The sequence below is a fragment of the Halosimplex marinum genome (assembly GCF_051414075.1).
Taxonomy (GTDB): Archaea; Halobacteriota; Halobacteria; order Halobacteriales; family Haloarculaceae; genus Halosimplex; species Halosimplex marinum.
Genome location: NZ_JBLKNY010000003.1, coordinates 599,142 through 653,407 on the forward strand (window position 1 = coordinate 599,142; position 54,266 = coordinate 653,407).

At 71.5% G+C, this 54,266-nt stretch carries 54 protein-coding genes (1 of these 54 only partly in view); 27 read left to right on the forward strand and 27 right to left on the reverse strand.

The genetic code is table 11. The annotated features are described in order from the left end of the window. Positions 1–1,098: the 3' portion of a signal recognition particle protein Srp54 gene (locus ACMGFI_RS04095; protein ID WP_436907548.1), read on the forward strand. Its footprint begins 315 nt before the window's first position; only the last 1,098 of its 1,413 coding nucleotides appear in the window; its start codon lies off the left edge, out of view; it ends in the stop codon at positions 1,096–1,098. Between the two features lies 1 nt (position 1,099). Here the strand turns inward: ACMGFI_RS04095 and ACMGFI_RS04100 are convergent, their stop codons facing one another. Both ACMGFI_RS04100 and ACMGFI_RS04105 read right to left on the reverse strand, forming a co-directional pair. After that, on the reverse strand, positions 1,100–1,774 hold the full coding sequence (locus ACMGFI_RS04100) for a hypothetical protein (RefSeq protein WP_436907549.1): 675 nt from the start codon (positions 1,772–1,774) through the stop codon (positions 1,100–1,102). Between the two features lie 20 nt (positions 1,775–1,794). Then, on the reverse strand, positions 1,795–2,853 hold the full coding sequence (locus ACMGFI_RS04105; protein WP_436908838.1) for an inorganic phosphate transporter: 1,059 nt from the start codon (positions 2,851–2,853) through the stop codon (positions 1,795–1,797). A 413-nt stretch (positions 2,854–3,266) separates the two neighbouring features. On the opposite strand from ACMGFI_RS04105, the gene ACMGFI_RS04110 reads away from it, so the two are divergent. The 5 genes from ACMGFI_RS04110 (at position 3,267) to ACMGFI_RS04130 (ending at position 8,110) form a co-directional block, all read left to right on the forward strand. Next, positions 3,267–4,049, forward strand: coding sequence for an MBL fold metallo-hydrolase (locus ACMGFI_RS04110; RefSeq protein WP_436907551.1), 783 nt, complete (start codon positions 3,267–3,269; stop codon positions 4,047–4,049). 101 nt (positions 4,050–4,150) lie between these two features. Further along, positions 4,151–5,299, forward strand: a complete 1,149-nt coding sequence (locus tag ACMGFI_RS04115; RefSeq protein ID WP_436907553.1) for a DUF373 family protein — start codon at positions 4,151–4,153, stop codon at positions 5,297–5,299. A 552-nt stretch (positions 5,300–5,851) separates the two neighbouring features. Continuing rightward, complete coding sequence (locus ACMGFI_RS04120; RefSeq protein WP_436907554.1) at positions 5,852–6,583, forward strand: diphthine--ammonia ligase; 732 nt, start codon at positions 5,852–5,854, stop codon at positions 6,581–6,583. A 259-nt stretch (positions 6,584–6,842) separates the two neighbouring features. Next, the gene (locus ACMGFI_RS04125) at positions 6,843–7,109 is read left to right on the forward strand and encodes a WNWW family protein (protein ID WP_436907555.1); all 267 of its coding nucleotides are present in this window, start codon (positions 6,843–6,845) and stop codon (positions 7,107–7,109) included. 362 nt (positions 7,110–7,471) lie between these two features. Beyond that, the gene (locus ACMGFI_RS04130; RefSeq protein WP_436907556.1) at positions 7,472–8,110 is read left to right on the forward strand and encodes a ThuA domain-containing protein; all 639 of its coding nucleotides are present in this window, start codon (positions 7,472–7,474) and stop codon (positions 8,108–8,110) included. A gap of 83 nt (positions 8,111–8,193) precedes the next feature. Here ACMGFI_RS04130 and ACMGFI_RS04135 read toward each other — a convergent pair whose 3' ends face one another. Then, on the reverse strand, positions 8,194–9,156 hold the full coding sequence (locus ACMGFI_RS04135) for a hypothetical protein (protein WP_436907557.1): 963 nt from the start codon (positions 9,154–9,156) through the stop codon (positions 8,194–8,196). Between the two features lie 59 nt (positions 9,157–9,215). Next, positions 9,216–10,361, reverse strand: a complete 1,146-nt coding sequence (locus ACMGFI_RS04140) for an enolase C-terminal domain-like protein (protein ID WP_436907559.1) — start codon at positions 10,359–10,361, stop codon at positions 9,216–9,218. 154 nt (positions 10,362–10,515) lie between these two features. Between ACMGFI_RS04140 and ACMGFI_RS04145 the strand changes: the two genes are divergently transcribed. Both ACMGFI_RS04145 and ACMGFI_RS04150 read left to right on the forward strand, forming a co-directional pair. Continuing rightward, on the forward strand, positions 10,516–11,130 hold the full coding sequence (locus ACMGFI_RS04145; protein ID WP_436907560.1) for a rubrerythrin family protein: 615 nt from the start codon (positions 10,516–10,518) through the stop codon (positions 11,128–11,130). 94 nt (positions 11,131–11,224) lie between these two features. Further along, a complete protein-coding gene (locus ACMGFI_RS04150; protein WP_436907561.1) occupies positions 11,225–12,499 on the forward strand; it encodes a hypothetical protein in 1,275 nt (424 codons plus the stop codon). 24 nt (positions 12,500–12,523) lie between these two features. Here the strand turns inward: ACMGFI_RS04150 and ACMGFI_RS04155 are convergent, their stop codons facing one another. Beyond that, positions 12,524–12,787: a hypothetical protein gene (locus ACMGFI_RS04155; RefSeq protein WP_436907562.1), complete on the reverse strand. Its 264-nt coding sequence runs from the start codon at positions 12,785–12,787 to the stop codon at positions 12,524–12,526. 200 nt (positions 12,788–12,987) lie between these two features. Between ACMGFI_RS04155 and ACMGFI_RS04160 the strand changes: the two genes are divergently transcribed. The 4 genes from ACMGFI_RS04160 (at position 12,988) to purM (ending at position 16,656) form a co-directional block, all read left to right on the forward strand. Continuing rightward, positions 12,988–14,205: a GNAT family N-acetyltransferase gene (locus ACMGFI_RS04160; protein WP_436907563.1), complete on the forward strand. Its 1,218-nt coding sequence runs from the start codon at positions 12,988–12,990 to the stop codon at positions 14,203–14,205. A gap of 76 nt (positions 14,206–14,281) precedes the next feature. Continuing rightward, positions 14,282–14,977, forward strand: a complete 696-nt coding sequence (locus ACMGFI_RS04165; RefSeq protein ID WP_436907564.1) for a DUF502 domain-containing protein — start codon at positions 14,282–14,284, stop codon at positions 14,975–14,977. Positions 14,978–15,083: 106 nt separating this feature from the next. After that, complete coding sequence (locus ACMGFI_RS04170; RefSeq protein ID WP_436907566.1) at positions 15,084–15,566, forward strand: peroxiredoxin family protein; 483 nt, start codon at positions 15,084–15,086, stop codon at positions 15,564–15,566. 76 nt (positions 15,567–15,642) lie between these two features. Beyond that, the gene (purM, locus tag ACMGFI_RS04175) at positions 15,643–16,656 is read left to right on the forward strand and encodes a phosphoribosylformylglycinamidine cyclo-ligase (RefSeq protein ID WP_436907569.1); all 1,014 of its coding nucleotides are present in this window, start codon (positions 15,643–15,645) and stop codon (positions 16,654–16,656) included. A 101-nt stretch (positions 16,657–16,757) separates the two neighbouring features. Here purM and ACMGFI_RS04180 read toward each other — a convergent pair whose 3' ends face one another. Further along, complete coding sequence (locus tag ACMGFI_RS04180; protein WP_436907571.1) at positions 16,758–17,018, reverse strand: hypothetical protein; 261 nt, start codon at positions 17,016–17,018, stop codon at positions 16,758–16,760. 142 nt (positions 17,019–17,160) lie between these two features. Between ACMGFI_RS04180 and ACMGFI_RS04185 the strand changes: the two genes are divergently transcribed. Beyond that, complete coding sequence (locus ACMGFI_RS04185; protein ID WP_436907572.1) at positions 17,161–18,069, forward strand: PhzF family phenazine biosynthesis protein; 909 nt, start codon at positions 17,161–17,163, stop codon at positions 18,067–18,069. Positions 18,070–18,185: 116 nt separating this feature from the next. Here the strand turns inward: ACMGFI_RS04185 and ACMGFI_RS04190 are convergent, their stop codons facing one another. Continuing rightward, entirely contained in the window at positions 18,186–19,208 is a 1,023-nt protein-coding gene (locus ACMGFI_RS04190; RefSeq protein WP_436907574.1) for an SDR family NAD(P)-dependent oxidoreductase, read from the reverse strand. Between the two features lie 236 nt (positions 19,209–19,444). On the opposite strand from ACMGFI_RS04190, the gene ACMGFI_RS04195 reads away from it, so the two are divergent. After that, positions 19,445–21,202, forward strand: coding sequence for a glycoside hydrolase family 97 protein (locus ACMGFI_RS04195; RefSeq protein ID WP_436907575.1), 1,758 nt, complete (start codon positions 19,445–19,447; stop codon positions 21,200–21,202). An 18-nt stretch (positions 21,203–21,220) separates the two neighbouring features. On the opposite strand, the gene ACMGFI_RS04200 is transcribed toward ACMGFI_RS04195, so the two are convergent. Then, positions 21,221–21,610, reverse strand: coding sequence for a PIN domain-containing protein (locus ACMGFI_RS04200; RefSeq protein ID WP_436907577.1), 390 nt, complete (start codon positions 21,608–21,610; stop codon positions 21,221–21,223). Next, positions 21,607–21,807 (reverse strand): DUF7557 family protein, encoded by a 201-nt coding sequence (locus ACMGFI_RS04205; RefSeq protein WP_436907580.1) that lies wholly within the window; start codon positions 21,805–21,807, stop codon positions 21,607–21,609. Before ACMGFI_RS04205 ends, ACMGFI_RS04200 begins: the two co-directional genes overlap by 4 nt. A 126-nt stretch (positions 21,808–21,933) precedes the next feature. Between ACMGFI_RS04205 and ACMGFI_RS04210 the strand changes: the two genes are divergently transcribed. Both ACMGFI_RS04210 and ACMGFI_RS04215 read left to right on the forward strand, forming a co-directional pair. Next, the gene (locus ACMGFI_RS04210; RefSeq protein WP_436907582.1) at positions 21,934–22,563 is read left to right on the forward strand and encodes a dTMP kinase; all 630 of its coding nucleotides are present in this window, start codon (positions 21,934–21,936) and stop codon (positions 22,561–22,563) included. 98 nt (positions 22,564–22,661) lie between these two features. Continuing rightward, positions 22,662–23,840, forward strand: coding sequence for an aspartate kinase (locus ACMGFI_RS04215; protein ID WP_436907584.1), 1,179 nt, complete (start codon positions 22,662–22,664; stop codon positions 23,838–23,840). A gap of 137 nt (positions 23,841–23,977) precedes the next feature. Here ACMGFI_RS04215 and ACMGFI_RS04220 read toward each other — a convergent pair whose 3' ends face one another. After that, positions 23,978–25,294, reverse strand: a complete 1,317-nt coding sequence (locus ACMGFI_RS04220; protein WP_436907586.1) for a PAS domain S-box protein — start codon at positions 25,292–25,294, stop codon at positions 23,978–23,980. A gap of 67 nt (positions 25,295–25,361) precedes the next feature. On the opposite strand from ACMGFI_RS04220, the gene ACMGFI_RS04225 reads away from it, so the two are divergent. After that, entirely contained in the window at positions 25,362–26,798 is a 1,437-nt protein-coding gene (locus tag ACMGFI_RS04225; RefSeq protein ID WP_436907588.1) for a sodium:solute symporter family protein, read from the forward strand. 25 nt (positions 26,799–26,823) lie between these two features. On the opposite strand, the gene ACMGFI_RS04230 is transcribed toward ACMGFI_RS04225, so the two are convergent. After that, positions 26,824–27,531: a metallophosphoesterase family protein gene (locus ACMGFI_RS04230; RefSeq protein ID WP_436907589.1), complete on the reverse strand. Its 708-nt coding sequence runs from the start codon at positions 27,529–27,531 to the stop codon at positions 26,824–26,826. A 74-nt stretch (positions 27,532–27,605) separates the two neighbouring features. After that, complete coding sequence (locus tag ACMGFI_RS04235; RefSeq protein WP_436907590.1) at positions 27,606–28,223, reverse strand: IMP cyclohydrolase; 618 nt, start codon at positions 28,221–28,223, stop codon at positions 27,606–27,608. 147 nt (positions 28,224–28,370) lie between these two features. Between ACMGFI_RS04235 and ACMGFI_RS04240 the strand changes: the two genes are divergently transcribed. After that, a complete protein-coding gene (locus ACMGFI_RS04240; RefSeq protein WP_436907592.1) occupies positions 28,371–29,090 on the forward strand; it encodes a profilin-fold protein in 720 nt (239 codons plus the stop codon). Between the two features lie 361 nt (positions 29,091–29,451). Here ACMGFI_RS04240 and ACMGFI_RS04245 read toward each other — a convergent pair whose 3' ends face one another. The 5 genes from ACMGFI_RS04245 to ACMGFI_RS04265 all read right to left on the reverse strand — a co-directional run bounded on the left by ACMGFI_RS04245 (position 29,452) and on the right by ACMGFI_RS04265 (position 34,278). Beyond that, the gene (locus ACMGFI_RS04245; protein ID WP_436907593.1) at positions 29,452–30,597 is read right to left on the reverse strand and encodes a Gfo/Idh/MocA family protein; all 1,146 of its coding nucleotides are present in this window, start codon (positions 30,595–30,597) and stop codon (positions 29,452–29,454) included. Positions 30,598–30,751: 154 nt separating this feature from the next. After that, complete coding sequence (locus ACMGFI_RS04250) at positions 30,752–31,546, reverse strand: hypothetical protein (RefSeq protein WP_436907594.1); 795 nt, start codon at positions 31,544–31,546, stop codon at positions 30,752–30,754. A gap of 121 nt (positions 31,547–31,667) precedes the next feature. Beyond that, positions 31,668–32,696: a Gfo/Idh/MocA family protein gene (locus tag ACMGFI_RS04255; RefSeq protein WP_436907596.1), complete on the reverse strand. Its 1,029-nt coding sequence runs from the start codon at positions 32,694–32,696 to the stop codon at positions 31,668–31,670. Positions 32,697–32,739: 43 nt separating this feature from the next. After that, positions 32,740–33,162: a DUF1648 domain-containing protein gene (locus ACMGFI_RS04260; protein WP_436907597.1), complete on the reverse strand. Its 423-nt coding sequence runs from the start codon at positions 33,160–33,162 to the stop codon at positions 32,740–32,742. 75 nt (positions 33,163–33,237) lie between these two features. Beyond that, positions 33,238–34,278 (reverse strand): radical SAM protein, encoded by a 1,041-nt coding sequence (locus ACMGFI_RS04265; protein WP_436907599.1) that lies wholly within the window; start codon positions 34,276–34,278, stop codon positions 33,238–33,240. 250 nt (positions 34,279–34,528) lie between these two features. On the opposite strand from ACMGFI_RS04265, the gene ACMGFI_RS04270 reads away from it, so the two are divergent. Next, on the forward strand, positions 34,529–35,710 hold the full coding sequence (locus tag ACMGFI_RS04270) for an MFS transporter (RefSeq protein WP_436907601.1): 1,182 nt from the start codon (positions 34,529–34,531) through the stop codon (positions 35,708–35,710). A gap of 44 nt (positions 35,711–35,754) precedes the next feature. On the opposite strand, the gene ACMGFI_RS04275 is transcribed toward ACMGFI_RS04270, so the two are convergent. Continuing rightward, positions 35,755–36,867 (reverse strand): hypothetical protein, encoded by a 1,113-nt coding sequence (locus ACMGFI_RS04275; RefSeq protein WP_436907603.1) that lies wholly within the window; start codon positions 36,865–36,867, stop codon positions 35,755–35,757. Positions 36,868–36,982: 115 nt separating this feature from the next. Here ACMGFI_RS04275 and ACMGFI_RS04280 point away from each other — a divergent pair, with 115 nt between their 5' ends. Beyond that, positions 36,983–37,741 (forward strand): DUF8170 family protein, encoded by a 759-nt coding sequence (locus ACMGFI_RS04280; RefSeq protein ID WP_436907604.1) that lies wholly within the window; start codon positions 36,983–36,985, stop codon positions 37,739–37,741. A gap of 83 nt (positions 37,742–37,824) precedes the next feature. Then, the gene (locus ACMGFI_RS04285; protein ID WP_436907605.1) at positions 37,825–38,910 is read left to right on the forward strand and encodes a DUF373 family protein; all 1,086 of its coding nucleotides are present in this window, start codon (positions 37,825–37,827) and stop codon (positions 38,908–38,910) included. Positions 38,911–38,946: 36 nt separating this feature from the next. Here the strand turns inward: ACMGFI_RS04285 and ACMGFI_RS04290 are convergent, their stop codons facing one another. Further along, a complete protein-coding gene (locus ACMGFI_RS04290) occupies positions 38,947–39,300 on the reverse strand; it encodes a hypothetical protein (protein ID WP_436907606.1) in 354 nt (117 codons plus the stop codon). A 372-nt stretch (positions 39,301–39,672) separates the two neighbouring features. Between ACMGFI_RS04290 and ACMGFI_RS04295 the strand changes: the two genes are divergently transcribed. Next, entirely contained in the window at positions 39,673–43,836 is a 4,164-nt protein-coding gene (locus tag ACMGFI_RS04295; protein ID WP_436907607.1) for a PAS domain S-box protein, read from the forward strand. Between the two features lie 61 nt (positions 43,837–43,897). Beyond that, entirely contained in the window at positions 43,898–46,270 is a 2,373-nt protein-coding gene (locus ACMGFI_RS04300) for an NHL repeat-containing protein (protein ID WP_436907608.1), read from the forward strand. 82 nt (positions 46,271–46,352) lie between these two features. On the opposite strand, the gene icd is transcribed toward ACMGFI_RS04300, so the two are convergent. Then, on the reverse strand, positions 46,353–47,621 hold the full coding sequence (gene icd, locus ACMGFI_RS04305; RefSeq protein WP_436907609.1) for an isocitrate dehydrogenase (NADP(+)): 1,269 nt from the start codon (positions 47,619–47,621) through the stop codon (positions 46,353–46,355). Positions 47,622–47,880: 259 nt separating this feature from the next. Here icd and ACMGFI_RS04310 point away from each other — a divergent pair, with 259 nt between their 5' ends. Continuing rightward, the gene (locus ACMGFI_RS04310; RefSeq protein WP_436907610.1) at positions 47,881–48,819 is read left to right on the forward strand and encodes an isoaspartyl peptidase/L-asparaginase; all 939 of its coding nucleotides are present in this window, start codon (positions 47,881–47,883) and stop codon (positions 48,817–48,819) included. Here ACMGFI_RS04310 and ACMGFI_RS04315 read toward each other — a convergent pair. From ACMGFI_RS04315 to ACMGFI_RS04335, 5 genes are all read right to left on the reverse strand, one after another. After that, complete coding sequence (locus ACMGFI_RS04315) at positions 48,816–49,208, reverse strand: PIN domain-containing protein (protein ID WP_436907611.1); 393 nt, start codon at positions 49,206–49,208, stop codon at positions 48,816–48,818. The two genes, ACMGFI_RS04310 and ACMGFI_RS04315, sit on opposite strands and share 4 nt — an antisense overlap. Next, positions 49,205–49,459 carry an antitoxin VapB family protein gene (locus tag ACMGFI_RS04320; protein ID WP_436907613.1) on the reverse strand — a complete coding sequence of 85 codons (255 nt, stop codon included), beginning with the start codon at positions 49,457–49,459 and terminating at the stop codon, positions 49,205–49,207. The genes ACMGFI_RS04315 and ACMGFI_RS04320 overlap by 4 nt, the downstream gene beginning before the upstream one ends. Positions 49,460–49,505: 46 nt before the next feature. Beyond that, positions 49,506–49,847, reverse strand: a complete 342-nt coding sequence (locus ACMGFI_RS04325) for a DUF7521 family protein (protein WP_436907614.1) — start codon at positions 49,845–49,847, stop codon at positions 49,506–49,508. Beyond that, complete coding sequence (locus tag ACMGFI_RS04330; RefSeq protein ID WP_436907615.1) at positions 49,844–50,182, reverse strand: helix-turn-helix domain-containing protein; 339 nt, start codon at positions 50,180–50,182, stop codon at positions 49,844–49,846. Before ACMGFI_RS04330 ends, ACMGFI_RS04325 begins: the two co-directional genes overlap by 4 nt. Before the next feature lie 93 nt (positions 50,183–50,275). Next, positions 50,276–50,614 carry a DUF3784 domain-containing protein gene (locus ACMGFI_RS04335; protein ID WP_436907616.1) on the reverse strand — a complete coding sequence of 113 codons (339 nt, stop codon included), beginning with the start codon at positions 50,612–50,614 and terminating at the stop codon, positions 50,276–50,278. A gap of 168 nt (positions 50,615–50,782) precedes the next feature. Here ACMGFI_RS04335 and map point away from each other — a divergent pair, with 168 nt between their 5' ends. Beyond that, entirely contained in the window at positions 50,783–51,676 is an 894-nt protein-coding gene (gene map / locus ACMGFI_RS04340) for a type II methionyl aminopeptidase (RefSeq protein WP_436907618.1), read from the forward strand. Between the two features lie 133 nt (positions 51,677–51,809). Here the strand turns inward: map and ACMGFI_RS04345 are convergent, their stop codons facing one another. Then, positions 51,810–52,514, reverse strand: coding sequence for a DUF2270 domain-containing protein (locus ACMGFI_RS04345; protein WP_436907620.1), 705 nt, complete (start codon positions 52,512–52,514; stop codon positions 51,810–51,812). Positions 52,515–52,656: 142 nt separating this feature from the next. Here ACMGFI_RS04345 and ACMGFI_RS04350 point away from each other — a divergent pair, with 142 nt between their 5' ends. After that, positions 52,657–53,064 (forward strand): universal stress protein, encoded by a 408-nt coding sequence (locus ACMGFI_RS04350; protein ID WP_436907621.1) that lies wholly within the window; start codon positions 52,657–52,659, stop codon positions 53,062–53,064. 45 nt (positions 53,065–53,109) lie between these two features. After that, positions 53,110–53,979, forward strand: a complete 870-nt coding sequence (locus ACMGFI_RS04355) for an NAD-dependent epimerase/dehydratase family protein (protein ID WP_436907622.1) — start codon at positions 53,110–53,112, stop codon at positions 53,977–53,979. A 34-nt stretch (positions 53,980–54,013) separates the two neighbouring features. On the opposite strand, the gene ACMGFI_RS04360 is transcribed toward ACMGFI_RS04355, so the two are convergent. After that, on the reverse strand, positions 54,014–54,259 hold the full coding sequence (locus ACMGFI_RS04360) for a hypothetical protein (protein WP_436907623.1): 246 nt from the start codon (positions 54,257–54,259) through the stop codon (positions 54,014–54,016). Positions 54,260–54,266: the final 7 nt, after the last annotated feature.

Here is a 54,266-nt window from a genome sequence, read left to right on the forward strand (position 1 = left end):
TACGGGTCGGGGAAGACCACCACCTCCGCCAAGATGGCGTGGTGGTTCTCCAAGAAGGGGCTCCGGCCGGCCATCATCCAGACCGACACCGACCGCCCCGGCGCCTACGACCAGTCCAGGGAGATGGCCGAGCGCGCCGAGGTGGACTTCTACGGCGACCCCGAGGCCGACGACCCCGTGCAGATCGCCCGCGAGGGCCTGGAGGCCACCGAGGACGCCGACGTGCGCATCGTCGACACGGCGGGCCGCGACGGCCTCAACGAGGAGCTCATCGACCAGATCGAGGACATCGAGGCGGAGGTCCAGCCCGACCGTGACCTCCTGGTGCTCGACGCGGCGATGGGACAGAGCGCCAAGGACCAGGCCCAGGAGTTCGAGGACTCGATCGGTATCGACGGCGTCGTCATCACGAAGCTCGACGGGACGGCGAAGGGTGGTGGCGCCCTCGCGGCCGTCAACGAGACGGGCTCGTCGATCGCCTTCCTCGGGACCGGCGAGACGGTCCAGGACATCGAGCGCTTCGAGCCGTCGGGGTTCATCTCCCGGCTGCTCGGGATGGGCGACCTGAAGCAGCTGACCGAGCGCGTCGAGCGCGCGATGGAGGAGACCGGCGAGGAGGAAGAGGAGTGGGACCCCGAGGACATGATGGAGGGGAAGTTCACCCTCCACGACATGCGCAAGCAGATGGAGACGATGAACAAGATGGGGCCGCTCGACCAGGTGATGGACATGATCCCGGGGATGGGCGGCGGGCTCATGGACCAGCTGCCCGACGACGCGATGGACGTGACCCAGGAGCGCCTGCACGACTTCGAGGTGGTCATGGACTCGATGACCGACGAGGAACTCGAAAATCCGCGCGTCGTCGGCAAGAGCCGCATCGAGCGCATCGCCCGCGGCTCGGGCAAGCCCGAGGAGCGGATCCGCGAGCTGCTCGAACAGTACAACGCCATGCGACAGATGTTAGACCAGTTCCAGGGCATGGGCGACGCCGACATGGAGCGGATGATGAAGCAGATGCAGGGCGGCGGCGGTGGCGGCATGGGCGGTATGGGCGGTATGGGCGGCGGCGGTGGCGGCGGCCCGTTCGGCGACTGAGCTACCCGTCTCCGTTCGCCGCCCCTTCGGCCTCCGCCGCTTCGGTGTCCGCCCCTTCGGCGTCGTCGGTCTCCGCTTCGGCGCCGTCCCCCTCGATGTCGCGTCGGTTTAGCTCCGCTTCGACCTCCTCGGCGACCGCATCGTCGAGTTCCGCTTCGACCTCTTCGGCCACGGCGTCGTCCAGTTCCGCCCGGACTTCGGCCTCCACCGCGTCGTCGAGTTCGGCGTCGACCTCCGCCGCGACGGCGTCCTCGACTTCGGTCTCGACGGTGTCTTCCACCTCGGCCTCGACCGCGTCTTCCACCTCCGCCGCGACGGCATCCTCGACCTCTTCGGCGACGGCGTCGTCGACTTCGGCCGCGACCTCGGTCTCGACGCGGTCGTCGAGTTCATCCGCGACGGCGTCGCCGACCTGGTCGTCGACGGCGTCGGCGACCTGGCTCTCGGCCTCGGCGGAGACGGCCGATTCGAGGACGCGCTCGTAGATGGCCATCTTCTCGTAGACCCGCAGGAGGTAGCCGACGACGAGCCCGCCCTCGAAGGCGGCCACGCGCGGGTCGACGCGGACCGCGAGGAACGCGAACCCGCCGATGAACAGCAGGCCGTAGGCCAGCTCGACGTAGAACTGTGTCTCGCGCTCGGTGCGTTCGCCGCGTCGCGATAGCGGTCCGATCATGGTAGCAGTGACGGTCCGGTTCACCCGACGAGGTGGAGCCGCTGGCCGGCCTCGAACGTCGCGAACGAGACCAGCCCGGCGACCGTCGGGGAGGCGACCCAGGTTGCGACCACCCGCTTGACGGTCCGCGGGTCGAACAGGTCGAGCTGGTCGCTGGCCCACGTCGAGCGCTCGGGCTCACCGAGGCCCTCGGGGCGGACCAGCGCCGACAGCGGGACCCGGCGGCTGGCCCGGCCCCACCCGAGGCCGATCACGCAGGTCGTCAGCATGATCGCCAGGCTCGCCGGGATGCCCGCCCAGCTCAGGCCGGTGATGACCGTGGCTGCGACGGTCTCGACGACCAGCGCCGCCTCCAGCGACAGGTCGGTGATGTCGTCGCCGACCGTCTCCATCGTCCGCGGCCCCAGCAGAAAGGCGCCGGCGCCGATGGCCGCGCCGCCGAGCGCGACGCCCGGTGTCATCCCGACCGCCCCCGAGCCCACCAGCGGCGCGACGGCGTTGGCGACGTTGCTCGCGCCCGCCGAGAACGCCATGTAACAGCCGATACCGATCACGAGCAGTTCCACCAGTCCGTCGCGGTCGCCGGCGAGGCCGTCGAGGCGGCCCACCACGTCGTCGTAGAGGTACCGGCCGAGGAACGCGCACACCCAGAAGGCGACGACCGGGGCGACGAGCCACCAGACGACGACGGTCCCGACGGTCGCCCAGTCGAGCCCGCCCAGCGCGGCGCCCATCCCGACGACCGTCGCGACGGCCGTGATGCTGGTGCTCGTCGAGACGCCGAGGACGTTCCCCAGCAGGATGCCCAGACCGACGAACAGCAACACGACCGCCGACGTGGCGGGCGTGAAGTAGGATCCCGGGACGAAGCCCGTCCCGAGCGTGTCGACGACGTTGGTCCCGACGGTGAACCCGCCGACGAGCGCGAAGGCCGCCATCAGCGCCGACGCCTGGCGCATCGAGACGACGCCCCCGCCGGTCGCCGGCCCGAACGCCGCGCCCGTCGAGGAGCCGCCGATGTTCACGCCGACGAACACCGCGACCGCGATCGCGAGTCCGAGGAGCACGTTCACTGTCATCACCTCCGGGAACGGCGTCACGTCCGAACTCCAACGGCGTCACGTCCCGGGACTGGGAGGTTCGGCTCCGCCGCGGACGCCGCGGCCCGCGGCTGTCGCACCGCTCCGGGACACGTCCGTTACGGATGCTCGCGGGCCTCCGCGAACGCGCAGAACTGTGGCCCGCGACCCACTGCGACGAGAACGGGTGTCAGCGGTCGACGCCATCGCTGACGCCCTCGATTCCGCTCGACGATCGGTTGCGGTTCGTAATAAAATTCTCGAACCGTGCGGATCGGTGTCGAACGGTGAGGCCCCGAGAACCCCGACCGGCCGCCGTCCTCGGACCGGGTACTCGCGCCGCGCTCGCAGTCCGAATCGGTTCGGGATCTGATACACGAAACGGGTAACGGCGGGTCGGCCCAAACGGGGGTATGCGCGTCACCCTCATGGGGACCGGCGACGCGGTCGGCGTGCCCGCACCGCTCTGTGACTGCGAGTACTGCGCCGCCAGCGAGCGCCGCCGCCGGCCGGCGGTACTCGTCGAGGTCGACGACCGGCGGCTCGTCCTCGACATCGGTCCGGACATCGCCGGCCAGCTCCACGAGATGGAGGTCTACGACGTGGACGGCTTCTTCGCGACCCACGCCCACTTCGACAACTACTGGGGGATCAACGAGCTGAACCAGGCCGCGATGGACACCCACGTCCAGAACGAGGCGGCGTTCGACCACCCGACCTTCGGCAAGGAGGTCACCGTCTACGGCTCCCGGCCGGTCCGCACGTTCACCGAGGACACCTTCCCGCACATCCTCGACCACGTCGAGTACGTCCCGCTGGACCCGGACGAGGCGGTCCGCACCGACGCGTTCGACGTGCGGGCGTTCGAACTCGACCACGGCACCAACGCCTTCCCGACCCAGGGGTACGCCGTCTCCGCCGGGGGGTCGACCGTCGTCTACGCGCCCGACGTGGACGGCGTCGACGCGGTCCCCGACTTCTGTGCCGGCGCCGATCTGCTCTTTTTCGACGGGTCGGTCCTCGGCGCCGAGTTCCACGGCGACGCCGACGACCTGCGCGACGGCGCCCGCCGCTTCGACGCCGACCGCGTCGTCGCCACGAACGTCTCCGAACACATGCTCGAACGCCACACCGACGACCTCGACGCCCCCGGCGAGTTCGAGATCTGGAGCGACTTCGACGCTGTGGCGCTGTAGCCGCGAGGGCCGCTCGGCGGGGAGCTTTCGGGCGATTCCGCCGGGCGACCGGGCGGAAACGGTCGCGAGGATTTTTATCCCGTGACCGCCTCCGTCGATCCGTGACAACGCTGGTCGTCTGTATCGACCGCGCGGGCGACCTCGTTGCCGGGACGGACCCACCAGTCGTGGGGCGGGACGCCGTCGAGTCGCTCGTCGTCGACGTGGGCGTCGAGGACCCCGAGGACAGCCAGGTCAACTGCCTGCTCGAAGCCCTCCGCGTCTCCCGCGACCTGTCCGACGGCGGCGAGGAGACGCTCGTCGCGGTGCTGGCGGGGACGGACGACACCATCGGCGCCGACCGCGCCATCGCCCGCCAGGTCGAGGGACTCATCGACGACCACGACCCCGACTCGGCCGTCGTCGTCGTCGACAGCGCCGAGGACGAGCGGCTGGTCCCCATCGTCGAGTCGCGGCTCACCGTCGACGCCGTCGACCGCGTCGTCGTCCGCCAGGCCCGCGACATCGAGTCGACCTACTACCTGCTCAAGCAGTTCCTCGCCGACGAGGAGCTGCGCAAGACCGTCCTCGTCCCCATCGGCGTCGCCCTCATCGCCTACCCCGTCCTCTGGTGGCTCGCCAGCCCCGGCGTCGCCACCGGCGCCATCGTCGCCGTCGTCGGCCTCTTCCTCCTCTACAAGGGCCTCGGCGTCGACGCCTACCTCGCCGCCCTCCCCGGCCAGGTCCAGCAGGCGCTCTATTCGGGCCAGGTCGCCCTGGTCACCTACGTCGTCGCTGCCGGCCTCTCGCTGGTGGGCGTGTTCGCCGGCGCCATCGGCGTCTCCGAACTCGGCTCGGAGGGCCCGCTCATCCTCGCCAGCCGCTTCGCCTTCGACGCCATCCCCTGGCTGACCGGCGCCGCGCTGGCCGCGAGTACGGGTCGGCTGCTCGACGAACTCATCCGCCGCGAGGGCGTCCGCAGCGCCTACCTCAACCTCCCGTTCGGCGCCGTCGCCGTCGGCCTCGTCGTCCGCGGGTTCTCCGCGTACTTCCTCGAACTCGCCGACGTGTTCGAGCCGTTCCGGGTCCGGCCCTTCGAGGCCGGCCCCGTCGCCTTCGAGGGCGCCACCCTCGCGCCCCCGGGCACCAGGCTGGCGCTGTTCATCCTCGCCGGCGTCCTCGTGAGCCTCGCTGGCGTCCGCTTCGCCGCGTACTTCAGCGGGACCACGGTCGAACAGGAGTTCGCCCACGGCCGCGAAGGCGGCGACTAGGAGTCGTGCGTTCGGCCACCGTCGCGTTCGATTCCGTGCGAGTGTCTCAGTTGTTTCTGTTTGGGGTGTCGGGAAACGAAGTCGTACCGGGGGACCGCACTCGACAGCGAGCGCTGAAAGCCCTCTGCGCGCTCTGAACCGGATCGACCACACTCGGCAGCAGGCGGTGAAAGCCCTCCGCGCGCTCGCGGTCGCTGAGACGGGATATCCGCGCTCTCCGCACCGCCCGCGCGGATAGTGCCCGCTCAGGCGACCAAGCAAGCGCGAGCGCGCCTCGCCCTTTCAGTCCACCAGGAACACACCGCACAGCACTGCAACCGCCCCGCACAGCACCGCAACGGGCCACGAGCCTCCCCCACCGATTCCCGACACGCGAGTCGCGAATCCCTCGCGCGGTTTCGTCGCGCGCATGAAAGCGCGCGACAGCGCACGCCAACCGCACCGCAACCGCTCACCGCAACAGCTACCGCCTGCACTGAGCACCTGTGCGAGCGGTGAGTGGGTCCGGCCGAAGACGATGGTTTATGTGCGCCACGGCGCCTATCGAGCGGTATGACAGACGACGCAGGCGGAGGGAGCTGGGTCTCGCTGTTCTCGGGCGGGAAGGACTCCTCGTGGGCGCTGTACCGGGCGCTCGAACGCGGCCTGCCGGTCGAGCGACTGGTGACCGTCCACCCGGAGGGCGACTCCTACATGTACCACGTGCCGGCGACGCGGCTGGCCGGCCTCGCTGCCGAGAGCGTCGGGATCCCGCTTGTCGAGGTCGAGCCCGACGACTTCGCGGCCGCGGAGACGACCGACTCGGGCGCGCAGGGCGACGCCGAACTCGAACCGCTGGAGGGGGCCCTGCGGGACCTCGACGCGGACCTCCCGGGCGGCCTCGCGGGCGTGACCGCCGGCGCGGTCGAGAGCGAGTACCAGACCTCCCGCATCGAGGCGATGGCCGAGCGCCTCGACGCCGAGGTGTTCGCGCCGCTGTGGCAGCGCGAGCCCCGAGAGCTTGCCGACGCGATGCTCGACGCGGGCTTCGAGATCCGGATCGTCCGCGTCGCCGCCGGCGGCCTCGACGAGTCCTGGCTCGGTCGGACGCTCGACGCCGACGCGCTCGACGAACTGGAAACCCTCAACGAGCGATACGGCGTCCACATCCTCGGGGAGGGCGGCGAGTTCGAGACGCTAGTGACCGACGGGCCGCACATGGAGCGAGCGATCGAACTGGAGTACGAAACCGAGTGGGACGGCACTCGCGGGACGCTACAGATCGAGGACGCCTGGTTGGCGTGACCGTTCGGCGCCACAGGCGCCGATTCGCCGTCAGAGCAAGCTCTGACGAGCCCGCAGTCGTTCGCGGTGCTCACTCCTGCGGACACCGGACGCGAGCGAACGGAGTGAGCGAGTCGTCCGGCTTTTTCGCCCACGTTTTCCCCGCCCGGGTTCCCCGCAGCGCGCCGCCGGCGCGCGAGGAAACCCGGGCGGCGAAAAGGTGGTGGGGTACTTCCGCGATGGCGGTGCTTCAAGGGCGTCGGGGTGCAATCGTGGCGTCGTGAACCGGGAGCGCCTGGAGTCGGAACTCGAACGGTTCGAGGGCGACGCGGACGCGCGGCGGGTGGTCGCCCGGCAGGCGCGGGACCTGGCGGACTCGGGGCGGGTCGCCGAGGACCTGGGGTACGAACTCACCGTCGACGCCGTCGTGGACGAACTCGCCGACGCGCCGGCGGACCACTCGCTCGTCGAGCGGTGGAACTGGTGGGTCGGCTCGCTGGAACTCTCTCACGGCGGCTACGAGCGGTTCCAGGTGCGAGTGTACTGAGCGGGCGCCGGGCCAGCCCGAGACCGGCGCGCGCTCGTCAGAATACGCTCAGCCCGTGCGACTCTCGTGCGTGCTCGAGCAGTTCCTCTGTGGTCTCGAACTGTTTCCCACAGCTGCACGTGTGGTATGTCGGAGTCGCGTCCGACGTGGACTGGCGTGTCGCCATGTCTCTCCGTTCGCACCGGACGTTAATAATTGTTTATCCGGTACGTGTTGACGTGACATACGATCAGCGAGAACGGGTCTCGTAGACGCGGGACCGCCGGAACCTGAGCGGCCCGCCGTCCGGTCGCTCGGTCGCGGTTCCCCACGCGGCTTCCGGGACCGGTGGAGCTAACCCGGACAGGGCCGACGGCCCGGACATGACACGCGTGCTCGTGCTCGGGGAGAACACTTTCCCGTTCCACGCCATCGACGAGAAGCGCGACGCCTTCGCGGCCGCGCTGGAAGACTACGACGTGACGATCACGACCGACCGCGACGCCCTCACCGGCGAGTACGACGTGCTCGTCGACTACCTCACCGACTCGACGCTGTCCGACGAGCAGCTCGACGCCCTGCTCGACCACGTCGCGGCCGGCGGCTACGTCGGCGTCCACTGCGCCTCGGACCTCACCTCGACCGCCGCCGACGACCCCGACGAACTGCTCGACCCGCGCGACGAGCCGTTCCCGGAACTGCGCGAGCTGATCGGCGGGCACTTCCTCACCCACCCCGAGCAGTCCGAGTTCGGCGTCGACGTCGTCGGCGAGCACCCGATCACCGAGGGCGTCGACGACTTCACCGTCTACGACGAGCCCTACCAGGTCGAGGCGGACGACGACGTGAACGTGCTCGCGCGCATGGACCATCCGGACCTGGAGGCGTATCCCGTCGTCTGGACCAACGAGTCGGCGGGGCGGGTCGCCTACGTCTCGCTGGGTCACACCGACGAGGCGCTCGCGAACGACTCGTTCGTCGCCCTGCTGCGCAACGCCGTGGAGTGGGCCGACGCGAACTGACCGCGACGCCGTCCGCCCCCGGTCGCGGTCGCCAACCGTCTTCGGTCGCGGTCACCGTCCGCCCCCGGTCGCGGTAGTCCCGGTCAGTCCGCCGTGTTGACGTACAGCCCGTAGCGGTAGTACTCCTCGCCCAGCGCCAGGAACAGGCCGTTCTCGGCGCTCGGTGGCGGCTCGCCCGCGGCGTCGAGGGCATCGGCCAGCCCCAGGTCCGCGAGCAGCTCGCGGTACCCCTCCGAGAGCGGGGTCGTCTCCTCGTAGCCGTCGCGGTACAGCATCAGCCGCTGGTCCTCCGAGAGCGAGTCGGGGTCGAGGCGGGCGTCGACCAGCTCGCCGTCGAGCGCGCGCTCGAACCCGGCCTCGGAGTCGGCGACCGGGATCGCGACGCCGGTCCTGGCCGGCTCCGCGAACTCCCGACGCTCGACGGCGACTTCGAGGACGGTTCCGTTGTACTCGACGTAGTCGTGCAGCGGGTCGGGCGCCAGCCCGCTCGACGGCCCATCGTAGCCCCGTCGGTAGACGTAGCCGCCGGCCTCGGCGACGTTGCCGGGCGGGGAGCCGCCCATCTCGCGGTGGCGGGCGGCGAGGTAGGCGATCTTGACGGCGCGCCGGTCCAGCCGGGTCAGGGCCGGGTACCGGACCCGACCGGGCGGATCGTCCAGCTCGTCGAGCCGTCCGACCCACTTCAGCCGGAGGACCGGCCGCTCGGTCCGTTCGAGGCCGGTCGTCACGACGGACAGCCGGTAGTACGTCCCGTCGCGCTCGACGTACTCGCCGTCGGGAATCGGGGGGTAGCCGTAGGTGGTCGGGCGCTCGCCGGCGACGGCGGCGTCGACGTTCGCCGCGTAGTCGGCGGTCCAGGGGCGGGGATCCCCGGGCGGTTCCCACAGCGCCAGCGGCGCCAGCGACGTTCCGATCCGGCCGGCGTCGAGCGTGTAGGTCAGCTGTCGCTCGCCGGAGAGCCCCTCGACGGCGCCGCAGCCGGCGAGGACGGTCCCGGCGGCCACGCCGGCGGCTGCCAGGAACTCGCGACGCGAAGGGGAGGGCATCAGTCGTGATCGGCGAGTCCGACCCAAGTGCTTTCGGGTCCGCGAGCGGTCGTCGCGGCTCACCAGTCGGCGACGCTGCCGTCGTCGCGGCGGACGGTCGGGAGGTGACTGCGCTCGTACTCGTAGGACAGCGCGGCCTCGCGGTCCACGTCGACACCCAGCCCCGGTTCGTCCGGCACGTCGAGCCCGCCGACGGACTCGTCCAGCGTCGCGCCGCCTGAGAACACGTCGTCGATGGGCTCGCCGTAGACCGCCTCGTGGTCGGTGAACTCCTGGACGCCGAAGTTCGGCACCGCGATGTCGACGTGGACAGTGGCGGCCTGGCCCACCGGCGAGAGGTCCGGCGGTCCGTGGAAGGCCGTCTCCACGTAGTGGTGTTCGGCGACGGTCGCGAGCTTCCGCGCGGCCGTGACCCCGCCGACGTGCGAGAGGTCGACCCGGAGGAAGTCGACCAGCTCCTCCTCGATCAGCGGACGCATCTCCCAGGGGTTCGTGAACAGCTCCCCCATCGCCAGCGGCGCAGTCGTCGCCGCCCGCAGCCCCTCGAACGCGTCGCGGTTCTCCGGTCGCAGGGGGTCTTCGAGGAAGTACAGGTCGGCCGATTCGAGGCCGGCGGCGACGCGTCTCGCCTCCCGCGGCGTCGCCCGGCCGTGGATGTCGACGATCAGCTCCGGGTCGGGGCCCAGCCGCTCGCGGACTTCCCCGACGCCGCCGATGACGCGGTCCAGGTTCAGGTACTCGCCCGCCGGGTCGCCGACGTTGACCCGGAAGTGGTCGAACCCGCGCTCGGCCGCCGCCTCGCAGTTGGCGACGATGGCGTCGACCGCCTCGTCACCGCAGTGCGTGTAGGCGGTCGCGTACTCGCGCGTGCGGCCGCCGAGCAGGTCGTAGACCGGCGCGCCCGCGGCCTTCCCCTTCAGGTCCCACAGGGCCGTATCGACGCCGGAGAGCGCGCTGTTGAGGACCGGCCCGCCGCGCCAGTAGGTGCCGCGGAAGAGGAACTGCCAGATGTCTTCGACGCGGGCGGCGTCGCGCCCCTCCAGCTCGGGCGCGATGTGGTGGTCGAGTGCGGCCTCGACGGCCTTCTCGCGGCCGTTGAGGGTGGCGTCGCCCCAGCCGACGAGTCCATCTGCCGTCTCCGCTCGCACGAGGACGTAGTTGCGGCCGGGTCGCGTCACCACGGCGTCGAGGTGTCTGATCTCCATACCCCCGTATCGGCCGATCCCGCCATGAAGGGGCGTCTCGCGGCGAGCCGTTCCGGTGGACGGGGCCGCCGGGCAACCGCGAGGAACGCCACCGAACCCGACGCCCACGCCGGGAGACGATGGTTACAAGCCCTCGCCGGCCGACGCTCACCACATGGATCCACAGGAGTTCGTCGAGACGGTCCGCGAGGAGGCGGCGACCCCGCTGTCGCGGCTCGGGTCGTCGAAGGCGCTGTACGCCGACACCGAGGGCGAGATGGACGACGACGCCGTGTTGCAGGCCGCCGCCGACCGCGCGCACTTCGCCGCCGAGCGCTTCGACGCGTGGGCCGACGAGGAATCGGGCGACGCGAGCGAACTGTTCGCCGACGCCGCGTCGACCGAGCGCGACCACGCCGAGGCGGCCGCCGACGAGCGCGGCGAGTACGAGCCGGGCGAGCCGCCGGCGGTCGTCGCCCACCTGGAGACGGTCGACGGGACGGTCGAACGGCTGGCCGCGTTCGTCGGCTGGGCGCTCGCGGCCGGCAACAACGCCGACCAGGTCGTCGGCTACTTCGTCGGCCAGGCCAGCCCGCGGACGGCGAGCACGTTCCGCTCGTTCGGCGACGACTACGACGAGTACGTCGACCGCGCGAGCGACCTGCTGGCCGCCGAGGCCGACGACCCCGAGGCGGCGGTGGCCGCGGCGACCGCCGCCATCGAGGCCGACTACGAGGACTACTTCGAGACGCTGGAGGAGCTGGGCGTCAACCCGAAACCCGTCTGTTAGCACGCCTCCCGGCCCGCCGGGCCGTTGAACGATCCGGCCTCGCGTTCACCTCGTATGAACAACTATTTTCACGGAGGGGGTTCACACGGCGCGTGTGCGACGGGTCCTGGCGATGGCGTTGCTGGGCATGGTCCTCGTCGCGGGCGTCGGGGCGCTGGGGGCGAAGACGGTAGATGCTCGCGACGGGAGTCCGGCGACGCCGAACGGCGACGCTGACGGCCGGTCCCCGCTCGGGAACGGGGGCGCGAGTGACATCCTCCTGGAGAAGATCGACCAGCTCGGGATCGGTTCCGAACGGGCGCCGGCCGGAGCCACCAACGGGACGGCGGGGGCCGACGGACCGAACGCGTCGAGCGACGAGTCCGACCCGGCGGCCGAGCCCTCAGCCGACGGACCGGACGGCGCTGACGGCGTCGACTCCGACGGCGACGGGCTCTCCGACGAGCGCGAACTCGAACTCGGCACCGACCCCTTCGACCCGGACACGGACGGCGACGGGCTCTCCGACGGCCGGGAGGTCGAACTCGACACCGACCCCTTGGACCCGGACACGGACGGCGACGGCGTCTCGGACGCCAGGGAGCTCGAACGGGGGACGAGCCCGCGGTCGGTCGACGCCGACGCCGACGGGCTCACCGACGAGCGCGAACTCGAACTCGGCACCGACCCGTTCGACCCCGACACCGACGACGACGGCCTCGGTGACTGGCACGAGCTTGAGGTCGGCACGGACCCGACCGACCCCGACACGGACGGCGACGGGCTCCGCGACGGGTGGGAGGTCCGCGAGCGGACGGCCGACGGCGCGCGGCTCCCCGGGAGCGACCCGCGCGCGATGGACCTGTACGTACAGGTCGACTACGCCCGCGGAGTCGACGCGCCCTCCGCCGAGTTCTACGACAGCGTCGAGGCGGAGTTCGCCGAGATGCCGATCCGGCGGGCGAACGGGACCGGCATCGACGTACACGTCCGCGAGGGCGGCCGCGTCAACGAGAGCGCGGTCTTCACCGGCGGGAACTTCCACGAGCTCCGGTCGGACCTCTACCGCGACCGCCTCGGCCGGCGCGCGGGCGTCTACCACCACGTCGTCGTGACCGACTTCGCTGCCGACGAGGTGGGCTACGGCGAGGTCGGCGGGCGCTTCTCGCTCGTCGACGCCGACGCCGCCGAGCCGACCCAGCGCCACGTCGTCGTCCACGAACTGCTACACAACGTCGTCGGCCGCATCGGCTCGCCCGGGGCCTGCCGGCACGACCCCCACCACTACTGCGAGGGCGGCTGGCTCACCCCGGCGATCACCCCCGGAGAGGACGAGTACCTGCCCGTCCCGCTCGCCGACGAGATCGAACGCCGGGGCTTCCGGCCCTGACGACCCTCCGGCGCCGGCGACCGCTCACTGCCGCGGCTGGGGCTGTGGCCGCGTCCCCGCGCCGGGCTGGCCCTGACTGGGCGCCGACAGCCCCGCCTGGGGCGTCACTCCCTCGGGGAGCACGTACCACAGCCGGTCGTGGGGCACGAACCCCACCTGCTGGGGGTCGCTCGTGTCGTAGCGCTCCCGGTCCTGCTGGTCCTCCGTCCCGTAGAGGACGAGCCCGTACTCGTTGACCTCGTACCTGGCGCAGTCGACGACCGTCCCGTCGGTGCAGTACACTTGCATGGGACCGTCGGTTGGGGCGCGAGACGGTTCAACCCCATCTTTTTCGTGGTGTGCCTCGGCGGCGCGAGGCCGTCCGGCGCTCGTCGGCGAGTGAGTCGAGTCGGTGGCCGGCGACCGGCCCCTCTGGGAACCGTGGGGCCCGGATCGGCGACCCCCCGGGTAGCCGAAGGTATATCGGGGCGGGCCGCCCGAGGGGCGGTATGACCGAGGACGCGGGCGTCGCGGTGCGGCCGCTGTCGGCCGACCGCTTCGCCGAGTTCCGCCGGACCGTCGACTACGCCTTCTCGCCCGAAGCTGGGCCACAGACCTACGACGACGAGCCCGAGCGGATCGCCGACCGCTACGGGGCGTTCGCCGGCGACGACCTCGTGAGCGTCTGCGGCCACTACGACTTCCGAGCGACCCTGCGCGGCAAGTGGGTCCCGCTCGCGGGGCTGGCCGCCGTCGCCACGCCGCCCGAACACCGCCGCGAGGGGTACGTCCAGGCGCTGGTCGACGACGCCTTAGAGCGGTGGCGCGGCGAGTACCCCCTGGCCGCGCTGTGGCCCTTCTCCCGGTCGTACTACGAGCGGTTCGGCTGGGCGACCGCCGACACGTACACCACGTACACCTGCCCACCGAACCAGCTTTCGTTCGCCCGGGGGGTAGCCGACGGGCGCGCGCGACCGGCCGGCCCCGACGAGTGGCGGACCCTCCAGTCGGTCCACGAAGCCGCCGCCGAGGCGACGACGCTCGCGCTCAAGCGGCGCTCGGAGACGTGGTGGCGCGAGCGGGTCCTGTCGGAGGGGAGCGACGACCGACCGTGGGCGTACGTCTGGGAGCGGGCGGGCGACCCGGTGGGGTATCTGGTCTACAGCTTCGCGGACACCGGCCCGGGGGTCGACGAGCGCCGGCTCACCGTCGACGATACGGCCGCCGTCGACCACGAGGCGTGGCTGGGCCTCCTTGGGTTCCTCGCTGACCACGACTCCCAGGCGACCGAGGTGCGGTTCGAGCGCGACGGCCGGACGGATCTCCTCGACCTCGTCGACGACCCCGAGGCGGTCGACTGCGAGGTGGAGACGGGCCCGATGGCCCGCGTCGTCGACGTGACCGACGCGCTGGAGGCCTGTCCCTATCCCGAGGGCGCGAGTGCCGACCTGACTCTCGCCGTGACCGACGGGACGGCCGACTGGAACGACGACGTGTTCCGCCTCGGCGTCGCGGGCGGCGACGCCGAGTGCGCGGCGGTCGACGAGCCGGCGGCCGAGGCGGACGCGACCCTCGACGTGGGGACGCTCTCGCAGCTTGTCGTCGGCTACCACGACGTTGCGGCCGCCCGTCGCGTCGGCGGGCTCAGCGTGGCCGACGAGTCGGTCGCGGACGCGCTCGCGGCGCTGTTCCCGCCCGAGCGGGTGTACCTGCGGACGTTCTTCTGAGAGACTGGGTCCGGTGGAAAGTCGGGTAAGCCCCGATCCGAACAAGGCACTTCGGCCTCGGGCCCCAACCGGTCGCATGTCCGGACCGAACGTGAACGACATCGCGGAGGTCGCGGCCGAGGAGAGCAGGGAGGTGCGCCGGGACCTCAGACAGACGCTGCTGTCGGGGCTGGCGCTGACGGTCCCGTTCCTGATCACCGTGCTGGTGCTCGTCTGGGCGCTGGGGTTCGTCTCCGGCCTGCTGTCGCCGCTTGCCGACGTGATCGTCGCCGTCGGCCCCGGCGGGGAGATGAGCACCTGGGTCGTGCAACTGCTGGCCGGCGCCGTCGTGTTCGGGCTCGTCTTCGCCGTCGGCTTCGCCGCCCAGCACGGCCCCGAGACCCACATCGCCCGCCGGTTCGACGTGCTCATGGAGGACCTGCCGGGGATCGGCTCGATCTACACCAGCGTCGAGCGGATGAGCGACGTGATGGTCGAGGGCGACACCGAGAGCTTCCGCGAGGTGAAGATCGTCGAGTTCCCCCGCGAGGACTGCTTCGCGCTGGCCTTCCTCACCGCGAGCGCGCCGGCCACGATCGAGGAGGCCGCCGACCACGACGAGATGGAGACCGTCTTCGTCCCGATGGCCCCCAACCCCGTCATGGGCGGCCACCTCGTCAACCTCCCCGAGGACCGGGTCTTCGACGTGGACCTGTCCGTCGAGGAGGGGATGCAGGCGGTCATGACGACCGGGATGGCCATCGACGAGAGCACCCGGACCGACGGGGAGTGAGCGGTCGGCCCGGCGGACGGCCGCTACACCCGGTCCGCCGGGGGAGCGTGCGCGACCCGCACACTGCCGGCCGCCGATTTACTTCGCTCGCGCCCCTCCGTCCGGTATGAGCCTCGAAGGCGAATCCGCGCCGGAGTTCGAGCTACCCAGCACCGGTGGCGACACCGTCGCTCTCGCCGACGAACTGGAGGAGGGGCCCGCCGTCGTCCTGATCAACCGCGGCGTCTGGTGTTCGTTCTGCGCCGAACAGCTCCAGACGTTCGGCGAGGTGTCCTACGATATGTGGTTCCACGACGACGTGAGCGTCGTCCCGGTCGTCCCCGACCCGCTCCCCGAGGTCACGGAGATGCGCGACCGCTACGACCTGTCGATCCAGTTGCTCGCCGACCCCGACGGCGAGGTCTGTGACCGCTACAGCGGCACCGAGGAGACGAGCCACGGCCTGACCGGCCTCGCCGCGACCTACGTGATCGACGAGAGCGGCACCGTTCGGTACGAGGATGTCTCCGACACCCCGGCCGACCGCACCTACGGCAACTGGGTGCGCTACTACGTCCGCAACGACTACGAGCCGCCGTTCCGGGGGTGAGAGCGGACGCGGCGTGTCGCCGCCGCGCTCCACCCGAAACGGTGGCCTTTTGCTCGCGCTCCGCGGGGGATCCACCATGACCGACGGGGACGCCGACGACGCGGCCGAGGGGACCGACGAGGACAGCGAGGGACTGACCTACGCGGAGGCGGGCGTCGACATCGCCGGCCAGGAGGCAGCGACGGCGGCGCTCGTGGGCGCAACCGGCGACTTCGAGGGCGACTACGCCGGCCTGCTCGACATCGGCGACCGCTACCTCGCGCTGGCGGCCGACGGCGTCGGGACGAAACTGCTGGTCGCCGAGGCGCTCGACGACTACTCGACCATCGGCATCGACTGCATCGCCATGAACGCCAACGACCTCGTCGCCGCGGGCGTCGACCCCGTCGCCTTCGTCGACTACCTCGCCGTCGAGGAGCCCGACGACGCCACCGCCGAGGCCATCGGCGAGGGCCTCGACGAGGGCGCCGAGCGGGCCGGCGTCGCGCTCGTCGGCGGCGAGACCGCGGTGATGCCCGACGTGATCAAAGGCCTGGACATCGCCGGGACCTGCGCCGGGCTGGCGCCCAAGGACGCCATCTTCCCCGGCGAGGCCGAGGCCGGGGACGTGGTGGTGGGGTGGCCCTCCTCGGGCATCCACTCCAACGGCCTGACGCTCGCTCGCGAGGCCGTCACCCGCGACCACGAGTACACCGACCCGTTCCCGCCGAACTCCGATAGATCGATCGGCCGCGAGTTGCTCGAACCCACGCGCGTCTACAGCGACCTCCTCGGCCCACTGCGCGAGGTCGAGACCCACGCGGCCGCCCACGTCACCGGCGGCGGCTGGACGAACCTCACCCGCATGGGCGCGTTCCGCTACGAGATCACCGACCCCTTCGACGCCCAGCCCGTCTTCGCGTTCGTCCAGCGGGAGGGCGACGTGACCGACGAGGAGATGCACCGCACGTTCAACATGGGGACCGGGTTCGTGGCGGCCATGCCCGAGGACGACGCCGAGACAGTCGTCGACGCCACCGAGGACGGCCGCGTCATCGGTCGCGTCGCGGAGGGAGAGGAGTCCGTCGCCGTGCGCGGCCTGGACCTGTAGCGACGCGCGCCATCGACGCTTTTCGGCGGTGGCGACCGTGGGGTAGAGGCCGAACGGACCGGCAGCGACCGAACCGGTAGCGGCCGAACCGCGGCCCGCGTTCAGTCGTCGAGCGAGCGCCAGTCGCCGGGGTAGAACAGGCGGACGGCGTGGAGGACGACGAGACCGAGCACGCCGAGCAGGAGGTTGACCGCGAACCGGAACAGCGGCACGACCTCGGCGTCGAACACGGCGCCGAGGGGGAGCGTGAGCGCGCCGACGACGAGCGGTCCGACCCCGATACCGACGAGGACGCCGCCGAGGACGCGCAACTCGGCACCGTTCAGCAACCGACCGCTCGAACCGGAGTGGGTCTCGTCCATGCTCGCGTCTCGGGGCGTCCCCCAATCAGGGTTGCGTTCGTGAGGGTCGCGGCGGGCCGGGCTGGAGCGGTGCTGGACCGTGGGGACCACTCGCACACCGGGAAAACGGCTTTCGGCCGCCGCCGAGAACGTCGGGCGAACCATGCGCCAGCCCCTCCACCTCGTCGACGTGTTCGCCCGCGAGCGCTACGCCGGCAACCAGCTCGCGGTCCTCACCGACGCCGCCGACCTGAGCGACGACGAGATGCAGCGATTCGCCGCCGAGATCGACTTCTCCGAGACGACCTACGTCGAGACCGACGCCGCGTCCGTCCCGTCGTCCGGCGACGGCGACCCCGACGCGTGGCCGGTCCGCATCTTCACGCCCGAGGCGGAGATCCCCTTCGCCGGCCACCCCACGCTCGGGACGGCCCACGTGATCCGCGAACACCTTGCGGACGGCCGGCCCGATAAGGTGGTCCTCGATCTGGACGTGGGCAGGGTCCCCGTCGAGGTCCGCGAGCGCGACGGCCGCGAGACGCTGTGGATGACCCAGCAACCACCGACGTTCGGCGACCGGCTCGCCCGCGAGGACCTCGCGGCCGTGCTCGGACTCGACCCCGGCGACCTCGACCGCGAGTACCCGGTCCAGATCGTCTCGACCGGACTCCCGACGGTCGTCGTCCCGCTGACCGACCGCACGGCTCTGGAGTCGATCGACGTGGATCGGGCAGCCTACGACGCCGTCACCGGCGACCGCGAGGCGAAGAACGTCCTCGCCGTCTGCCCCGACTCGCGGCGCGACGACACCGACCTCGCCGTCCGGGTGTTCGCGCCCTACTACGGCGTCCCCGAGGACCCCGCGACTGGCTCGTCGAACGGCTGTCTCGCGGCGTATCTCCGCCGCCACGCCTATCTCGGCGCCGACCCCGTCGACGTGCGCGTCGAGCAGGGCTACGAGATGGGACGGCCGTCGCTGCTCGATCTCCGCGCCCGCGAGAGCGACGGGGGCGACATCGTCGTCGAAGTCGGCGGCGCGGTCCGGCCGGTCGCCCGGGGCAATCTGGTCTGATACGGATTATTGCAAGCGTTTCCCGGGTCGCCCGCACGCAGTCGTGCGGTCGATCCCGGAATGACTTGCAATAATCCGTATGACTCTCCGGGAGTCTCGGCGTCGCCGCCGCGGCCCTACGCCTCCGGCGCCCGCTCGCCGTCGGCCCCGACGACCTCGCTGTCGTCCAGCGCCAGCCACTCGACGCTCGCCTCCCAGAGGTCCCGCTGAGCGTCGCGGTCGTAGGCCGCCTCGGCGGAGCGGACCGCCTCGCAGTCGTCGAAGTACTCGCCGGTGACGCCGGCTACCTCGGGCGAACTCGCAAGGTACGTCTGGGTCTCGGCGGACTCGGCGGCGGTGTCGACCGCGCCGGTCAACCGCCCGACGACGCCGAAGAGCTTCCAGCCCAGCCCGGCGAGGAGCGACCCGTTTCGGGACAGTCCCGTCGACGGCGACACGCCCGGATGACAGCAGTTCGCGGTCACCGACCCGGGCAGCCGCCGGGCGAGTTCGTACGTGAACAGGACGTTCGCGAGCTTCGAATAGCCGTAGGCCGCGACGCCGCTCGGCCCCTCAGGGCCGACGGCGGCGTCGAGATCCGGCTCCGCCCGCCGGTGGAGGTCCGAGGAGACCGTCACGACGCGGGCGGGGTCGGCGGCCGGGTCGGCGCCTTCCGTCTCCCGCTCTCCGTCACCGCCTCGCTCTCCGTCACCGCCTCGCTCCTCGGCCCGCCGCTCGCCTGTCGCGGCGAGGCGGTCCGCGAGGCGGTTCGTCAGCAGGAAGGTGGCGAGGTGGTTGACCGCGACGGTCATCTCGACCCCGTCGTCGCTCCCCGGCGCGTCCACGAGGCGACGCTCGCCCTGCCAGGTGCCGGCGTTGTTCACCAGGCAGTCCAGCCGGTCGAAGTCGGTCAGTACGGCGTCCGCGAACGCCCGCACCGCGTCGAAGTCGGTGAAGTCGGCTGCGTAGAAGGCGTGTCCCTCGTCGGGGAGGTCGGCGACCAGTTGCTCGCCCGCCGGGCGGTCCCGACCGTGGACGACCACCGTCGCACCGGTCGCGGCGAGGTTGCGCGCCGTCTCCGCGCCGATCCCGCTCGTCGACCCCGTCACGAGCACGACGTGCCCCTCCCCGAGCATCGAGTCGTCGACTGCGCCTGTCATGTCCCGCCGTTCGGCCCGGACCGAGTTAACGCCGCCGGGGCCTGGCCCGACAGCGGTCGGAGAGCGTGCGGACTCACTTCTGCGGCGGAGAGCTCCGCGCGGTCCCGCAGCCGCTGGGGCGCGTGGCGAGGTCGATACGGTTTGCGGTCGCGGGCCGGCGGTCCGCGACCCCCGTCGGATCGGGTGACCCGTTCCGCCACCCGCAACTTTTTGCGACGCCCGCGAGCCCCACGTGTATGCGCCTTATCGGTCCCGCCGACGCGAACGCGGTCGAGTTCGACCCCGAGACGGCTGAGCTCGCCGTCGAGCGCGACGGCACGACGCTCGTGACGCCCTCCGAACTGCCGGTCGGGAAACTCGCTCGCCAGCTCCACGGCGTCGACTGGACCGGCGCGGCGGTGTCGGTCGACGACGCGACCGAAGTGGCCGACGACTACGCCCTCCCGAAGGGGAAGGCCCGCGAGCGGCGCCACCGCGCGGTCGAGCGGACGATCACCTACGACCACCCCGACGCCGACGGCGTCGTCGAGGTGGATCTGCGCGCGGCCGCCGAGGGGGTGGCCTTCCGATTCCGCGCCACCGGGACCGCGATGCAGCGACACACCGGCGACGAGACCACGCTGTCGCTGCCCCGCGATACCGTCTCGTGGCAGACCCCTTTCGACGAGGCCCACGAGGCCAGCGCCCGCCAGCAGCCCATCGTCGAGACCGACGGGGAGTACTGCACGCCCGGCCTCTTCCGGGTAGACGACGAGTGGCTCCTGCTCGCCGAAGCGGGCGCCGACGGCGACTACGCCGCAGCCCGCCTCGTCGCCGAGGAGTCGGGGATGACGTTCGGCCTCCCGCAGACTCAGATGAACGCCCACTTCCCGCTGGAGACGCCCTGGCGCGTCGCGGTCACCGGCGACCTGGGGGACGTCGTCGAGTCGACGCTGGTGACCGACCTCGCGGGCCCCGCCGAGCACGACGACGAGTGGGTCGACCCCGGTCGCGTCGCGTGGTCGTGGTGGTCCGAGTCCGACAGCCCCGACGACTTCGAACGCCAGCGCGACTATATCGACTACGCCGCCGACCGCGGCTGGGAGTACGTCCTCGTCGACGCCGGGTGGCCCCGCCGCCGGTCGGAGATGCCCGACCTGATCGACTACGCGGCGGAGCGGGGCGTCGACGTCGTCCTCTGGACCCACTGGACGGACGTGAACACCGAGTCCAAGCGCGCCGAGCGCCTGCCGACCTGGGCCGACTGGGGCGCCGCGGGGATCAAGGTCGACTTCATGGACGCCGACGACCAGGGTCGAATGCAGTTCTACGACGACCTGGCCGAGGCGGCCGCCGAGCACGAACTCCTCGTGAACTTCCACGGCTCCGTGGTCCCGACGGGCCTGCAGCGGCGCTACCCCCACGTCATGACCTACGAGGGCGTGATGGGCGCCGAGTACTACAAGTGGAGCACCGTCACGCCCGAACACAACTGCACGCTCCCGTTCACCCGCAACGTCGTCGGTCCGATGGACTATACGCCCGTCACGTTCTCCGCCGACGCGGCGCAGACCACGCCCGGCCACGAACTCGCCCTGTCGGTCGTCTTCGAGTCGTCGCTCCAGCACTTCGCGGATTCCATCGACGAGTACGCCGCGCGACCCGACGCCGAGGGGTTCCTGGAGCGCGTCCCGGCGGCGTGGGAGGAGACACGGTTCGTCGGCGGGTATCCGGGCGTCGAGGCGACCGTCGCCCGCCGCGCCCGCGACGACGGCGGCGCATCCGGCGAGTGGTTCCTCGGGTCGATTACGGCGGGCCCCCAGCGCATCGTCACCGTCGACTGCTCGTTCCTCGCGAGCGGCGACGCCGACCCCGGCGACGAGTGGACCGCTCACGTCGTCCGGGACGAGGCCGACGGGACGCTCGAATCGGAGAGGTGGACGGTCTCGGGCGACGAAGCCCTCGATGTCGTGGTCCCCGAGAACGGCGGGTTCGCGGCGCGGTTCGAGCGATAGCGCCCGTCGTCGGAGCGACTACGCCCGGAGATTCGTGACCTGCATCACGGCTTCGAGCGCGTCCGTCTCGAAATCGCCGTCGGCGACGACCAGTTCGTCCCCGGTCGACCGAGCGGTCGCAGCGATCAGCAGGTCCGCCGTCGCCAGTCGGTCACCGTCGTCGATCAGTTCGTCCTGCAACCGAGCCGCCTCGATCGCGATGGATTCGTTCAGGTCGATCGCCTGCACGCCGGCGAAATCCTGCCGGATCGCGACGATGTCCGTGTCGCCGCTCCCGAGACGGCCGTTGATCACCTCGAAGACGCAGATCGTCGACGTGAGCCACGGTTCGCGGCCCTCGATGTACTCCCGAACGCGCTCGTCGCCGCTGAGGTACTGGATGATGGTGGACGTATCGAGAAACGTCATCGCTCGGGGCGCTCCCGCCCGTCGCGGAGGCGTTCCATGGCTTCGTCCGCCTCGTCGTCGTCCCAGGCACCGAACGTCATCGGCTCCCGGTCGCTCGTGATCCGCTGGAGAAACTCGTCCCAGGTCTCGTCGTCCCGCTTCAGGGCGTCGAGCCGCGCTTTGGTCTCCTCGTCGACCGGTATCGATGTCCGGCTCACGTGAATTTATTGGGAATTCATCGTTCAAAAACCTTCGCTGGCCGGGGGGACGGGCGCGGTCGACGCTTGGGTACCGTTCCCATCGGTCCAAACAGTTGATACACAGTCCGCTCGCACCCACGGGCGATGACAGGGACATTCGTCGTGCTGGAGGGGACGGCGGGGGCGGGCAAGTCCACGCTCCTGGACGCGCTCGCCGAGGAGTTGCGCGACCGCGGCGAGTCGGTCACGACCGCCGGGGAGTTCGCCGACGCCGAGGTGGGGCAGTACCTCGCGCGGATGCTGTCCGACGACGACTACGGCCCGGAGGCGTCCCGGGAGCGGGCGGTCACCCTGACGGCGGACACGCTCGCGAGCCTCGCCTACCAGGCCGAGACCGTGATCCGGCCGGCGCTCGACGAGGGCGATATCGTCCTCACCGAGCGCTTTCTCGACAGCGTCGCCGTCTACAACACGCCGCTCGTCGAGGCCCGCGAGGGGGTGTCGATGGACGCGACGCTCGCGGAGTTCCGCGCGGCGATGGGGGTCGAACCGGACCTGACCGTCCTGCTGACGGTCGACGACGAGACCCGCCGCGAGCGGTTCCCGGCCCACCGGCCGAACCTGCTCGACGACGGCGCCGTGGCGGACCGCCACGCCGAGCGCCAGCGGCAGTATCTCGACCTGCTGGCCGACCGCGAGGACGCCGTCGTCTACGGGAACGGCGGCGAGGTGCCCACCGCCGTCGCAGAAATTGCCGCGGAAATCGAACGATAGCGTAGTTTCGGCGCCGCGAGATGGACACAGTTATTCGGGGAGACGTGTAACGCCACGTCACCAGCTATGCGTCACGCACACACGATGCGGGTGATCCGATGCGGGTCGTAGTGAAGTTCGGGGGCACGAGCCTCGGCAACGGCCAGCGCGTCACGCGCGCGGCCGACTCCATCGCCGAGGCCATCGAGGCCGGTCACGAGGTCGCCGTCGTCGCTTCGGCGATGGGGTCGACGACCGACGACCTGCTCGACGACATCAACTACGAGGCCGAGGACGCCGACCGCGCGGAGATCGTCAGCATGGGCGAGCGCACCTCCGTCCGGATGCTCAAGGGGGCGCTCGCGGCGCGGGGCATCGACGCCGACTTCTTCGAGCCCGGCAGCGAGGGCTGGCCGATCATCACCGACGAGTACGGCGAGGTCGACGTCGACGAGACGAAGAAACGCGCCAGCGCGCTCGGCGGCCAGCTCTCCGACGTGGTCCCCGTGATCACCGGCTTCCTCGCCCAGGACCACCAGGGCAACGTCACCACCCTGGGCCGGGGCGGGTCGGACACCTCCGCCGTCATGCTCGGCAAGTTCATGGACGCCGACGAGGTCGTCATCGTCACCGACGTGGAGGGCGTCATGACCGGCGATCCCCGCGTCGTCGAGGGCGCCCGCAACGTGGGCGAGATCACCGTCGACGAACTCCGCTCGCTGTCGTTCCGCGGCGCCGAGGTCGTCGCGCCCTCCGCGCTGTCCTACAAGGACGGCGACCTCGGGGTCAGGGTCGTCCACTACCAGCACGACGACCTGCTCACGGGTGGCACCGCTATCGAGGGGGAGTTCGAGAACCTCATCGACCTCCAGGAGGACCGCCTGGCCTGCGTCACCATCGCCGGCCGCGCCATCCGCAACAGCCCGGGCATCCTGGGCGAACTCGCGACGGCGCTGGGCGAGGAAGGCATCAACATCGACGCCAACTCCTCGGGGATGGACTCGATCACCTTCTACGTCGACGCCGAGGACGCCGAGGACGCCGAGGCGCTGTTGCACGACCGCGTCGTCGAGGAGGACGCCCTCTCCAGCGTCACTGTCGAGGACGACATCGCCGTCGTCCGCGTCACCGGCAGCGACCTGCCCAACCAGCCCGGCACTGTCAAGCGGGCCATCGACCCCGTCTCGGAAGCCCACATCCACCTCTACGACGTGATCACCTCCGCCACCTCCGTCTCCGTGTTCGTCCCCTGGGACGACCGCGAGCAGACGCTCGAACTGATCCAGGACGTGTTCTGAGCGGCGACAGGCCACCCGGATTGCTCCGCCGCGACGCTAGAGGGCCGCCGCCTCGGCGACTACCGCTGTCGCAACGCCCGGGAGTCGGCCGCCGCGGACGGCCCCGGCGGCCGGGCGGGGTCCGGCGGAGGCGGCGTTCAGTCGGTATCCCGGACGCCGCGGAACGAGTAGTCCACCCCGCCCCGGTCGGTCTCGGCGATGAACACGTCCCAGCCGAGCGACTCGGCGGTGTGGCTCAGGATCGGCGGTTCCGGCGGCGGTTCCAGCGCCGCGGCGTCGTCGGCGGGCTCGACGGAGAGGGTGAACCCCTCGTCGTCCGCGGCGAGCGTCACCCCGAACCGACCGCCTGCGTCGGCCCAGGCGCTCCACAGCTCGGAGAACAGGCGGTCGACGACGGCCTCGTTGGCGGCGACCTTGCGGGAGGACGCGACCGCGAGCGTTGCAGCCTCCGGCCCCGAGCGGTCCCAGACCGCCCGGCAGCGCTCGCCGAGGTCGGTCCCGTGTTCGGTTCCGCTGTCGCGCCGGTCCGTGTCGACCCTGTCGAGCGCCGTCGTCACCGCGTCGCGGGCCGCCGCGAGATCGGTTCCCTCCGGGGCCGTCCCCTTCTCACCGAGCGCGTCACGGGCGGACGCCAGCAGCTCCGCCAGCTCGGTGACGGCGTCGTCGCCCAGCGCCGCCGTCGCCCGCCGCCGGGCGTCGACGCGCCGGACGACGCCGAGGACCGCCGGCTCCCCCTCGTGGACGACGCGGCTGCCGCTGACCTCGATGTCGAACCGCGCCCCGTCGCTTCCCCTGGCGGTGACGACGTAGTGGACGCTCTCGACGTCGCCGGCTTCGCGGCGCTCGATCGCCTGCCGGACCCGCTCGCGGTCGGACTCGTCGATGAACGCGAGCGTCGGTTCGCCGACCATCTCGTCGGGCTCGTAGCCGAACATCTCCGCGAACGCCGGGTTCACGTACTCGAAGACCCCGTCCTGCGAGAGACCGATCCCGACGACCGACTGCTCGACCAGGCGCCGGTAGCGCTGTTCCGTCAGCGCGTGCTCCCGGTCGGCCCGGTAGCGCTCGGCGTACTCGACGATCCGGTTGGCGAGCAGCTCGAAGTGCTCCGATTCGCCCGCCTTCTGGAGGTAATCGGTGACGCCCGTCGAGATCGCTTCGCTGGCGATCTCCTCGCTCCCCTTGCCCGTGTGGAGAATAAAGGGGACGCGAGAGTCGATCTCGCGGACGCGTTCGAACAGTTCGAGACCGTCCATTCCCGGCATATCGTAGTCACTGACGAGACACTCGTAGCCGTCCCCGGTGTCGAATCGGTCGAGCGCGGCGACCGGCCCGGTGACACCCTCCGCCGCGATCCGCTCGTCGGCTTGTTCGAGCATCGCCGTCGACAGCGAACAGAACCCCTCGTCGTCGTCGACGCAGAGAACCCTAATACCGCCCGATCCACCGGCCATGAGACACTGTTCAGGGCAGAATCATTTAGTTCATGGGGTGGTACGTCGTTCACACTGAGATCCGGATATGTCCGAGCGTCGTGACCGACGGGCGGACGCGTCCCAGCGGCGCTCCGCGGTCGAGGAGTTCTTCGTGGCCGACCGGGACGTGAACTGGGTCCTCGGGAGCGCCTCGCTGACGGCGACGCAGGTCAGCGCCGGCACGTTCGTCGGGACGGTCGGCATCCACTACGCGGTCGGCGTGAGCTTCATCGCCATCTGGCCGGGGATCTGGCTCGGCTGGCTCGCCTCGATGCTGTACGTCGCCCCGCAGCTGCGTCGGTTCGGCGGCGTGACGGTCCCGGAGTTCGTCGCCGCCAGGTTCGACGCCGACGGCGCGAACGGCCGCCGGGTCCGCGCGCTCGTCGCGGCGCTCGTCGCGGCGATCTACCTCGTCTACACCGCCGCCCAGTACGTCGCGGGCGGCGTGGTGCTGGAGACGGTACTGGGGGTGCCCGACTACGTCGGGATCGCCGCGCTCGCCGCGCTCGCGCTGTCGTACACGCTCGCCGGCGGAATGCGTGCGAGCGTGCGGACCGACGCCGTCCAGGTCGTCGTGATGGTCTCGGGACTCGTCGCGGCCGTCGCGCTCGGGCTCGCGCGAGTCGGCGGCCCCGCCGCGCTGTACGAGCGGGCCGTCGCCGCCGACCCGGCGCTGTTCGGGTGGGGGATGTCCCCCGTCGACATCCTCGGGTTCGCGCTGGCGTTCGGCCTCGGGGTGACCGTCGCCCCCTACGAAGTGAGCCGCGTCTACGCGATGGAGAGCCCGGAGACGGTCTCCCGGGCCATCCGCGGGTCGGTCGCGATCCAGGCGGTCATCGCGGTCTGCGTCGCCGCTCTCGGTCTGGTCGCCAGGGTCCGCTACCCGTCGCTCGCGACGCCGGACGCCGCGCTCCCCACGCTGGCCCAGTCGCTGCTCGGTCCCGTCGCCGGGGGGCTGCTCCTGTTGGCCGTGCTGGCGGCCGTCATCAGCACGATCGACTCCGTCCTGCTCGTCTCCTCGTCGGCGCTGGCCTACGACCTCTACGCCGGAGTGGTCCGATCCGGCGAGGGCAACGACCGGGACGCGGGCGGCGCCGATGTGCTCGCCGCCGTTCGCCTCTCGACGGTAGTCGCGGCGGTCGTGCCGGTCGCGCTCGCGCTCCGACCGGGGCTCATCGGCGGGCTCGTCCAGGTGATCGTCGCGCTGTACTCGGCGCTGGTCGCCGGCGCGCTGTTCGCGCCCGTCGTGCTCGGGCTCCACTGGGACGGCGCTACAACCGGCGGCGGCGTCGCGGGCGTGGTCGTCGGCTGCGCCGCCGTCGTCGGCTGGCACGTCCTGACCGCGGTCGCCGGTGCGGTCGCCCCGCCGCTGTCGCTGGTCCCGCCGGTCGCCGCGGGCGTGGCCGCGAGCGCGCTCGCGGTCGTCGTCGGTTCCTCGGTTTCGCTGCCGACGGAGGCGCGTCCGGGCGACAGCGACGCCTGACCGCCTCCTCGTCCTGAACCGCCGCTCACTGCCCGGAGCGCAGGCGCGTCCCGATCCGCAGCGGGAGGTCGGCCTCCCGAACCGCGTCGACGACCCTGTCCACGTCGTACTCGACGCGGCGGGCCTCGATCTCCCGGCTGTCGAAGTCCACGAGCGAGTAGGCGGCCCGCGGGTCGCCGTCGCGCGGCTGGCCGACGGCGCCGGGGTTCAGGATCAGTCCCTCGTCGAAGAACTCGTGGCCCTGGACGTGCGTGTGGCCCATGACGAGCACGTCCTCGTCCCCGAGCATCCCCGGGTTGTACTCCTCGGGGTAGGTGTAGCGGTCGGGGTCGTCGGGGTGGCCGTGGACGAGCCGCATCTGCCGGTCGCAGACGACCCGCTGTTCGGGGAGGTCGCCCAGCCACTCCAGCTGGTCGTCCCCGCAGGTCTCGCGGGCGTGGTCGACCGCCGCGGCGGCCATGTCGTTGAACCCGTAGGCCTGGTCGAACGCGACCGCGCGGTCGTGGTTGCCCATCACCGTCGGCACCTCGCCGTCGGGTAACATCGCGGCCGCCTCGTCGCTCAGCCCGTGGTCGCCCTCGCCGCGGATGGCCGCCGTGCACTCGGCGTGCCAGGGGTTGTACCCGACCACGTCGCCCGCGCAGACGAGCCGGTCGACCGGCGGCATGTCCTCCAGGACCGCCTCCAGCGCCACGAGGTTCCCGTGAATGTCCGAGATGACGCCCACTTTCATGGCCTCCCGTGCGCGCTCCTCGCTCTTAGTAGTACGGCAGACTCCTGTCAGAAACGCGACGCCGACGGGTCGGACTACGCCTCGCCGTTGTAGATGGCGGTCTCGAAGCCGGCGACGCTGTCGCCTGAGACGCCGACGGCGCAGACCTCGTGTTCGAACTCCATCCCGTAGGCCTCGCTGGCGGCCGCCGCGGCGTCGGTCGCCGCGAAGTCGGCGGGCTCCGGGCTGTCCTTCTCGTAGGTGGCGACCAGCGTCGGCTCCGTCACTTCCTCGACCAGCAGGGCGTCCCGGCGGACCGTCCCGACGACGGCGCCCGGCCCGTCGGCGTTCGTGCTCGGGTCGGCGGCGTCGACGCCGACGACCCCCGCGACGCGGGGCGTGTCGTAGTCGTCCTTCTCGAAGTCCAGCGCCAGCAGCGGCTCGGCGAGGGCGTCGCGGGCGGGATAGCCCAGCGCCAGCTTCTCTGCGATGGGGTCGACGTGCGAGCCGTTGCCGACCACGGCGCCGCTGTCGGTCAGCCGCAGGCAGTTGTACTCGACGTAGGGATTATCCGTCTCGGGGGCCTCGGGCGTGGGGCCGACGGTGACGGTGCCCGGCTCGCGGCCGGTCGCCTTGCGGTTCGGGAACGAGCGCGAGGAGACGCGGTAGGCGCCCACCTCGGGTGCGACGACGACGAAACGTCCGACGTACATAGACCGTGGTCGGCCCCAGGCGCGAAAGTAGGTGTCGATACGATGTGACGAGGCGGCGGCCCACCCGCGACGGTTCGCCCCCGACACGGGACCGCCAGCCCGGGTGGAAACGCGGGTGTTATGCCCATCCCGCCCGTGGATCCGCCGATGACAGCAGGGCTCGACGCGGACGTGGTCGGCGCCGACGCGGCCGCCGACCGCCGGGACGAGGTGGTCGCCGCGGTCACCGACCACGCCGGCCGGATCGCGCGCGAACTCGCCCGCCTCCAGGGCGGCGACTACGGCACCCGCGAGTTCGACACCGACCGGGGGACGTGGACGCTCAAGTACGAGGCCGGCGACGTGCAGTATCTGCGCTTCGAGGGCCGCGGCGCCGACACCTACGTCGTTTCGACCCAGCAACCGCCCGATCCCGAGGAGTTGGCCGCGGCGATGGCCGACTACGACGCGTTCGTCGAATCGTTCAACGACTACGTCCGCTCGCTCGACGGCGTCCTCGACGATGCCGCCGACGACCTCCCCGAGATCGAGTCCGTCGACTCCGTGGTGGAGGCCCGCGAGCGCATCCTCTCGCGGATGCGCGAGGCCTGCGATCAGATGGCCCAGCAACTCCACCGGGTCGAGGGCAACGACTACGGCACGTTTTCGGCTCGCGTGGGAAGTTCCCGCTGGGAACTCAAGTGGGAGGAGGGGCGGGCCAGCTACCTCCGCGTCGGCGGCGAGGGCGGGGTGTATCTCCTCTCGCAGTACCAGCCGCCCGCCCCGAAGGACCTGCGCGCCCACGCCGACGACTTCTCCGGGTTCGTCGACGCGTTCAACGAGCACGTGCAGGAGATTTCGGAGAGTCTCGATACCGTCGAGTTGTAGCGCGAGACGTTCGTTTCGGTTCGTCCACGACCTGCTTACCCGGAGTGGCTGTAACCGCTAGGGACAGCACTCGACAACAGGCGCTGAAAGCCCTCGGCCCGCTCGCGGTCGCTGAGCGGGATACCCTCGCTTCGCTCGGGTAGTGCCCGCTCAGGCGACTACACGAGCGCGAGCGCGCCTCGCCCTTTCAGTCCGCCAGGCACGGCACCGCGACCGCACAGCACCGCAGACAGCCACTCACCTCCCCAGCCGATTGCGTTGCTCGCAAGCTGCGCTACTCATCCCTCGCGCGGCTGTTTCGAGCGGCCCGCCAAGAGGCGGGCACGCTCGACAGCGCGCGCCGACTACAGAGATCGACCAGCTACAGTTCCACAGCGGTCGATTCCGACCGTTCGGCGATCTCCTCGGCGGTCAGCTCCCGACCGGCTTCCTGCGAGAGGTAGATCCCCTCCATGATCCGCATGGAGTTGAGCGCGAGTTCGCCGGTCGGGATCGGCTCGCCGTCCACGTCGCCCTCGATCGTGTCGATCCAGTGGGCGAACTGGTCGTCGGTCTCGGCGGTCTCGTAACCGTCGCCGGCGATGAGCCCCTGGCGGCGCTCGTACTCGTCCAGATCCAGCGAGACGGTCGCCTCGTAGTCGCCGGTCGTGGTGTAGAACTCGAAGGGGTCCAGCTGGAGGCCGCCCTGCGAGCCGGCGACGACGCTGGGCCGGTCGGGGAGGTACATGTGCCAGGCTGCCCGGAGTTCGAGCACCGACCCGTCTGCGAGGTGGGCCGTCCCGACGCCGGCGTCCTCCACGTCGTAGCCCGACTCCTCGAGCCGGCCGGTGTAGGTGTCGCGATTCTCCCCCACCAGTTCCTCGGCGTAGGCGTCGTCGGTCCGCTCGAAGGTCGCGCCGCCGACGCGCTCCACGTCGGCGTTGCCCAGCAGGTAGAGCAGCTGGCCGAGGACATAGGTGCCGATGTCGATGACCGGGCCGCCGCCGGCCGACTCCTTCGAGACGAAGCCAGGGGTGCCGTAGCCGTCGATGTACGGGCGGCCGCGGCGGCGGGAGTAGACCCCGCGGGCGTAGTAGGGCTCGCCCAGTTCGCCGTCGTCGACGAGACGGCTGGCGGCGCGCGTCTCGTCGCTGAACAGCTCGTAGTTCTGGACGCCGATTCGGACGCCCGCGGACTCGGCTGCCTCGGCCATAGCCTTCGCGTCGGTGTAGGTGGCGGCCATGGGCTTCTCGGTGAAGATATGCGCGCCGGCGTCGGCGGCGGCCTCGGCGACGGGCCGGTGGAGGTTGTTGTGGACGCAGACGCTCACCGCGTCGGGGTCCGCGTCGTCGAGCATCTCCCGGACGTCGCCGTAGGCGTCGGCGCCGTGCTCACCGGCCAGCGCGGTCGCCGCCTCCTCGTCGATGTCAGCGACCGCGACCACGTCGGCGCCGTCGACCTCGTCGTAGGCGTCGGCGTGGGCCCCTCCGCGGTTGCCAGCGCCGACGATGCCGATCTCGACTGCCATATGTGTTGACCACTTTCCACTGACAAGAACGCGCGTTTCCCGGCGAGGATCGCCCCAACTCCCCGGCCGCCGTGGTCGGGGTCCGGTCACGCCGTCCGGCCACACCGTTCGGCCGCGCCGTCCGAGTTCGTTGTCCGGCCGTACTCGCCGCCGGCTACTCGCCGACGACGACCACGATCCGCTCGCGCTCGCTCTCGGCCGGACAGTCGTCGGCCCGTTCGACGGGGACCGTCTCGTTCAGCGATTCGACGGTCGCCTGCGACGGGAGGACCGTCATGTTGGCGCGTATCCGGCCGTTCCCGCCGACGCTCGACGGGAAGTAGGAGCCGCCGCTCCCGTAGAGGACCGCCACGTCCGACCGGGCGGTCCCGTTGAAGACACAGGCCCGCGCGGCGGGGAACGAGACCTGCTCGCGGTAGACGAAGTCGTTGTCGACCGTCGCGGAGCCGACGACGACCGCCGTCGACTGGTCGGGGTCGGCGGGCATCTCCGCCGACCCGTGGACGGTCGTCTCGTAGGTCAGCGGGCTCGTCCCGAGGTCGGCGGCGACGAGCGCCCCGCCCGCGACGGCGACCACGACGACGGCCGCGACGGCCTCCCCGCGGCGCAGGCGGTAGCGGCGCTCCTCGACGACGTAGACCGCGCCGAACAGCGCGACCAGCGCGAGTCCGACGGCTGCGAACGTCCCCGCCGTCCCGAGCGAGTGCGTCGAGGCCGCGTAGCCGACGGTCCCCGCGAGCAGCGCGGCGTACAGGAAGAGCATCCCCTGCCGGAACCGAGTCGCCGCCCCCCCGACCACCGCCAGGGTCGCGCCCAGCGCGAACAGCGCCGACTGGACGGTCACCGACAGATCGGGCCCGACCTGCCGGACGAACACCGCCACCCCGGCTACCACGACCAGGGCGGCGACGAACTCACCGACCCGCCGGCCGAGCGTCCGGTCGCTCATCGACGCACCTCCGTCCGCCGGTCGCGAGACACTGCAGGCACATCCCCGGGTTCATGTCAGACCCACTAAACACCTGCGACAGCGCGACGGGGCGGGGGAGTGTCACAGCGAGCGTCCGGCGTCACTCGACGAGCGGGAGCGCCTCGCCGGCGTCGGCGCTCCGGCGGGCCGTCTCGACGACCCGGTGGGCCGCCCGACAGAACGCGGGGTCGCTCGGCCCCTCGGGCCGCTCGGCGGTCTCCAGACAGTGGATCAGGTACGAGACGAGATCGCCGTACCGCTCGGGTAACTCGTCCGGTTCGACGGCGTAGCCCTCGGGCCGCTCGGCGGTCGTCACGCGGATCGGCGCCCCGCGCTCGCGGGTGCTGATCGCCCCGTTCGAACCCACGACCTCGTAGCCCGTCGGCGGCTGGGGTTCGGTCTCCCAGGGGTGGCTGAGGAGCCGCCAGTTCGTCTGTAGCGTCGACAGCCCACCGTCGTACCGGCAGACCGTCGAACTCTGGGTGTCGACCGCGAGGTCGTCGGGGACGAACCGCTCGGCGGTCACCCGCTCGGGAAGATCGCCGCCCCGGAACCACGTCGAGAAGGTGGCGCCGTACCCCAGGTAGTCCAGCATCGACCCGCCGTCTTCGGCGTCGTAGAACCACGACCCCTCCGGCGGCGCGCCCGCGTTCCCGCCGTAGTACTGCACCTCGCGGACCTCGCCGACGGTTCCCTCGTCGACGAGGCGCTTCACCGTGTGTTTGACGGGATCCCACGTCGACGGCCAGTTGACGACGAACAGCTCGTCGCCCACGGCGTCGAGCATCCGGTCGCAGTCGGCGAGCGTGTGGGCCATCGGCTTCTCGACGGCCAGCCCGGCCACGTCGTGGGCGACGACCCGCTCGACGAACGCGGCGTGGTCGGCCGTGCGCGGACAGCCCAGCACCAGGTCGGGGTCGGTCGCCGCGATGCAGTCGTCCAGGTCGGAGAAGACGGCCGCGTCGGGCGCGCCGAGGTCCGCCACCGCCCGGTCCAGCGACCCCGTGGAGGTCTCGGGGCGCTCGTCGCAGACGCCGACGAGTTCGGCGTCGGGGTGGTCGCGCACCCGCTCCAGGTTGCGGTTCTGGTGCATCTGGTCGAAGTTCGCGCCGACGAATCGCCAGGCCATACTCGCCGTACCGGCGCCAGCACCGAAGGCGCTCGGGTGCCTGTCAGCTCAGCCCGACCCGCCGCTCGCGGGCGACCGTGTAGCCGACCACGACGACCACCCAGACGGCGATCCCCGCCATGAACAGCCCGAACGGGACCGTGTAGCCGAGGTTCTCGGCGAAGATGTAGCCCTGCGCGGCGGCCATCAGCGCCATCGTCGCGACGGTGACTACCCCCAGCACCGAGGGATCCTCCGGCGGGTCGACCCGACCGGCGCCCTCGATGATCAGCATCGTCGCGAGCATGACGACGGGCAGCGATAGGATCGCGACCGGCTTCGACGCGAAGTTGTCCGGCTCGCCCGACGCCGAGAAGTGGATCGCCATCTCCGCGGGGAGTCGCTCCCACAGCGCCAGCCCCGCGAGCAGCGTCGCCGCGACCAGCGCCAGCGACAGCCAGTCGTAGCGGTCGAGTCGGAGGGCCATACGCGACCGTTCTCACCCGAGTGTCAAGAATCCATCCGGTCCGCTGCGATGAGTCGACACCTCCGGCGCCGGACCTCAGTCGCCCGCCGCGGGCTGGCCGCCGTCGCCGCCCCCGCTCCCGCCCGACAGCGGCGTGCGCTCGACGACCGTCCCGTCGTAGGTCGGGTACTGCTCGACGATCTCGCCCTCGGGCACGTCGCCCTCCTCGACCATCTCCTCCAGGAGCCACCACGCCACCTCGACGTGGTTCGACTTGACGGTGTAGTACTCCTCTGGGACGCCGAGTTCGTCGAGCCGCGCGGCGTCGACCCACGTCTTCCCGTAGACGAGGGTGCCGTCGTCGGTGATCTCGTCGAACGGCCGGCGCAGGGTGCGGGCCATCCGCTTCATCCGCCGGCGGTGCTGGGCGGCGTCCTTGAAGACGCTCGTGCAGAAGTACACCTTCTCGTGGTCGCCCATCTCGTCCAGGATCTGCTCGCGCGGGCTCTCGACGGCGCTCATGTGGCCCTCGCGCAACTCGAAGCCCTCCTCCTGCATCCGGCGGTAGTTGCCGTCGGACATCTCGAACTCGTTGATGTTGCAGAAGTCGGCCGCGCCCTCGTCGAGGAACTCGATGAACTCCTCCTCGGCCCGGATGCCGGGGATCTCGAAGGCGGGGGTCAGCCCCTCCTCGCGGGCGATGTAGAGGATGTCCTCCCACTCGGTACCGTGGAGGTCACCCCACTGTTCGAGCGGGGGGTGGAAGCGGATCTCGTCGAGGCCCGCCTCCGAGAGCCGGCGCATGTTCTCCCGGCCGCCGGTGATGCCGGTGTAGAGATGCGTGTGGAAGTCCTCGCCGTACTCGTCTTTGAGTAGCGAGAGATAGCGAGTCGTGCGGCCCATCGCTTCCTGCGGTTCGCCGCCGGTGATGGACGCTCCGAGCGCGTCCATGCGCTCGGCCTCCTCGAGCACGTCCTCGTCGGACTCGACGGGCCGCTCGTTGGCGTAGACCTGCTCGACGTTCTTGCGGTTCTCGCCGAGGGGACAGTAGAAACAGTCGCGCTGGTCGCAGTAGCCGTAGACGAACAGGACCATCTTCCCGCCCTTGGCGCACTGTTCGCAGCCCTCGGATATCATCGGCCCTACCTATCCCGTCGAGCGGGAAAAGTCGTGCGTTCCCGACCGGGAGTGTGAACCGGTGGCGTCCGCTGACCGCGCGACCCGTAAGCCGGGACCGCCACGCGAGTCGGAAGCCGGGACCGTAGCACGAACCGGAAACCCCGGCCGCGAGCGCGAGCCTATTAGGGGTCGCCCCGTTCGACTCGGCCAGTGAGCCGGACCGAGTCGCGCGACGAGGACGAGCCGCCGACCCCGACGAGGTACTGACGTGGCCGAGACCACCGACCGCCGCGAGCGCCTGCTGTGGACCGTCGCCATCTTCGCGTTCGTCACCACCGACGCCGTCGGCTTTCAACTGCGGGGCGCCCTGCTACCCAGCATCGAGGAGAGCTTCGAGGTCTCGCAGGGACTACTCGGGCTCGTCGCCACCGCGGGCACGCTCGGGTTCGTCGCCTCGGTGCTGGTCGTCGGCCTGGTCGCCGGCCGCATCGACATCTACCGCGCGCTGGTGGGTAGCGCCGCCGTCGTCGCCGTCGGTGCCGTTCTGACGGGGATCGCGCCGGTCTTCCTCGTCTTCCTCGCGGCCCTGTTCCTCCGCGGGGTCGCGACGGGGCCGTTCCGCGCGCTCGACCGGGCGGTGCTGGGCCACCTCTACCCGGAGGGTCGCGCCCGCATTTTCAACCGCTACGCCCTCGTCTGGGCCGCCGGCGCCGCCGCGGGCCCGCTCGTCGTCACCGCGGCGCTGGCGGCCGGCAACTGGCGGTTCGCCTACGGCGTCGTCGCCGTCGGCTTCCTCGTCTCGACGGTCCTGCTCGTCCGGCTGGACCTCCCCGAGTCGGTCGCGACCGAGCGGGAACTCACCCTCGACGACCTCCGGGAAGTCCTCCGCGAGCCCGCCGTCGCCGGGATGGCCGGCGTGCTCGTGTTCAACGGCGGCATCGAGGGGACCCTCTTTACCTGGCTGCCGTACTTCGCCGCCCGGCAACTCCCCGCGGCGGAGGCGAACCTCGTCCTCTCGACGTTCCTCGCGGCGTACGTCCCCGGCCGGCTGGCCTACAGCTACCTCGCCGACCGCACCGGCCGCACGCTCGACCTGGTGCTCGTGACGCTGACGCTCACCATGCCCGCGCTGCTCGCAACGATCTACCTCGCCGACGGCCGCTGGCTGTTCGTCGCCGTCTTCGCGCTTGGGCTGGTGATCTCCGCTACCTTCCCCACTCTCTCGGCGTTCGGGATGAACGCCGCCCCCGAGTACAGCGGCCCCGTCAACGCCATCTCGACGAGCGCCGGCTACGTCGGCATCGCGCTGGTCCCGCCCGTCGTCGGCCTGCTGGCCGAGCGCGTCGGCCTCCGCGCGGCGCTCGGGATCCTGCCCGCGTTGCTGGTCGCCATGCTCGTCGTCGCCGGCGTGACGCGGGTGTACCAGGCGCGCCGCGGCGCGCCGACGTAGGTGAATGAGCAGTCGACTCCGTTCGAGCCACCGTTGGAGAATCGCTACTGCAAGTCCATCGCACGCTCGGTCAGCCGGTAGCGGTACGCCTGGTTCAGGAAGACGATTCGCCCGTATTCTTCGGACTTTGCCACCTCTTCGGACGACTCGATAGCGTCGACGGCCGTGTTGAGGCGGTCGACCGGATCCCCGGAATGGAGATACTCGACGACGCGTTCCGGTGCGACACCGAACTCGCTCGCGAGGATACTCCGTATCGTGCGCCCGGCCCCGTCTGCGAGTGCGAGCGAGGGCTCCGCCGTCGCCGTCTGCGAGCCGTCGAGCTCGGCGGCTTCGTCGTCCAGTTCGATCGACTGTAGCTCATCGTCGATGTGGGCGACGAGCGCGTCGAGATTGTCCCGGGCCTCCTCGGTGACGCGTCCGTTGACGATCTCGTCGACCCGTTCGCTGATCACGAAAACGTTCGGCCCTGGTGGTTTCGTCCGTTCGAGCAGACCCATCTCGACGAGGTTATCGAGAACCGTTTCCGGGCGGTGGGTCAGTTCGACCTCGAACTCGTCGAGCAACTCGGTTCGTTTGATCCCCTCGTGCTCGGGACCGATCCCCGCGTCGAAGAACGCCTCCACGAGCGCGATCTGGTCGTCGACACTGGGAGCGGTCCCCTTTCGCTGCCTGATGTAGCCCTCTACTCGGTCGAGATCTGTCGATCCGTCCCCGATGGTAAGCGCCCGGTCGACGCTCGGCGGGAGGTCCGGGCGCGGCGCATCGAGGTGGCGTTCGACCTTCTCCGACAGGCGCGTGTTCTCGTACAGTGCTCGCGCGACGGGCAACCCTCGCAGGTAGTTGTACTCGGAGAGAACCTCCACGCCGTATTCGGTGAGGCCGTAGAACTGCGACGGGAGTCCGCGGGTGCTCTCGTTCGGGGGATGCTCGTAACACGCGACCACGTCCGCCTCTTCGAGAACCTGTAACTGGTCGCGGATAGCGGCCTTGTTTTTCGGAATCAGGTACGCGAACTCGTCGAGTGACGGGAGATGCGCCGGATGCCCCAGGATGTACTGTAACACGAGATGGCGAGTCTCCTGAGACAGTAGCTCGTAGATCTGCCGCTGCTCTTCGAATGGCCCCCCATCCTCCGCGGCAGGTGCATCGCTCATACTCGATAATCCTCGCAGACGCGCAAAACACTTTGGGATGACTGGTTTGGTTGAAAAGCCACTTGACCATACTAGTCGGGAAGGTATTTGTTACCGTAGCTAAAAACAGCGGTCGATGACCGGGTCGGAGACGCCGGCGGACGACGCCGAGATCATGGAAGCGGTGGACGAAGCGTTGCAGGGCCTCGAACTCGAACCGCACGAGACCGCCGAGATCCTCGGTTTCGCCAACCGGGAAGTGCCGCACCTACAGACCCCGGAGGACTCGTATTTCATTCTGGGTAGCTACCGGGATCCGTACGTCCGCCGGTTGCGGATCGTCGAGAACGAACTGGACAAACGCCTCGGCACCTATCCGTTCCTGATGGGGGACCTGCCGGAGATCGATATCGACCGTCTCCCGGTGTTCCGGATCCGGTTCACCCTGTTGGCCACCTACGCTGACCACATCGTCGCGGTGTACGAACAGGACGCCGGCGGGGAAGTGACCGAACTCGGGAAGATCAGCGCGACCCCGTATTTCGATCGGTCGACGGTTCTCCCCCGAGATTACGCCTGGATGACCGACAGAAACATCGAAACCGTAGCCGATCTCCTCGCTGCTGCAGTGAACGTCTATTTCAACGACGACCTCGACGAGGAAGAGACCGAGGCGGAGCTGGATTCGCTGGTCACACAGGCCCAGCGGAACGATATCGAGGTTTCGCGGGAGGAAGTCGTAGACCGGATCGAGGGGCGGACTGACGCCGACGGCGAGGCGGTGTCCTACAGTTGGGTCCACCTGAACGAGTTTCGACTCTTCGAACTCCACGGGCGCTGTCTTCCGTGGACGGACCCCGAGGAGTTACGGGACGTGACGGACCGGATCCCCTGACCGTCGACGCTCGTCCCGATACAGCGCCATCGGCGCAACCGAGCCCCGAAGACTGATACAGGGCCGTAGCCTACCCCCGATCGATGCTGCTGGTCCTGTGCGTGGACCTCGACGACGACCTCGGGCGCAAGACGGGCGTCGAGACGCCGGTGGTCGGCCGCGACGCCGTCGAGGCCGCGGCCGTCGACCTGGCGACCGCCGACCCCGAGGACAGCGACGTGAACGTCCTCTTCGAGGGGCTACACATCGCCGACCGGGTCGACGACGAGTCCGTCGAGGTGGCGGCGGTCACGGGCGTCGACGGCAGCGACGTGGCCGCCAACCGCGCCGTCGGCGAGGAACTCGACGAGGTGCTCGCCGGGCTGGCCACCGGCGAGGACGTACGCGCGATGGTCGTCACCGACGGCGCCCAGGACGAGTCGGTCCTCCCGGTGATCCGCTCGCGGGTGCCCATCGACGGCGTCCAGCGGGTCGTCGTCCGGCAGGCCCAGGACTTAGAGTCGATGTACTACACGATCAAGCAGGTGCTCGACGACCCCGAGACGCGGGGGACGATCCTCATCCCGATGGGCATCCTCCTGCTCATCTACCCGCTGTCGCTGCTGGCCGAGCGGCTGGATATGCCCGGTGCCGTCTTCGGCGTCACGTCGGCGCTGATCGGGTTCTACCTGCTGTCGCGCGGGCTGGCGCTGGGCGAGCGACTCGACGCGTTCGTCGACCGGGTCCGCGAGGGGCTGTACGCCGGCCGCGTCTCGCTGGTGACCTACCTCGTCGCGGGCCTGCTCCTGGTGATCGGCGGTTTCACCGGGGCACAGACGGTCCAGGGCCTCCAGGCCGACACCGGCGACGCGCTGACGGTGATCGAGGTGATCGCGGCGCTCGTCTACGGGTCGCTGCGCTGGTTCGCCGCCGCGGGCGTCACCAGCAGCCTCGGCCGCGTCGTCGACGGCTACATCGACGGCGAGTTCGAGTGGCGCCACCTCAACGCGCCCGTCTACGTGCTGGCCATCGCCTTCATCCTCCACGGCGTCTCCAGTTTCGTCCTCGCGTACGGCGACCTGTCGTACCTCGCCTTTACCCTCACCGGCGCGACGCTCCTGGGGCTGGCCAGCACCTTCGCGTTCGCGCTGGCGGAGTCGCGGTTCGGCGGCCGCGTCAGGCCGACGTAGCGGCCGTCGATCGCCGCTCCGCTATCGACCGTCCGTTTACCGCTCGCGCGCCTGGCCGACGAGGAAGCCGCAGCCGGCGATCACGAGGACGACGCCGCCGACGAGCAACACCCCGTTCCCGGTCGCCGTTCCGAGGACGACGCTCGCCCACGCGAGGCCGAAGACACCGTGGGCCAGCGCGAACAGCCGGCGGCCCCGCCGGTAGAAGACGACGGCGCCGAGCAGTAGCGCGGCCGCGAGGACGACCGCCGAGAGCGCGACCGGCCGCACGCGCAGGCCGCCGACCGGGAGGGGGCCGACCAGCGGTTCGAGCAGGAAGGTCACCCCCGCCAGGCCGACCAGCGCCCCGACGGCGACCGGCCCGGCTTCGAGGTCGAGCGCCGCGCTCACGCCGTCACCTCGACCGGCGACCGCGGAGCGGTCGACCGCCGGTCCGCCCGACGCGTCCGTGTCACGTCGCGCCGTTGGGTCCGGAGCGCCCTGAACGTTCTGACCCGGCCGACCGTGGTTGCCGCCGCGGTTCTCACCCCGGGACGACGGTACTTTTATCGCGCACGCCCCGTTACCCGCGATCGTGTCAACTAACGGACGAGCGTGGCGCCGGGAGACCCACGGCGGGCAGCGACGGTCGCCCGCGCCGGGCGCTCGACGGGTTCGGAACCGACGATGACGGGTGAGGGTTCGAGGTCGGGCGGCGGATCGGAGCCTCCAGCGGGTACCGGGTCGGTCGATACCGGACGTTCCGGGGCCGAATCGGCGGACGTGGTCGAGGGTCGCCGGTGCGTCGCGGCGGCGGTCGCGGACGGCCGCGCCGTCGACGCGACGGCGCCGCTCGACGACGCCCTGGGGCTGGACCCGGCGGCCGCGACCGGCGAGGCGGACCTCTACGAGGGGCTCGCGGCCGCGGCGACCGAGAGCGGGCCGGTCGAGCGGGTCGCGGCGGCCGCCGCCGACGGCGTCCCGACCGACGGGGCCGCGGTCGGGTTCGGGACCGACGCGGGCGAGCGGACCTACCGCCACGCGGGCGTCCCCTGTCCGGCCGACTCGGCGGTCGACCGCGTCGAACTGTTCGAGGACGTGACCCGGCTCCGCGAGCGGGCCGACCGCCTCGACCTGTTCGAGACGCTGGCCGGGCGCACCCGCGACGGGCTCGTCGCGACCGACGACGCGGGGCGGGTCGCCTACTGCGACGAGTCGTTCGCGTCGCGGCTCGGCGCGGACCCGGCGGCGCTCGTCGGGCGGCCGGCCGAACAGCTCGTCGCCGAGCGCGACCGGGACGACTGGACCGCTGTGGTTGCCGACCTCGCCCCCGGCGACGAGCTGACCCGCGAGTTCGCGTTCCGCCGGGGCGGCGAGCGCGTCGAGCTGTCGGTCGCGCTGACCGGCCGGCCCGGCGGGGGCGTCCTCGGGGCGACGCGCCGTCCCGGCCGCGACGCCGGGCGAACCGACCGCGTCGAGCGGTACCGCCGGCTCGTCGAGAGCGCCGGCGACCCGATGTTCGTCGTCGACGCCGACGACCGGATCGCCCTCGCCAACGGGGCGATGGGCGACTTTCTCGGCACCGACCCCGCGGATCTTGAGGGGCGGCCGGTGGCCGACCCGGTCCCGGCCGAGGCGGCCGACCGGATCGCCGCGGCGCTGGAGACCGTGCGCGCGGGCGAGCGCCGCCGGTGGCACGACACGGAGCTGCGGCTCCCGGACGCCGACGGGCGACCCCGCGAGTTCGAGGTCACCTTCGGCCCGGTGCGGACCGGCGGGAGCGTCGTCGGGACGGTCGGCACCTTCCGGGACGTGACCGAGCGCGAGCGCCGCCGGCGGGAGCTGGAACAGCTCCGGCGGCTGCTCTCCGGCGTCGTCCGGACGGACGTGGCCGACGGCGTCCGGGAGATCGGCGACCTGGCCGACCGCCTGGCCGAGCGGGTCGACGGCCGGCCCGCGACGCTGGCGGCGGCGATCGGCGAGCGGACCGACGCGCTGGCGGACCTGGTCGCCAAGACCGCGGCGGTCGAGCGGATCGTCGACGCCGACCCCGAGCCGACGGCGGTCGCCCTCGACGAGGCCGTCGACCGCGCGGTCGCCGCCGCCGACCCCCCGCCCGCGGCGACCCTCGACGTGGCGGCCCCGTCGGTCGACGTTCGGGCCGTCCCGGTCGTCGACCTCGCGGTCCGCAACCTCGTCGAGAACGCGCTCGTGCACTCGGGGGAGGCGCCGACCGTCTCCGTGACGGGGGCGGTCGAGGGCGGGTCGGTCGCCCTCTCGGTCGCCGACGACGGGCCGGGGATCCCCGACGTGGAGCTGGCGGCGCTCGAACGCGGCGCGGAGACGCCGCTCGACCACGGCAGCGGCGTCGGCCTCTGGTTGGTCGAGTGGGTCGTCGCCAAGTCCGGGGGCGACCTCTCGTTCGACACCGACGGCGGTACCCGTGTCACGGTCCGGTTCGACCGCGCCGACGACGCGAGCGGGCCGCTGAGCGGGTCCGACGCTGCCGGCGCCGGCGGGACCGCCCCCGACTCGGGCGCCGACGTGCGGGTCTGTCACCTCGACCCGGACCGCTCGGCGACGGCGCGGATCCGCGAGGCCGCGGCCGGCGTCGCACCGACCGTCGCAGTCGAGCGCGCCGAGGGGGTCGACGCCGCCGTCGACGCGCTGGCGACCGGCCGGGTCGACTGCCTGGTCACCGACCGCCTCGACGACTCCGACTGGGACCGGCTCGTCGACGCGGCCGCCGGGGCCGACGCCCCCGTCGTCTGTTACGCCGGCGACGCCCACGCCGGTGTCGACTCGGACCGTCTCGCCGCCGTCGACAGCGTCGTCGAGAAGGGGACGGGCACCGCGCCGGCGGCCTTCCTGGTCGAGAAGGTCCGCGCGCTCGTCGGCGCCGACGCCGACAGCCGCTCCGAAGGGGCCGCAGACGCCCACTCCGAAGGAGCCGCCGACCCCCAGCCCGTGGGGACCGCCGACGGCTCGGCGCCCGCGGGCGACACCGGCGACGCGACCGGCGCGGACGCCGACTCATCCGCCGGTGGGGCCGTCCGCGTCGAGACCGACGCGGGCACGCGGACGCACGTCCCGGCCGACCACCCCGGGTTCGCCAGCGGGCGCGACGCGTCCGATGCCTCCAGTCCATCCGACGCTGGCGACGAACCCGACACCGCCGACCCGTCCGACGCCGTCGACGCGCCCGACGCCCGGGACGGCCACGACGAGTCGGCCGACGGCGAGGCGACGGTCCGGACCGCGACCGCCGCGGGGAGTCGACGCCGGGTCGGCGAGTGGGTCCTGGATCTGACGGCGGCCGGCGAGGACCTGCGGGTGCGCTACGCCCGGGACCTGACGCGGGCAGTCGCCCGCGAGCGACGGCTGTCGCTCCTGTCGGCGCTCGTCGACCGCGCCCGCGACTGCGTCTCGGTCGTCGACGCGAACGGCGAGGTGGTCTACCACGACGAGGCGTTCGCCGACCTGCTGGGCTACGACGACATGATCGGCGTCCACTCGGCGGAGTACATGGCGCCGGGCGAACTGGAGAAGGGGCAGCTGGCGGTCCAGCGGCTGCTCGCGACGCCGGACCTGGACAGCGAGGTCCTCGACGTGGCCTTCGAGACGGCCGACGGGGAGCGGGTCACGCTGGCGGTCCGCTTCGCCGTCCGCCGCGAGGACGGCGAGTACGCCGGCGTCGTCAACGTCGCCCGCGACGTGACCGGCGCGGCCGCCGACCCGCGGCTCGAACGCTACCGGACGCTCGTCGAGAGCGCCGGCGACCCGATGTTCGTCGTCGACGGCGACGGCCGGCTCGCCCTGGTCAACGAGGCGCTCGAACGGCTACTCGGCCGCTCCCGGTCGGCGCTCCGCGGCGCGCACGTCCGGGACGCCTTCCCGACCGTCTCCGCCGCGGACGACGAAGGGGGCGTCGGCGCCGTCGACGTGGAACGGGACGCGAACGGGAGCGACCGGGACGCGAGCGACGAGGGCGACCGGGAGGCGGGCAGGAGCAACCGAGGGGCGGACGGGGGCGACGAGTGGTGGCGCCCCGCCGGCGGCGACCGGACCTGCTGTGTGCGGGTCCGGGGCGCCGACGGCGACAGCCACCGCTACGAGGTGACCGTCGTCGACCCCGACGGCTTCGACGGCGCCGTCTGCACGTGCCGGGAGGTCACGGCCCGCGAGCGCCGCGCCGAGGAGCTCGCCCGCCTGAAGCGGGTGCTCGGTCGGGTCCTCCGGCACAACCTCCGCAACGAGCTCACGCTCGTGACCGGCCACGCCCAGCTCATCGCCGACGCCGTCGCCGGCGGCAACGAGCCCGACGACGCTGACGGGGCGCCCGGTGGGACTGGCGCCGGCGAGGGCGGCGCCGACACCGACGACCCGCTCGCGCTGGCGCGGTCGATCCGGCGGGCGAGCGACGACCTCGCGGCGACGGCCGCGACCGCCCGCGCGGCCGAGCGGGCGCTCGAACGGCGCGACCCCGAACGCCCGCAGTCGGTGACAGCCGCCGTCGACGCGGCCGCCGAGTCCGCCGCCGAGCACCGCCGACCGCTGTCGGTCGACGCGTCGGTCGGCGGGGACCCGTCGGTCCGCGCCCCGGGGGCGTTCGTCGCGGCGCTCGAAGCGCTGTTCGGCGCGCTCGCGGCCGACAGCGACGCCGAGCGCCCGACGCTGTACGTCCGGGCGACCGAGGCCGACGGCCGCGTCGCCCTCCGCGTCTCGCTCGCGGCCGGGAGCGGCTCCCGGGAGACGCTCGAACCGTTCGTCGCCGACCCGGAGGCCGCTCTCGACCGCCACCGCGACGCCGGCGCCTGGCTGTTCGCCCGGGTCCTCGACCGGTCCGCGGGACAGGCCCGACTCGACGAGGCGGGCGACCGGCGCGCTGTCGTCGTCTCGCTGCCCGCCACGGACGACTCGCCGGCCGGCGCGTCCTCGGCGGAGTGACGCGGTCGGCCGCCCGACGCCCGATAGCAAATCACATAGACGTGGCAACTGATCGATCTGTATGGCCGGGTTCACCTTCCACGGGTACTACGGGGTGCGGGCGACGGACCGACCGCTCTCCGGACGGTTCGGCGGCGGAGCGGCGACCGACGAGGCGGCGACCGACCGGACGGCGACCGACGAGGCGGCGACCGACGGCACCTCGTCGCTTCCGGCGCCGCTGGGTGCCGTCGCCCCCCGGCTGGCGTCGCCGGTCGGGACCGCACAGGACGCCCGGAACAACGTCTGGATCGCCGACACCGGGCACAACCGGCTGCTCGTCGTCGACGACGACCTGAGCCGACTACTCGCCGTCGTCGGCGGCGCCGGGTCGGAGCCGGGACGGTTCGACCTCCCGATGCGGCTGGCGCACCACCCGACCGCTCGGGCGGTCTACGTCGCCGACACCGGCAACGGCCGGATCCAGCGTCTCGACTACGCGTACGACGGCGACCGCCCCCGCGTCACTGCCGTCGACGGGTTCGGCGCGGGCGACCCGTTCCACCCGAACGGCGTCGTCGCCCACGAGTACCCCGACGGCGTCCGGGTAATCGCGGCCGACGAGTTCTACCGCGAGGGGACGGACCTGCGGGGACGGCTCGTCGTCTTCGACGAGGACGGGACCGTCCGCCGGTCGGTCCGCGCGGTCGGCGACGACAACCCGACGCCGCTGTACTGGCCCCAGGGGCTCGATGTCGACGACCAGGGACGGATCTACGTGGCGAACACGGGATACGGCGTCCTCCACGACGGGCCGACAGGCCCGCCGAAGCTCGCGACGGTCGTCCGCTGCGACCGGACCGGCGCGGCGGCGCCCTTCGAGGGGCGGTCGGACGAGGTGCTCGCCGAGCTACCGATGCCCCGCGACGTGGCCGTCGTCGGGTCGGGCGTCGACGCGCAGATATTCGTCCCCGACGCGGCGACCGGGCGGGTCCACGTCTACACGAGCGTCGGCATCCCCGACGGCGTCGTCCCCGAGGACGGCGAGGACATCCGGGGCAACGCCGCGCTCGAAGACGGGGTCGGGATCCCACACGACGGGGGCAGTCGACGGGGGGACGGCAGGCGGCGGAGGGACGACGCCATCTCAGACGACGACCCCATCTCGGACGCCGCCGCCATCTCGGACGACGACCCCGTCCCGGGCGAGGGCGGCGGCCAGGAGCGCTTCCGTGGTCCGGTCGGGATCGACGGCTTCGCGGGCGTGTCGGTGCCCGACGCCGACGCGGACGACCCGACGCTCCCGGTGCTGACGGCGGAGGCGCTCGCGGGACGGGTCGGCGCCTACGCCGTCGACATCCACGCCGAGGACGCCCGGCGGCTGGGGTCGGTCGGCGCCCCGCGGGACCGGCCCGGCGAGTTCGCCGTCCCGACCGGGTCGGTCGTCGTCGCCGACCCCGACTCGCCGCTCGACGGGTGCGCGCTCGTCGGCGACGGCGCGAACGGCCGGCTCGGGTGTATCGACCTGGCCGACGCGACCACCAACACCGACGACCCGGCCGCCGCGACCGACGGCGGCCACGTCGCCGACGCCGAGCGCGACCGCGACGGGGCCCGCGCGGGCGGCCGGGTCGACCCCGTTGCGCTCCCGGCGACGCGGTTCCCGTTCGGGCTGGCCTACTGGCCCGCCGGGACCGGCGGGGGCGGACGCCTGTTCGTGACCGACTACACCGCCCACTACCGGGACGCCGACGAGGTCGGTCAGGTCCACGTCTACGCCGTCGACGAGGCGCCCGACGACGGGACTGACTGCCAGTCGGTCGAGCTCACCCTGGTCGACTCCTTCGGTTCGTGGGGCCTGGGCGACGGCGAGGTGAAGCTCCCGCGGGGCGTCGCCGTCGACCCGCGAGGGGACGGCGTCGCACGCGTGTGGGTCGCCGACTCCGCGAACGGTCGGGTCGCGGTCTGGGACTACGACCGCGTCCTCGACGGGGCCGAGCCGCTGGGCGACCGCGGCGGGTTCGGCCACTACGACGGCGGGTTCTGGAACCCCTCGGACGTGGCCGTCGGCGACCGCGGCGTCTACGTCGCCGACGAGAACAACAACCGCCTCCAGCGCTTCGACGGCGAGGAGTGGCACCCCGTCGGGGACCCGGGCTACGGCGGCGGCCGCGAGTTCCTCCTGCCCATCTCCGTCGCCGCCCGCGACGGCCGGCTGTTCGTCCTCGACCTGGTCAGCCGCTCGGTCCGGGTGTTCGCGGAGGACGGGAGTGTCGACGGGGGGTTGCGCCCGGTCGACGAACGCCGGGCGTTCGGCGGCGACGCCGCTGCCGGGGAGCTGTGGCTCCCCTACCTGCTGTCGGTCGGCGACGGTTCGGACGCGCCGGGCGTCGACGTCGTGGTTCCGGACTCGACGCTCCACGTCGCCCACCACTTCACGTGGAGCGGGGCGTAGAGCGATCCCAGCAGCCGAGCGGAGCGCAGTCGCTGGCGAACCGAAGGCGCGAAAAGACGGAGTGGAAGTCCCGTGGACCGGCTTACGCGAGGTCGTGGACGTTGTCGACGACGGCCTCGGCGAACTCGGAGGTGGCGAGCTTCTCGCCGCCCTCGATCTGGCGTTCGAGGTCGTAGGTGACCTTGCCGGCGGAGATGGTCTCCTCGACGGCGTCGCGGACGAGCTGGCCGGCGTCGTCCCAGCCCATGTACTCGAGCATCAGGCGGCCCGAGAGGATCATCGCGGTCGGGTTGACCTTGTCCTGGCCGGCGTACTTCGGGGCGGAGCCGTGGACCGGCTCGGCGAGACAGCGCGCGTCGCCGAAGTTGGCGCCCGGCGCGATGCCGAGGCCGCCGATCTGGGCGCCGCAGGCGTCGCTGATGTAGTCGCCGTTGAGGTTCATCGTCGCCAGCACGTCGTACTGGTCGGTGCGGGTCAGCACCTGCTGGAGCATGTTGTCGGCGATGCGGTCGTTGACGACGACGGCGTCCTCCGGCGGCTCGCCGTCCCGTTCCTCCCAGAGGGTGTCCTCGGTGATGACCTCGTCGCCGTACTCCTCCTCGGCGACCTCGTAGCCCCAGTCGGCGAACTGGCCCTCGGTGAACTTCATGATGTTACCCTTGTGGACCAGGGTGACCGAGTCGCGGTCGTTCTCCAGCGCGTAGTCGATGGCCTTGCGGATGAGCCGCTTGGAGCCGAACTCGGAGATCGGCTTGACGCCGATGCCGACCGGACCGTCGTGGATGGTCTGGTCGAAGCCCATCTCGTCCTCGACGAACTCGCGGACCTGCTCGACCTCCTCGGTGCCCTCCTCCCACTCGATGCCGGCGTAGACGTCCTCGGTGTTCTCCCGGAAGGTGACCATGTCCATCTGCCCGGGGTTCGACACCGGCGACGGGACGCCGTCGAGGTGGTAGGTCGGCCGGACGTTCGAGTAGAAGTCCAGGGTCTGTCGCAGCGCGACGTTCAGCGAGCGGAAACCCGCGCCGACGGGTGTCGTCAGCGGGCCCTTGATGGCGACGCGGAACTCGTCGATGGCGTTGACGGTGTCCTCGGGCAGGTTCTCGTCGTACTGCTCGCGGCCGGACTCGCCGGCGAACACGCGCATCCAGTTGATCTCCCGGCCCGTCGCCGCCGCGGCGGCGTCGAGCACCTGCTGGGCGGCCGGCCCCACGTCCTGGCCGATGCCGTCGCCGTGGATGATCGGGATGATCGGGTCGTCGGGGATGTCGAGCTCGTCGGCGTCCTCGTCGACGACCTCGATCGGCGTTCCGTCAGACGGAACCTCAACCTTGTCGTACTCGTAGCCCATACGGCGCCATTCCACGTTCGTGCCTAAAGGACTGCCGCTTTCCGTGAGGCGATCTCCCCCGATCGGATCCGACCGCGGTCCGAATCTGTTCGGGATCGTCGAACGACATTTCGACGATGCCCGAGGGGCGTGTCGACGATCCCCGCACAGCCGTGGAGCCGACAGCGGAAACGGGAATCAGGGGCCCGGGGGTGCGGTGAGCACGTTCGGGCGAGCGCGGGACACCGAACTTATGCCGACGGGGGCGACAGGACGGGACATGCAGATCATCGCCCACGGCGGGGCGGGGTCGCCGCCCGACGAGCCCGCCGACCGCCAGGCAGTGCTGGATGAGGCCGTCGCCCGCGGAGCCGAGGAGTCGGACCCGGTCGCGGCGGTCTGTGCGGCCGTCCGCGTCCTCGAGATCGACCCCGCGTTCAACGCGGGCGTCGGCGGGGCCGTCCAGAGCGACGGCACGGTCCGTACCGACGCGGGGCTGATGACCGCCGACGGCGAGGTGGGGGCGGCGGGCGCGATGCCGGCGGTCTGTCACGCTGTCTCCGTGGCTCGGGCGGTCATGACCGAGACGCCCCACGTCATGCTCGCGGGCGAGCGGGCGGTCGCGTTCGCCGGCGCGGTCGGCGTCGAGACCGGCCTCGACCTGTGGGCCGACCGAACCCGCGAGCGGTGGGGCGAGGCCGAGCCGCCGACCGACGACGCCGAGGCCCACCTCCAGTGGGTCCGCGAGCACTTCGCGAGCGACGAGAACGGGGACGGGAGCGGCGACGAGGGCGGCGACAGCGATCCCGAAACGGATGACCGCCCGGCGCGAGCCGACCCCCACGACCACGACACCGTCGGCGCGGTCACTCGGGCGGGCGACGAGATCGCCGCCGCGACCTCCACGGGCGGGCGCTGGCTCGCGCTGGCGGGCCGGGTCGGCGACGTGCCCCAGGTCGGCGCGGGCTTCTACGCCTCCGAGGCGGGCGGGGCGAGCGCGACCGGCGCGGGCGAGGACATCGCTCGCGAGGGGCTGGCTCGTCGGGCGGTCGGCCTCCTCGAACGGGGCGCCGACGCCGAGGCGGCCGCGCGGCTGGCGATCGATGAGTTCGACGAGGCCGCCGAGGGCGACGCCGGAATCGTCGTGCTCGACGCCGACGGGGGGACGGGCGAGGCGTACAACAGCCCGGCGATGCAGACGGCGCGGGTGAACGACTAGAACGACTCGACGGCGAGCCCGTCGACAGTTTCGAAATCCCCGTCCGAGGTGACGACTGGCTCGTTGAACTGGAGGCCCGTCGCGGCGACGAGCGCGTCGCCGGGCCCGAGTGTCGGTTTGTCGTCGCTCACGAGGTGCTGTCCCTCCAGCACGCCGGCGCGACGCGCGGCGTTCGCGTCGATATCGACGATCGGTTTGTTCGCTACGAGCGCCTCGAATTTCCTCGCGTTCTCGTTGGCGTTCTCACCGGCACCGACCGCGACGTACAGTTCCTGCAGGACGATCGCCGGCACCCGCAACGGCACGTCTGCGGTTTCGAGTTCGAGCGCTTTCTCCCTGGCGTCGTCGCGCTCGTCGAGCGCGACGAGGAAGTCCGTGTCCAGGATCATTCGCCGGCGTCCGCGTCGACACCGAGCCGTTCGAGGCGTTCCTCGGTTTCCCCCGAACCCTCGCGCTCGGACCGCTCGACGAGTGCCCTGTGCCGGTCGGGGTCGATCGGGGACGCGTCGTCGGCGTAGTCGAGCAGCGTCCACTCGCTCGTGAGCCGGTCGATCGCCTCGGAGAACGTCTCGTCCGGCCGCTTTCGGCTCTTGATCCGCTCGTAGACGTCGTCGTCGAGCCGGACCGTCTTCGTCCCCATACGTGTACGTCGTTTACAGACACGGAAAAAAGGTCGGTCCGGCCGGTCACCCGCCCGTCTCCAGGCGGATCCCGTAGAGGATGGCGAGCGTGCCGAGCAGCTGGCTCACCTCGGAGACGGCGCCGACGGCGAGTTCGAACGGGCGCGAGGGGCCGACGGCGAGGGTGGCGACGAACCCGAGCCACGGGACGACCATGATCAGGACGAAGCCGGCAGCGACGAACGCCATCGCGCGGCTTCCGGTGCGGCGGTACCCCCGGTAGGCGATGTAGCTGATGAGGACGCCGACCAGCGCCGAGGACAGATCGATGCCGAGCAGGGCGAGTTCGGCCCACGCGAAGCTGGTCTGGAGCGGCGCGAGCGCGGTGGCGGGCAATGTGGCTGTCATAGTTCGTCGATGAGTCGGGTGAACGCGTCGGCCATGCTGTCGCGGCGCTCGACGGAGACCTCGAACCCGTCGTCGGTCACGTCGACGGTCACCCGCTCCAGCGTCGCCTCGTAGGTGCTGTGGTGGCCGCCGTCGTCGAGTTCGGTGTGTTCGACCACGAGGTCGCGGGCCGCCAGGTCCTCGATCCGGCGGTAGACCGTCGTCTCGGAGACGCCGCAGCGGTCGGCGATCTCCGCGGCCGGCAGCGGCTCCCCGCGGGTCGCCAGGAGCAGACACCGGACGGTGTCGTCCGCGAGCAGAGCGGCGACCGACTCGACCTCGTCGTCCGCGCTCACGGTCCGGGCGTGCGGGCCGGGTTCACTAAATACCGGGCGTTCGCCCGGAGCGGCGCCGTGACCGGGGGACAGTCGGATCCCGACACGCGCCGGTCACGCGCCGTTGCCCTCCGCCGACTGGCGGGGGAGGACGACGTTCACGCGGTAGAGCAACCGCGCGACGACGAGGAGGATCGCCGCGGTGAGCGCGAGGTTCGCCTCGTCGGGCAGGTAGCCCGCGCCGGTTGCCCCGGCGACGACGGCCACGGCGAGGCCGACCCGGATGACGGCGTTGCCGACGACGTTTCCGACCGCGTCGGGGTCGGCCGTAGACGTGCGGTCGAACCCGGCGATCAGGAACGTCCAGCCGCGGACGGCGATCAGGTACCCGACGACGACGAGCGCGCCGCCGAGCGCGACCGATACAGCGCCGCTGGGGAGGGCAGGCGTCATATCCGAACGTTCGACCGCCGGGGACATAAGTCGCAGCGGCCGACCGCAGGCGGCGCGACTGGCCGTAACCTATTTCAACCGGGACCGGCGGCCGAGCCCGGTCGGGGCGACCGCGGGGCCGCCCCGCGACACAGAAACCCTTTGACCGCAGGGCGCAAACCGCGAGCCATGAGCGTCGATCTGGACTCCGAGCAGTACGAGAAGTGCCGGGAGGCCGGCGAGATCCTCGCGCAGGTGCGCGACGAGGCCGCCGAGCGCGTCGAGGTCGGGACGGGCTACCTGGAGATCAGCGAGTGGGCCGAGGACCGCATCCGCGAACTCGGCGGCGAACCGGCCTTCCCCGTCAACGTCAGCGTCGACGAGGAGGCCGCCCACGGCGCCGCCGGCCCCGACGACGACCGCGAGATCGGCGAGGACCTGGTCAAGCTCGACATCGGCGTCCACATCGACGGCTGGCTCGCCGACACCGCCGTCACGGTCGACCTGGCCGGCGAGTCGGAACTCACCGAGGCGGCCGCCGAGGCGCTCGACGCCGCGCTCGACGTGGTCGAGCCGGGCGTCGAGACCGGCGAGATCGGCGCCGCCATCGAGGAGACCATCGAGGGCTACGGCTACAATCCGGTCGTCAACCTCACCGGCCACGGCCTGGGCCACTGGGAGCAACACACCACGCCGAACATCCCGAACCGCGCCGTCGAGCAGAGCGCCGAGTTGGAGGTCGGTGACGTGGTCGCGGTCGAGCCGTTCGCCACCGACGGCGGCGGCAAGGTCCAGGAGGGCAGTCAGGAGGAGATCTTCGCCCTCGAACGCGAGGGGTCGGTCCGGGACCGCAGTGCCCGCCAGGCGCTCGACCAGATCACAGAGGAGTTCCGGACGCTACCGTTCGCAGCCCGCTGGCTCGACGTGCGCCGCCCGAAGATGGCCCTGCGACGGCTCCAGCGCCAGGACATCGTCCACGGCTACCCCGTCCTCAAGGAGGACGAGGGGCGGATGGTCAGTCAGAAGGAACACACGATCATCGTCACCGAGGACGGCTGCGAAGTGACGACGCGGAGCCGGTAGGTCGATCGCGAGCGGAGCGAGCGCTTTTTCGCCACCGGGAGAGCAGACTCTCCCGAGCCCTGCTTCGCTTCGCTCAGCAGGACCACGTTTTTCGACGAGCGGTACTCGCAGCGAGCGGGGCGAGCAGTCCCGTTCACTCCTCGTCGGTCTTCCAGTCGCCCTCCTTGTCGCGGTCGTATATCTCGCCCATGGCCTGGCGGTCGCGGGGCCAGTAGGCGACGGCGAGCGCGGCCAGGAAGCAGACCGCGACCGCCCCGATGACGACCGTCCCGGGGACGGAGACGATAGCCGCGGCGGCGGTCGGGGAGGACCCGGACGCGAACACGGTGATCCGCGCGATCCATGCGGCCAGCAGGACGAACAGCAGGGGGAGATACACCCGGCGCAGGCGCCGCGCGAACCCCTCGCCGAAGGGCATCTTCAGCGCGGGCCTGCGGAGGTCGTCGCCGAGTTCCCGCCGCCACTCGGCGTGTTCGACCTCTTGCTGGGGGTCGACGGCGGCCGCGAACACGTCCTCCTCGAGCAGGCGCATCCGCGAGCGCCACACGTCGTAGGTGAGATACCGGCGCGTGTCGACGAGGTGGAACACCTCGACGGTGACCATCCCGATCAGCAACAGGTAGTGGGGAGTGTTGCGGCTGGAGAACACGAAGGTCAACAGCGCGGCCATGATCGTCACCGCCCAGTTGGTCGTCTGGTCGAGGCGCCCGCGCCACGTGGTCGTCCGGTCCACCTCGCCGCGGTAGAGGTGACCGAGCAGCGAGGGGAGGTTCTCGTCGATCCGTTCTGACAGGTCGTCCCGCGCCGGCGGGTCGCCATCGTCGGGTCCGTCGGACATGACTGTCCATAGGCGCGCGGGACGGGTGGGGTTTGTTCGCGAGTGGTTGCGGGATACGTCGGTCGGCGACGGCGGGACCCCTCCGAGGCGACGCAACCGCTCGCCGACGCACTGAAGGCGCCGCCGGCGCAATCGGTCCGGCATGGCAACGATATTCGTCGCGTACGGCGAGGACGGCCGCGAGGACGTGCTGGCGTTCGCGGCCGAGCGCGCGCGGGCGAGCGGCGACGACCTGTTCGTCTACCACTACCAGGAGACGGCCGACGAGGCGGCCGAGACCGTCCGCTCGGAGGTTGAGGCGGTCCTCGACGAGGTGGCGCCCGACGTGGCCGCCGAGGTCGTCGTCGAGGAGGGCCGCGGCCGGTCCGACGAGACGAACGTCTCCAGTCAGAAGAAGCTGGTCGACGCGATCCGGGAGCGCGACCCCGAGTGGTCCTACGTGGTGATGGGCAACGTCGAACACGGCGCCGTCGAGAGCTTCGTCCTGCCGAGCCTCACCGAGGCGGTCCTCGACCTGCGTGACGTGCCGGTCCTGCTCGTTCCGGTCTGATCCGCTTTCTCCGGCTTTATGCGGGTCGACGCCGTGGGATCGACCATGTCACGACTGCTCGTCACCGGCGGTCTCGGCGGCTCCGGCCGCTGGATCGTCGACCGACTCGCCGAGGAGGGCCACGACGTCATGTGCGTCGACCAGCGCTCCGCCGAGAGCGAACGGGACAGCGTCGACGTGCGCGTCGCCGACCTGACCGACCGCGGCGACGTGTTCGACCTCGTGGGGGCGTTCGACCCCGACGCCGTCGTCCACTGGGCGGCCATCCCCGACCCGCTGGACCACCCCGGCGGCGAGGTCTTCGAGAACAACGTCGTCTCGACGTACAACGTCCTCGAAGCCGCGGGCCGGACCGGCGCCCGCGTCGTCTGGGCCTCCTCCGAGAGCGCGCTCGGGTTCCCCTTCGCCGCCGAGACGCCCCCGCCGGACTACCTGCCCGTCGACGAGGACCACCCCCTCCGCCCGGAGGACCCCTACGGCGCGTCCAAAGAAGCCGGCGAGGCCCTCGCCCGGACGACCGTCCGCCGTCACGACGTGCCGGTCGTCTCGATCCGCCCCTCGTGGATCCAGTACCCCGGTGAGTACGTCTGTCTCGGCAACGAACCGCCGGCAGAGGGCGTCGGCAACTTCTGGAGTTACGTCGACGTGCGCGACATCGCCGCCATCGTGGTCGCCGCGCTCGACGCCGACGTCGAGGGCCACGAGGCGGTCTTCGCCGTCGCCGACGAGAACTACGCCGACCGCCCGACCGCCGACCTCTTCGAGGAGCAGTTCGGGTCGGTGCCCGATCCCTGCGACCTGTCGGGGGACGATTCGTCCATCTCGAACGCGAAGGCCGCCGACCTGCTGGGGTGGGAGCCCGCCCACTCCTGGCGCGACGCCGCCGAGGAGGACGCGGACGAGCCGACGGTCTGAGCGACCGCGGCGGTCACGCGGTCGCGTCGAGCGCTCATTCCTCCTCGCCGCCGGCGGGGTCGTGGGCGATGGCGAACAGGAACCCCGAGAGGAAGAGGAGTTCGTTGCCCAGATACACCCCCAGGATCGGGTCGACGATGCCGACGATAGAGGCCGGGAGCGCGACACCCAGGACCGCGAGGACGAGCGCCAGTATCGCCGCGATCCCGGCGAAGATACGCGTGACCGCGCCGCAGACGTAGCCGACGGCGAACACCAGGATCGCTTCGAGCAGTCCCATGAGCGAG

Coding starts and splice junctions, on each gene's coding strand:
- ACMGFI_RS04185 (WP_436907572.1), top strand. CDS start 17,161: ATGCGCCAGCCCCTCCACCTCGTCGACGTGTTCGCCCGCGAGCGCTAC.
- ACMGFI_RS04145 (WP_436907560.1), top strand. CDS start 10,516: ATGGATCCACAGGAGTTCGTCGAGACGGTCCGCGAGGAGGCGGCGACC.
- ACMGFI_RS04345 (WP_436907620.1), bottom strand. CDS start 52,514: ATGTCCGACGGACCCGACGATGGCGACCCGCCGGCGCGGGACGACCTG.
- ACMGFI_RS04230 (WP_436907589.1), bottom strand. CDS start 27,531: ATGAAAGTGGGCGTCATCTCGGACATTCACGGGAACCTCGTGGCGCTG.
- ACMGFI_RS04235 (WP_436907590.1), bottom strand. CDS start 28,223: ATGTACGTCGGACGTTTCGTCGTCGTCGCACCCGAGGTGGGCGCCTAC.
- ACMGFI_RS04255 (WP_436907596.1), bottom strand. CDS start 32,696: ATGGCCTGGCGATTCGTCGGCGCGAACTTCGACCAGATGCACCAGAAC.
- ACMGFI_RS04250 (WP_436907594.1), bottom strand. CDS start 31,546: ATGAGCGACCGGACGCTCGGCCGGCGGGTCGGTGAGTTCGTCGCCGCC.
- ACMGFI_RS04260 (WP_436907597.1), bottom strand. CDS start 33,162: ATGGCCCTCCGACTCGACCGCTACGACTGGCTGTCGCTGGCGCTGGTC.
- icd (WP_436907609.1), bottom strand. CDS start 47,621: ATGGGCTACGAGTACGACAAGGTTGAGGTTCCGTCTGACGGAACGCCG.
- purM (WP_436907569.1), top strand. CDS start 15,643: ATGACCGACGGGGACGCCGACGACGCGGCCGAGGGGACCGACGAGGAC.
- ACMGFI_RS04215 (WP_436907584.1), top strand. CDS start 22,662: ATGCGGGTCGTAGTGAAGTTCGGGGGCACGAGCCTCGGCAACGGCCAG.
- map (WP_436907618.1), top strand. CDS start 50,783: ATGAGCGTCGATCTGGACTCCGAGCAGTACGAGAAGTGCCGGGAGGCC.
- ACMGFI_RS04155 (WP_436907562.1), bottom strand. CDS start 12,787: ATGCAAGTGTACTGCACCGACGGGACGGTCGTCGACTGCGCCAGGTAC.
- ACMGFI_RS04320 (WP_436907613.1), bottom strand. CDS start 49,459: ATGGGGACGAAGACGGTCCGGCTCGACGACGACGTCTACGAGCGGATC.
- ACMGFI_RS04190 (WP_436907574.1), bottom strand. CDS start 19,208: ATGACAGGCGCAGTCGACGACTCGATGCTCGGGGAGGGGCACGTCGTG.
- ACMGFI_RS04110 (WP_436907551.1), top strand. CDS start 3,267: ATGCGCGTCACCCTCATGGGGACCGGCGACGCGGTCGGCGTGCCCGCA.
- ACMGFI_RS04100 (WP_436907549.1), bottom strand. CDS start 1,774: ATGATCGGACCGCTATCGCGACGCGGCGAACGCACCGAGCGCGAGACA.
- ACMGFI_RS04285 (WP_436907605.1), top strand. CDS start 37,825: ATGCTGCTGGTCCTGTGCGTGGACCTCGACGACGACCTCGGGCGCAAG.
- ACMGFI_RS04220 (WP_436907586.1), bottom strand. CDS start 25,294: ATGGCCGGTGGATCGGGCGGTATTAGGGTTCTCTGCGTCGACGACGAC.
- ACMGFI_RS04280 (WP_436907604.1), top strand. CDS start 36,983: ATGACCGGGTCGGAGACGCCGGCGGACGACGCCGAGATCATGGAAGCG.
- ACMGFI_RS04120 (WP_436907554.1), top strand. CDS start 5,852: ATGACAGACGACGCAGGCGGAGGGAGCTGGGTCTCGCTGTTCTCGGGC.
- ACMGFI_RS04200 (WP_436907577.1), bottom strand. CDS start 21,610: ATGACGTTTCTCGATACGTCCACCATCATCCAGTACCTCAGCGGCGAC.
- ACMGFI_RS04275 (WP_436907603.1), bottom strand. CDS start 36,867: ATGAGCGATGCACCTGCCGCGGAGGATGGGGGGCCATTCGAAGAGCAG.
- ACMGFI_RS04310 (WP_436907610.1), top strand. CDS start 47,881: ATGCAGATCATCGCCCACGGCGGGGCGGGGTCGCCGCCCGACGAGCCC.
- ACMGFI_RS04210 (WP_436907582.1), top strand. CDS start 21,934: ATGACAGGGACATTCGTCGTGCTGGAGGGGACGGCGGGGGCGGGCAAG.
- ACMGFI_RS04355 (WP_436907622.1), top strand. CDS start 53,110: ATGTCACGACTGCTCGTCACCGGCGGTCTCGGCGGCTCCGGCCGCTGG.
- ACMGFI_RS04165 (WP_436907564.1), top strand. CDS start 14,282: ATGTCCGGACCGAACGTGAACGACATCGCGGAGGTCGCGGCCGAGGAG.
- ACMGFI_RS04350 (WP_436907621.1), top strand. CDS start 52,657: ATGGCAACGATATTCGTCGCGTACGGCGAGGACGGCCGCGAGGACGTG.
- ACMGFI_RS04300 (WP_436907608.1), top strand. CDS start 43,898: ATGGCCGGGTTCACCTTCCACGGGTACTACGGGGTGCGGGCGACGGAC.
- ACMGFI_RS04240 (WP_436907592.1), top strand. CDS start 28,371: ATGACAGCAGGGCTCGACGCGGACGTGGTCGGCGCCGACGCGGCCGCC.
- ACMGFI_RS04245 (WP_436907593.1), bottom strand. CDS start 30,597: ATGGCAGTCGAGATCGGCATCGTCGGCGCTGGCAACCGCGGAGGGGCC.
- ACMGFI_RS04130 (WP_436907556.1), top strand. CDS start 7,472: ATGACACGCGTGCTCGTGCTCGGGGAGAACACTTTCCCGTTCCACGCC.
- ACMGFI_RS04265 (WP_436907599.1), bottom strand. CDS start 34,278: ATGATATCCGAGGGCTGCGAACAGTGCGCCAAGGGCGGGAAGATGGTC.
- ACMGFI_RS04195 (WP_436907575.1), top strand. CDS start 19,445: ATGCGCCTTATCGGTCCCGCCGACGCGAACGCGGTCGAGTTCGACCCC.
- ACMGFI_RS04225 (WP_436907588.1), top strand. CDS start 25,362: ATGTCCGAGCGTCGTGACCGACGGGCGGACGCGTCCCAGCGGCGCTCC.
- ACMGFI_RS04360 (WP_436907623.1), bottom strand. CDS start 54,259: ATGGGACTGCTCGAAGCGATCCTGGTGTTCGCCGTCGGCTACGTCTGC.
- ACMGFI_RS04140 (WP_436907559.1), bottom strand. CDS start 10,361: ATGGAGATCAGACACCTCGACGCCGTGGTGACGCGACCCGGCCGCAAC.
- ACMGFI_RS04325 (WP_436907614.1), bottom strand. CDS start 49,847: ATGACAGCCACATTGCCCGCCACCGCGCTCGCGCCGCTCCAGACCAGC.
- ACMGFI_RS04315 (WP_436907611.1), bottom strand. CDS start 49,208: ATGATCCTGGACACGGACTTCCTCGTCGCGCTCGACGAGCGCGACGAC.
- ACMGFI_RS04170 (WP_436907566.1), top strand. CDS start 15,084: ATGAGCCTCGAAGGCGAATCCGCGCCGGAGTTCGAGCTACCCAGCACC.
- ACMGFI_RS04135 (WP_436907557.1), bottom strand. CDS start 9,156: ATGCCCTCCCCTTCGCGTCGCGAGTTCCTGGCAGCCGCCGGCGTGGCC.
- ACMGFI_RS04335 (WP_436907616.1), bottom strand. CDS start 50,614: ATGACGCCTGCCCTCCCCAGCGGCGCTGTATCGGTCGCGCTCGGCGGC.
- ACMGFI_RS04105 (WP_436908838.1), bottom strand. CDS start 2,853: ATGACAGTGAACGTGCTCCTCGGACTCGCGATCGCGGTCGCGGTGTTC.
- ACMGFI_RS04160 (WP_436907563.1), top strand. CDS start 12,988: ATGACCGAGGACGCGGGCGTCGCGGTGCGGCCGCTGTCGGCCGACCGC.
- ACMGFI_RS04180 (WP_436907571.1), bottom strand. CDS start 17,018: ATGGACGAGACCCACTCCGGTTCGAGCGGTCGGTTGCTGAACGGTGCC.